55 protein-coding genes (1 of these 55 running past the window's edge) are annotated in these 57,671 nt (G+C 60.7%); 24 read left to right on the plus strand and 31 right to left on the minus strand.

What is annotated here, in order from left to right; translation table 11 throughout:
* Positions 1-288 precede the first annotated feature (288 nt).
* Positions 289-600, plus strand: a complete 312-nt coding sequence (locus tag F0184_RS15705; protein ID WP_150497160.1) for a helix-turn-helix domain-containing protein — start codon at positions 289-291, stop codon at positions 598-600.
* 407 nt (positions 601-1,007) lie between these two features.
* On the opposite strand, the gene F0184_RS15710 is transcribed toward F0184_RS15705, so the two are convergent.
* On the minus strand, positions 1,008-1,385 hold the full coding sequence (locus F0184_RS15710; RefSeq protein ID WP_150497161.1) for a hypothetical protein: 378 nt from the start codon (positions 1,383-1,385) through the stop codon (positions 1,008-1,010).
* A 424-nt stretch (positions 1,386-1,809) separates the two neighbouring features.
* Entirely contained in the window at positions 1,810-2,013 is a 204-nt protein-coding gene (locus F0184_RS15715) for a hypothetical protein (RefSeq protein WP_150497162.1), read from the minus strand.
* A gap of 247 nt (positions 2,014-2,260) precedes the next feature.
* On the opposite strand from F0184_RS15715, the gene F0184_RS15720 reads away from it, so the two are divergent.
* Both F0184_RS15720 and F0184_RS15725 read left to right on the plus strand, forming a co-directional pair.
* Positions 2,261-3,499, plus strand: a complete 1,239-nt coding sequence (locus tag F0184_RS15720) for a cytochrome P450 (protein ID WP_150497163.1) — start codon at positions 2,261-2,263, stop codon at positions 3,497-3,499.
* Positions 3,500-3,567: 68 nt separating this feature from the next.
* The gene (locus F0184_RS15725) at positions 3,568-4,800 is read left to right on the plus strand and encodes a glycerophosphodiester phosphodiesterase family protein (RefSeq protein ID WP_244299240.1); all 1,233 of its coding nucleotides are present in this window, start codon (positions 3,568-3,570) and stop codon (positions 4,798-4,800) included.
* Positions 4,801-4,967: 167 nt separating this feature from the next.
* On the opposite strand, the gene F0184_RS15730 is transcribed toward F0184_RS15725, so the two are convergent.
* The 6 genes from F0184_RS15730 to F0184_RS15755 form a co-directional block, all read right to left on the minus strand.
* Positions 4,968-5,549, minus strand: coding sequence for a MerR family transcriptional regulator (locus tag F0184_RS15730; protein WP_150497164.1), 582 nt, complete (start codon positions 5,547-5,549; stop codon positions 4,968-4,970).
* 26 nt (positions 5,550-5,575) lie between these two features.
* On the minus strand, positions 5,576-5,890 hold the full coding sequence (locus F0184_RS15735) for an integration host factor subunit alpha (RefSeq protein WP_150497165.1): 315 nt from the start codon (positions 5,888-5,890) through the stop codon (positions 5,576-5,578).
* Between the two features lie 144 nt (positions 5,891-6,034).
* Positions 6,035-7,012, minus strand: a complete 978-nt coding sequence (locus F0184_RS15740; RefSeq protein ID WP_150497166.1) for a beta-ketoacyl-ACP synthase III — start codon at positions 7,010-7,012, stop codon at positions 6,035-6,037.
* Complete coding sequence (gene plsX / locus F0184_RS15745) at positions 7,009-8,073, minus strand: phosphate acyltransferase PlsX (RefSeq protein ID WP_150497167.1); 1,065 nt, start codon at positions 8,071-8,073, stop codon at positions 7,009-7,011. Before plsX ends, F0184_RS15740 begins: the two co-directional genes overlap by 4 nt.
* 175 nt (positions 8,074-8,248) lie before the next feature.
* Positions 8,249-8,833 carry a YceD family protein gene (locus F0184_RS15750; RefSeq protein WP_150497168.1) on the minus strand — a complete coding sequence of 195 codons (585 nt, stop codon included), beginning with the start codon at positions 8,831-8,833 and terminating at the stop codon, positions 8,249-8,251.
* A 16-nt stretch (positions 8,834-8,849) separates the two neighbouring features.
* Positions 8,850-9,392, minus strand: a complete 543-nt coding sequence (locus F0184_RS15755; protein ID WP_150497169.1) for a ubiquinol-cytochrome C chaperone family protein — start codon at positions 9,390-9,392, stop codon at positions 8,850-8,852.
* A gap of 115 nt (positions 9,393-9,507) precedes the next feature.
* Between F0184_RS15755 and F0184_RS15760 the strand changes: the two genes are divergently transcribed.
* Complete coding sequence (locus F0184_RS15760; RefSeq protein ID WP_150497170.1) at positions 9,508-9,945, plus strand: outer membrane protein assembly factor BamE; 438 nt, start codon at positions 9,508-9,510, stop codon at positions 9,943-9,945.
* A 90-nt stretch (positions 9,946-10,035) separates the two neighbouring features.
* Here F0184_RS15760 and F0184_RS15765 read toward each other — a convergent pair whose 3' ends face one another.
* The 16 genes from F0184_RS15765 to F0184_RS15840 all read right to left on the minus strand — a co-directional run bounded on the left by F0184_RS15765 (position 10,036) and on the right by F0184_RS15840 (position 26,013).
* Entirely contained in the window at positions 10,036-12,171 is a 2,136-nt protein-coding gene (locus F0184_RS15765) for a sodium-translocating pyrophosphatase (RefSeq protein ID WP_150497171.1), read from the minus strand.
* A 220-nt stretch (positions 12,172-12,391) separates the two neighbouring features.
* The gene (locus F0184_RS15770; protein ID WP_150497172.1) at positions 12,392-13,612 is read right to left on the minus strand and encodes an MFS transporter; all 1,221 of its coding nucleotides are present in this window, start codon (positions 13,610-13,612) and stop codon (positions 12,392-12,394) included.
* Between the two features lie 140 nt (positions 13,613-13,752).
* Positions 13,753-14,775, minus strand: coding sequence for a thiamine-phosphate kinase (gene thiL, locus F0184_RS15775; RefSeq protein WP_244299241.1), 1,023 nt, complete (start codon positions 14,773-14,775; stop codon positions 13,753-13,755).
* 4 nt (positions 14,776-14,779) lie between these two features.
* Positions 14,780-15,301, minus strand: a complete 522-nt coding sequence (gene nusB / locus F0184_RS15780; RefSeq protein WP_150497174.1) for a transcription antitermination factor NusB — start codon at positions 15,299-15,301, stop codon at positions 14,780-14,782.
* 6 nt (positions 15,302-15,307) lie between these two features.
* A complete protein-coding gene (gene ribH / locus F0184_RS15785; protein WP_150497175.1) occupies positions 15,308-15,757 on the minus strand; it encodes a 6,7-dimethyl-8-ribityllumazine synthase in 450 nt (149 codons plus the stop codon).
* Positions 15,758-15,925: 168 nt separating this feature from the next.
* Positions 15,926-16,552: a riboflavin synthase gene (locus F0184_RS15790; protein ID WP_150497176.1), complete on the minus strand. Its 627-nt coding sequence runs from the start codon at positions 16,550-16,552 to the stop codon at positions 15,926-15,928.
* Between the two features lies 1 nt (position 16,553).
* Entirely contained in the window at positions 16,554-17,681 is a 1,128-nt protein-coding gene (gene ribD / locus F0184_RS15795; protein WP_150497177.1) for a bifunctional diaminohydroxyphosphoribosylaminopyrimidine deaminase/5-amino-6-(5-phosphoribosylamino)uracil reductase RibD, read from the minus strand.
* A gap of 40 nt (positions 17,682-17,721) precedes the next feature.
* Positions 17,722-18,198 (minus strand): transcriptional regulator NrdR, encoded by a 477-nt coding sequence (nrdR, locus tag F0184_RS15800; RefSeq protein ID WP_150497178.1) that lies wholly within the window; start codon positions 18,196-18,198, stop codon positions 17,722-17,724.
* A gap of 35 nt (positions 18,199-18,233) precedes the next feature.
* Positions 18,234-19,541, minus strand: coding sequence for a serine hydroxymethyltransferase (gene glyA / locus F0184_RS15805; RefSeq protein ID WP_150497179.1), 1,308 nt, complete (start codon positions 19,539-19,541; stop codon positions 18,234-18,236).
* Between the two features lie 241 nt (positions 19,542-19,782).
* The gene (locus F0184_RS15810) at positions 19,783-20,031 is read right to left on the minus strand and encodes a DUF6898 family protein (protein WP_150497180.1); all 249 of its coding nucleotides are present in this window, start codon (positions 20,029-20,031) and stop codon (positions 19,783-19,785) included.
* A gap of 115 nt (positions 20,032-20,146) precedes the next feature.
* Positions 20,147-21,451, minus strand: coding sequence for a L,D-transpeptidase family protein (locus F0184_RS15815; protein ID WP_244299243.1), 1,305 nt, complete (start codon positions 21,449-21,451; stop codon positions 20,147-20,149).
* A gap of 273 nt (positions 21,452-21,724) precedes the next feature.
* Positions 21,725-22,237 carry a transcriptional regulator LdtR gene (gene ldtR / locus F0184_RS15820; protein WP_150497181.1) on the minus strand — a complete coding sequence of 171 codons (513 nt, stop codon included), beginning with the start codon at positions 22,235-22,237 and terminating at the stop codon, positions 21,725-21,727.
* A gap of 153 nt (positions 22,238-22,390) precedes the next feature.
* Complete coding sequence (gene mmsB, locus F0184_RS15825; RefSeq protein WP_150497182.1) at positions 22,391-23,284, minus strand: 3-hydroxyisobutyrate dehydrogenase; 894 nt, start codon at positions 23,282-23,284, stop codon at positions 22,391-22,393.
* A gap of 66 nt (positions 23,285-23,350) precedes the next feature.
* Positions 23,351-23,767 (minus strand): DUF6163 family protein, encoded by a 417-nt coding sequence (locus tag F0184_RS15830; protein ID WP_150497183.1) that lies wholly within the window; start codon positions 23,765-23,767, stop codon positions 23,351-23,353.
* A 28-nt stretch (positions 23,768-23,795) separates the two neighbouring features.
* Complete coding sequence (locus F0184_RS15835) at positions 23,796-24,830, minus strand: enoyl-CoA hydratase/isomerase family protein (protein ID WP_150497184.1); 1,035 nt, start codon at positions 24,828-24,830, stop codon at positions 23,796-23,798.
* A 43-nt stretch (positions 24,831-24,873) separates the two neighbouring features.
* Entirely contained in the window at positions 24,874-26,013 is a 1,140-nt protein-coding gene (locus F0184_RS15840) for an isobutyryl-CoA dehydrogenase (protein ID WP_150497185.1), read from the minus strand.
* A 277-nt stretch (positions 26,014-26,290) separates the two neighbouring features.
* On the opposite strand from F0184_RS15840, the gene hemB reads away from it, so the two are divergent.
* From hemB to F0184_RS15865, 5 genes are all read left to right on the plus strand, one after another.
* Positions 26,291-27,286, plus strand: coding sequence for a porphobilinogen synthase (hemB, locus tag F0184_RS15845; protein WP_150497292.1), 996 nt, complete (start codon positions 26,291-26,293; stop codon positions 27,284-27,286).
* A complete protein-coding gene (locus tag F0184_RS15850; protein WP_150497186.1) occupies positions 27,283-28,545 on the plus strand; it encodes a threonine ammonia-lyase in 1,263 nt (420 codons plus the stop codon). The genes hemB and F0184_RS15850 overlap by 4 nt, the downstream gene beginning before the upstream one ends.
* A gap of 69 nt (positions 28,546-28,614) precedes the next feature.
* Complete coding sequence (locus tag F0184_RS15855) at positions 28,615-29,103, plus strand: RDD family protein (RefSeq protein ID WP_150497187.1); 489 nt, start codon at positions 28,615-28,617, stop codon at positions 29,101-29,103.
* A gap of 226 nt (positions 29,104-29,329) precedes the next feature.
* The gene (locus tag F0184_RS15860; protein WP_150497188.1) at positions 29,330-31,162 is read left to right on the plus strand and encodes an SLC13 family permease; all 1,833 of its coding nucleotides are present in this window, start codon (positions 29,330-29,332) and stop codon (positions 31,160-31,162) included.
* 40 nt (positions 31,163-31,202) lie between these two features.
* Complete coding sequence (locus F0184_RS15865) at positions 31,203-31,967, plus strand: arginyltransferase (RefSeq protein ID WP_150497189.1); 765 nt, start codon at positions 31,203-31,205, stop codon at positions 31,965-31,967.
* A 46-nt stretch (positions 31,968-32,013) separates the two neighbouring features.
* Here the strand turns inward: F0184_RS15865 and F0184_RS15870 are convergent, their stop codons facing one another.
* Together F0184_RS15870 and F0184_RS15875 are read right to left on the minus strand one after the other, a co-directional pair.
* Entirely contained in the window at positions 32,014-32,697 is a 684-nt protein-coding gene (locus tag F0184_RS15870) for a uracil-DNA glycosylase (RefSeq protein WP_150497190.1), read from the minus strand.
* A 21-nt stretch (positions 32,698-32,718) separates the two neighbouring features.
* A complete protein-coding gene (locus F0184_RS15875) occupies positions 32,719-33,312 on the minus strand; it encodes a LabA-like NYN domain-containing protein (protein WP_150497191.1) in 594 nt (197 codons plus the stop codon).
* 455 nt (positions 33,313-33,767) lie between these two features.
* Here F0184_RS15875 and rpoZ point away from each other — a divergent pair, with 455 nt between their 5' ends.
* The 14 genes from rpoZ (at position 33,768) to F0184_RS15945 (ending at position 48,176) form a co-directional block, all read left to right on the plus strand.
* Complete coding sequence (rpoZ, locus tag F0184_RS15880; protein ID WP_150497192.1) at positions 33,768-34,169, plus strand: DNA-directed RNA polymerase subunit omega; 402 nt, start codon at positions 33,768-33,770, stop codon at positions 34,167-34,169.
* A 104-nt stretch (positions 34,170-34,273) separates the two neighbouring features.
* Entirely contained in the window at positions 34,274-36,517 is a 2,244-nt protein-coding gene (locus F0184_RS15885; protein WP_150497193.1) for a RelA/SpoT family protein, read from the plus strand.
* 93 nt (positions 36,518-36,610) lie between these two features.
* Positions 36,611-37,192, plus strand: a complete 582-nt coding sequence (pyrE, locus tag F0184_RS15890; RefSeq protein WP_150497194.1) for an orotate phosphoribosyltransferase — start codon at positions 36,611-36,613, stop codon at positions 37,190-37,192.
* 147 nt (positions 37,193-37,339) lie between these two features.
* Positions 37,340-37,828: a DUF2062 domain-containing protein gene (locus tag F0184_RS15895; protein ID WP_371871143.1), complete on the plus strand. Its 489-nt coding sequence runs from the start codon at positions 37,340-37,342 to the stop codon at positions 37,826-37,828.
* Positions 37,829-37,934: 106 nt separating this feature from the next.
* Complete coding sequence (gene acpS / locus F0184_RS15900) at positions 37,935-38,402, plus strand: holo-ACP synthase (RefSeq protein ID WP_150497196.1); 468 nt, start codon at positions 37,935-37,937, stop codon at positions 38,400-38,402.
* A gap of 263 nt (positions 38,403-38,665) precedes the next feature.
* Positions 38,666-39,457, plus strand: a complete 792-nt coding sequence (lepB, locus tag F0184_RS15905; protein ID WP_150497197.1) for a signal peptidase I — start codon at positions 38,666-38,668, stop codon at positions 39,455-39,457.
* Between the two features lie 51 nt (positions 39,458-39,508).
* Positions 39,509-40,210 carry a ribonuclease III gene (gene rnc / locus F0184_RS15910; RefSeq protein ID WP_150497198.1) on the plus strand — a complete coding sequence of 234 codons (702 nt, stop codon included), beginning with the start codon at positions 39,509-39,511 and terminating at the stop codon, positions 40,208-40,210.
* A gap of 10 nt (positions 40,211-40,220) precedes the next feature.
* The gene (gene era, locus F0184_RS15915) at positions 40,221-41,189 is read left to right on the plus strand and encodes a GTPase Era (RefSeq protein WP_150497199.1); all 969 of its coding nucleotides are present in this window, start codon (positions 40,221-40,223) and stop codon (positions 41,187-41,189) included.
* A 40-nt stretch (positions 41,190-41,229) separates the two neighbouring features.
* On the plus strand, positions 41,230-42,000 hold the full coding sequence (gene recO, locus F0184_RS15920; RefSeq protein ID WP_150497200.1) for a DNA repair protein RecO: 771 nt from the start codon (positions 41,230-41,232) through the stop codon (positions 41,998-42,000).
* Positions 42,001-42,108: 108 nt separating this feature from the next.
* Positions 42,109-44,367 carry a DNA topoisomerase IV subunit A gene (gene parC / locus F0184_RS15925; protein ID WP_150497201.1) on the plus strand — a complete coding sequence of 753 codons (2,259 nt, stop codon included), beginning with the start codon at positions 42,109-42,111 and terminating at the stop codon, positions 44,365-44,367.
* Positions 44,368-44,440: 73 nt separating this feature from the next.
* A complete protein-coding gene (locus F0184_RS15930; RefSeq protein WP_172972132.1) occupies positions 44,441-46,099 on the plus strand; it encodes a patatin-like phospholipase family protein in 1,659 nt (552 codons plus the stop codon).
* 18 nt (positions 46,100-46,117) lie between these two features.
* On the plus strand, positions 46,118-46,363 hold the full coding sequence (locus F0184_RS15935; protein ID WP_150497203.1) for a GPW/gp25 family protein: 246 nt from the start codon (positions 46,118-46,120) through the stop codon (positions 46,361-46,363).
* A 185-nt stretch (positions 46,364-46,548) separates the two neighbouring features.
* Positions 46,549-47,712, plus strand: a complete 1,164-nt coding sequence (locus F0184_RS15940; protein ID WP_150497204.1) for an iron-containing alcohol dehydrogenase — start codon at positions 46,549-46,551, stop codon at positions 47,710-47,712.
* Positions 47,712-48,176, plus strand: coding sequence for an acyl-CoA thioesterase (locus F0184_RS15945; protein ID WP_150497205.1), 465 nt, complete (start codon positions 47,712-47,714; stop codon positions 48,174-48,176). Before F0184_RS15940 ends, F0184_RS15945 begins: the two co-directional genes overlap by 1 nt.
* A gap of 123 nt (positions 48,177-48,299) precedes the next feature.
* Here F0184_RS15945 and smpB read toward each other — a convergent pair whose 3' ends face one another.
* On the minus strand, positions 48,300-48,785 hold the full coding sequence (smpB, locus tag F0184_RS15950) for an SsrA-binding protein SmpB (RefSeq protein ID WP_150497206.1): 486 nt from the start codon (positions 48,783-48,785) through the stop codon (positions 48,300-48,302).
* Positions 48,786-48,828: 43 nt separating this feature from the next.
* Positions 48,829-49,707 carry a 4-hydroxy-tetrahydrodipicolinate synthase gene (gene dapA / locus F0184_RS15955; protein ID WP_150497207.1) on the minus strand — a complete coding sequence of 293 codons (879 nt, stop codon included), beginning with the start codon at positions 49,705-49,707 and terminating at the stop codon, positions 48,829-48,831.
* 235 nt (positions 49,708-49,942) lie between these two features.
* Here dapA and F0184_RS15960 point away from each other — a divergent pair, with 235 nt between their 5' ends.
* Complete coding sequence (locus F0184_RS15960; protein WP_150497208.1) at positions 49,943-50,860, plus strand: alpha/beta fold hydrolase; 918 nt, start codon at positions 49,943-49,945, stop codon at positions 50,858-50,860.
* 421 nt (positions 50,861-51,281) lie between these two features.
* Here F0184_RS15960 and F0184_RS15965 read toward each other — a convergent pair whose 3' ends face one another.
* From F0184_RS15965 to F0184_RS15975, 3 genes are all read right to left on the minus strand, one after another.
* Positions 51,282-52,508, minus strand: a complete 1,227-nt coding sequence (locus F0184_RS15965) for a porin (protein ID WP_150497209.1) — start codon at positions 52,506-52,508, stop codon at positions 51,282-51,284.
* A 419-nt stretch (positions 52,509-52,927) separates the two neighbouring features.
* Complete coding sequence (pbpC, locus tag F0184_RS15970; RefSeq protein ID WP_244299245.1) at positions 52,928-55,072, minus strand: penicillin-binding protein 1C; 2,145 nt, start codon at positions 55,070-55,072, stop codon at positions 52,928-52,930.
* Positions 55,056-57,671: the end of an alpha-2-macroglobulin family protein gene (locus tag F0184_RS15975; RefSeq protein WP_150497210.1), read on the minus strand. Its footprint extends 2,907 nt past the window's final position; the window shows 2,616 of its 5,523 coding nt (coding positions 2,908-5,523); the start codon falls outside the window, past its right edge; it ends in the stop codon at positions 55,056-55,058. The genes pbpC and F0184_RS15975 overlap by 17 nt, the downstream gene beginning before the upstream one ends.

Here is a 57,671-nt window from a genome sequence, read left to right on the forward strand (position 1 = left end):
CGCAAATCAGGCCGACAACGAAGGGAGGAAGCCAAAATCTTGACCACGGCGTAACCGCCGTTCCATACACAAAAGGCGGGTCAATTCTCGGTGGAAATACCGGGTCAGTTCTCAGTGAAAATCAACAACCTGCTTGACCTGAGACCCTCAAGCTCCTCCAGATTGTTATAGCGTCTGATATGTTTTGGAGGGCGGACAGTGTCGAGTGTGCCGGGTCAAAGAAAGAACGGATCATCGAAGTATGAGAGGCGCAAGGTGATTAAGTTTGGTTAATCAGCAGGCACAATCATGAACGATTGGCGGGGCAAAGTACGCGCCATTGTCAAGCGGAAGGGGTTTTCTTTGCGTGAAGTCAGCCTGCGCATGGGGCGAAGTGAGGGTTATTTAAAAGTGCTTTTGGCTCGCGAAAATGACCCGGGTGTAGATACCCTCTCCAAGCTTTGTAAGGTTCTGGCCGTTCCAGTTTCTTCAGTCATTGATGACGTGCCCGAGAACCCAGAGGCGCTCGAATTTGCGCGCTGTTTCGAAAAACTTACGGATGATCAGAGGACGGCCATCAAGACAATCATGGAAGCCATGGCGGCGGGCAATCAGACCTAAGCAGAGCACTCATCCTGGGATGTTGGGCTCGGGCCGAAAGCCGCCGATAGACCCGTACCCGGATTCGTATAAATTGGGGTATGGAACACGGTCCCTCGGTTCCCACCACGGAACGGGTGGAACCCCAGCTTCCATTCGGTCTACATTGAAAAGCCGCAAGAAACACGGCCCAGGGAACCGGGGACCAACTCCCCTGCCCTGTTCCCGGCTTTAAGCCGCATAAGGGCTGTCTTGAAAGCGCTTTTTCATCCGGCCAGGCGACAATCAGGCACGCCGTGCCATCCGAACCTGCGCCAGGAGTATTTCAACGGCGCGTTAAACACCCCTCAAATCCGCACAAAACCGCCAAATACCATCCATTCCCGGATAATCCCGCTTAAGCCCTTAAGGCCACTCGTTCCTGCGCGTTACAGAACCATCCTCTCCTCATTCTTCAAAAGCAGCCTTGAGAGTTCGGAACGCATACGCCGCCGCCAGAGGGACCACTCCGTTACCGGCTGCCGTGTATCGCTCCATCCGATCGGCCACCCCATGATCCAGTCCGAAAAGTTCGGGTTGAAGGTCCATTCGCCGGGCGAGAACCGCGTCCCAGGCCGCAAGGTCGCATGGAGCGGGCGCGAACAGGGGTAAACCAGCGTCCCGGCCGGCTTCAGGCCAAACGCCTTCACCAGGCTGAAGAACAGCGTCCAGATCCGTGCGGTCTGACCCAGGGCATGCTGGCTCCCGGTCTGGTCCACTGCTGGCAGGAAAGCGAGCCGGTTGTCCTTCAGGCGGATGGTCGACACCGAAGCCGACCACCAGAATGGCGATGAAGAAACACATGCCAGCCCAATAGACGCGCAACACAAGGCTAGCCGGCGGCACTCGCAGCCTGCTGATCCAGGCCGGCCGGACCGGTGAACCTCCACGGGACGGCCGCTTTCCGGCCAAACCGGATGGCGGCTCCCCCGGCCGGCTATTTTGTTCACGTGTCATCTGAGCGATCCAAACGCAGGCACCGGCCCATCGGCGCATATCCCCCCGGTGTTTTCAACCCGGACAATTTCGGCCCGGGAGGCCGGCAACAGAAAGCGCTCAAAGTCCGGCAAGACACCTGCCCCGCTCGCGATGGATGGACCGGCGAAGGGAGCCTGCGTCTTTTTTCGGCGCCTTTTCGGGCATGGATAGGGTGTCTGCACGCGGACCAGCACCAAGGTGCTGCCGGATCCCTTACCGGCGGGCGGCGGTCCGCGGCCGATCCGCGACCGCCTCGATCCGGCCGAGAAAATCGGACAGCCAGGCGACCTCACGGATGTAGAGCTCAAGGCTGATCGAGGCGAGTTCCATCAACAGCGCCTGCGGGTTGTCGTTGTCGAACCCGGTCCTGTTCAGAAACGCGCGGTATTCAGGCCTCAATGCATGGGGGATGTGCATGCCCGTTCTCCGGTCTCGGTGATCACACTCCTGCGGCGACAAGATACCGGCTGCCAGGGCGTGATCTTGGACCGGCGCGGCGGTTCGACCGACTGTCAGTTCTGACATTTCCGCGTTATCCCCGCAGTTCATCCCAATCCTGCAAAAGCTGATTTCGCGCTTGCATCCGCAGCCCGAAGCCGGAACGGCTGGTCTCGGGCGGGTGTTTGCGCTACAGCGCTGACAATTGCAACAACGGACCTGCGTCATGCCCAAAGCCCAGCGCGACCTCCCATTTGCCCCGTTATCCGAGGCGTTCGCCCAGAACCCCTATCCGTTTTACGCGGCCCTTCGGGACACACCGGGCCTGACCTATTTCGAGGATTTCGATGTCTGGCTCGCGGCCCGGTTCGACGATGTAACGCGGATCGTCACGGACAACCGCATGGTGCGATCGATGGAGCATATCGCGGCTCCGGAGGAGGTGGCGGCCCAGAAGCGGGCCGGCAACTGGCACGATATGCCCCATCACGCGCGCTTCGTACAATTCTCCCTGCTCGACAGCGACGGCGAGGTGCACGACCGGTTGCGGAAACAGGTTTTCAAGCTGTTCACACCGGTCATGGTCGGCCGGTTACGGGACGAGATCCAGGCCTATGTCGACGGGCTGATTGGCGCTTTGTGCGACCGGACCGAGATCGACTTCGTCGAAGATCTGGCGGCCCATGTTCCCGGCCATATCATCGGACGGATCCTGGGTGTGCCCGATGAGGATTGCCCGCGCTTGCGCGTCTGGTCGGAAAACATCGTCCAATATTTCGACATCGACCGGTCCAACGAGCGCAAGGCGCTGGCCGAGCGCAACACGACCGAGTTCTATCTCTACCTGGACGAGCTGAAACGCGAACGGGAGCGGGCCCCCAGGGAAGACCTGTTGTCCCAGATGATCGCATCCCAGCGCGCCGGCCATATGAGTGACGACGAGTTCATCTCGACGGCCATGCTCATCCTCATGGCGGGTCACGGCTCGACCATCGATGTGCTGGGCAGCGGCCTGCACGCCCTTTTGACCTTTCCGGAGGAAATGCGCCGGCTGAGAACCGATGGCGGGTTGATGAAAACCGCGGTCCAGGAGATGTTCCGCTACGAATCCCCGCTGCCCTTCTTTCACCGCTACGCCACGGAAGAGGTGGACATCGCGGGCCAGGTTTTCCCGCGCGGCACGAAATTCGGCGTGCTCTACGGCTCGGCTAACCGGGACCCCGCGCAGTTTCCCGACGCGGACCGGTTCGATGCGGGACGTACGCCGAACTGGCACATTGCGTTCGGGCGCGGCGCCCATTTCTGCCTCGGCAATCATCTGGCCCGGCTCGACATGGACATCATCTTCTCGACGCTTCTCAAACGCTTCAAGACAATCGAGCTCACCGAACCCGAGGTCGTCTACAAGCGGGGACTGTCGGTGCGCGGACCTGAGGCCTTGAAGATCCACTGGCAACCTGCGTAATTGTCAAAATATGCAATTGCCGCAACTGCATGCCGAACGCATCGCAGCTCCCCGAAGGACAAGATGTCATGCCCCGTTTCCCAAAAGCCGTTATGGTGCTTCCTGTTCTGGCACTTCCCGGTCTGCTGATCGGCCTTGCAAACGCCGGGCATGCGGACAGCTTCGAATTGGGTCCGCGCCCGGCATGGCTTGTGAGCCAGATGGACGATAGCCCGTTGAAGGAAAAACTGGCTGCGTGTCTGGGACAGAACGTCAAGCGGACCAGCTTTTCCATCGGGCATCGCGGCGCGCCATTGCAGTTTCCAGAACACACCGAGGAAAGCTACCGCGCGGCAGCCTTGATGGGCGCTGGGATCCTTGAATGCGATGTGACCTTCACAAAGGACAAGGAACTGGTCTGCCGGCACGCCCAGAACGATCTCCACACCACCACCAACATTCTGGCCACCGGCCTTGCCAGCCAATGCACGCGCGGATTCTCACCGGCGATCGGGGACACCAATGCCAGTGCGGAGTGCAGGACCACCGATCTGACCTTGAGCGAATTCCGTACGCTTGACGGGAAAATGGATGCCGCGAACCGGCGTGCCTCAACCGTGGACCAATACATGGACGGCACGGCCGGATGGCGGACCGATCTCTATGCCGGATCGGGAACGTTGATGACCCATGCGGAATCGATCGCCCTGTTCAAGTCGCTTGGCACGAAGTTTACGCCCGAACTCAAATCCCCGGTGGTCGAGATGCCCTTCAATGGGTTTTCACAGCAAGACTACGCGCAAAAGCTGATCGACGAATACAAAGCCGCCGGCATCCCGCCGGAAGATGTCTTTCCGCAATCGTTCAACTTGAACGATGTCCTCTACTGGATCGAAAACGAACCCGAATTCGGCAAGCAGGCGGTTTACCTCGACGGCCGCTTCTCGCGGGACGGATTCGATCCGCAAAACCCGGACACGCTGTCCCCGACCATGCAGGAACTGAAGGCGATGGGCGTCAATTACCTGGCGCCCCCGCTCTGGGTTCTCCTGACGAATGAAGACGGACGGATCGCGCCTTCCAACTATGCCAAGGCGGCAAGGGACGCAGGCTTGACGCTGATCACTTGGACGCTCGAACGGTCCGGCCCGCTGGACAATGGGGGTGGCTGGTTCTTCCAGAGCGTTGCCGACTTGATCGACAGTGACGGAAAAGTGTTTGAGGTGGTCGATGTCCTCGCCCGCGAGGTTGGCGTCACTGGACTGTTTTCGGACTGGCCCGCCACCACGAGCTTCTATGCGTCTTGCATGGGCCTGGACTGACTGGCGAGCGGCGTGCGCCGGTCGCTGACAAGCCCGGCGCACTCCAGCCTACAGGTTGGCAGTGCTATCGGTCAGCGGGCAAAGGCTGGGCCCGGCCCAACCCGGCATCATAATGATTTCAGTCTATTAGAGAATTGCCAAGCTATCTGTCTCGGCACCGTTGCGGATCAACGGACCTGATCGAGAATGCGTTTGCACTCCAGAAGTTCGAACAGCGTCGATTGAAGCCGGCGGACCTCGTCCTTGCTGAGCTTCTGGGGCCCCTTGAAATCGGCTTCGGGCTCCTTTTCACCACGGAGCCGGTCGATGAACCGGAACCCGCTGTATTTTTGCGGAGCGGCGTTGTCCGGTTCCCGGTCCGGCAGGACGCCACGCGGAAGCGGTTCCATGTCGTTTTCCGCGTCGGCAGTTGGGTCTGCGTCGGACACCGGTTCGGCCTCGCGCGCAATCACCGGAACCGGAAGCCCGTCTTCCTTCCAGACCTGCATGACGAACCGGACGCCTTGCTCCTTCAGGATCCGCTGGGCACCCTTGATCGTGTAACCTTCGCCATAGAGCAAGTGACGAATACCGCGCAGCAATTCGACGTCATCGGGGCGGTAGTAACGGCGGCCACCGCCGCGCTTGAGGGGCTTGATTTGGGAAAAGCGGGTTTCCCAGAAACGCAGGACATGTTGGGGAAGATCGAGGTCTTCGGCAACTTCACTGATGGTGCGAAAGGCGTCCGGACTTTTATCCGTCGTCGTCATGGGCCAAGGCCGTTATAAATAAAAAATCAGGAAGAAGGAGTGCCCGCAAGCGCGTCGTTAATGCGCTGTTTCAGGACATTGCTTGGCTTGAATACCATCACACGCCGCGGAGAGATGGGAACCTCTTCTCCAGTTTTGGGGTTACGGCCAATCCGCTCACCTTTCGAGCGCACGACGAAGGAACCGAACGATGACAGCTTCACGGATTCACCGGTGACCAGACAGTCTGAAATCTCCGACAAAACCCGCTCCACTAACTCGGACGACTCGGTTCGTGAAAGGCCGACCTTTTGATATACAGCCTCGCACAAATCCGCGCGAGTGATTGTCCTGCCGCCCATATCCCCTCCTCGGCCAATACGCCTTCGATCTGGCTGATTTTGCTAGAGAACTCCTCGAGAGACCTTACGGTATTGCCTCCCGGCGGACCGGTCAACTCCATCTGAGCGATTCGTGAAAATTGCGCTGAGTTGCGGCAAGCCCGCCTACCAGCGCAGCAGAACCGATCCCCAGGTAAATCCGCCCCCCATGGCCTCCAGCATGACGAGATCACCTGGCTTCACCCGTCCGTCGCGCACCGCAGTATCCACCGCAAGCGGTATTGAGGCCGCCGATGTATTTCCATGCCATTGAACAGTGGTGACCACTTTCGCCGGATCTATCGACAGCTTTTTGGCGCTTGCATCAATAATACGCTTGTTCGCCTGATGAGGGATGAACCAATCGAGATCTTCGGCCGTTGTCCCGGTCGCGGTGAATGCGTCTTCGATCACATCGGTGATCATGCCAACCGCGTGTTTGAATACTTCGCGCCCCTCCATCCGCAAATGGCCGACCGTTTGCGTCGACGAAGGGCCACCATCCACAAAAAGCTTGTCCTTGTGACGCCCGTCGGACCGCAAATGCGTCGTCAATATGCCGGTATCGGCAACCGTTCCTTCACCTTCCCCGGCCTCCAGCACCAGCGCGCCGGCACCATCACCGAACAAAACGCATGTCGTACGGTCATTCCAGTCGAGGATTCGGGAAAAAGTCTCGGCCCCGATGACGAGACACTTCCTGGACAAGCCGGACCTTATATAGGCGTCGGCCGTGGCCATCGCATAAACGAAGCCCGAACAAACGGCATGCACGTCGAAGGCCGCACCGTGATAGATGCCCAACCTGGACTGAACGGTGACCGCGGTCGCGGGAAACGTGTTGTCGGGTGTCGCGGTGGCAAGGATGATCGTGTCGATTTCCTGCGCATCCATTCCCGCGTTGAGAAGTGCAGCTTTCGCCGCTTCCACCGCGAGATCGGAGGTCACCTCCCCATCCGCCGCAATGTGGCGCTGCTTGATGCCCGTCCGCTGGACGATCCATTCATCGGAGGTATCGACCATCGCCGACAACTCCTCGTTGGTCAGACACCTGCCCGGCAAATAACTGCCGCAGCCGCGAACGATCGACCGGATTACCGTCACAAATCACCTTCTAGAACTGGGGCGGCCGCGGCGTAGCGCCCGCGATGATAATGCACGAGATCCTGCGCGATCTTGTGCGTGAGTTCGTTTCGGACCATGTCATAGGCAAGATCGATGGCGGCTGCAAAGCCTTCCGCGTCGGTTCCGCCATGGCTTTTAATGACAATGCCGTTCAGCCCCAGAAAAACACCGCCATTGACCTTTCGCGGATCCATTTTCTCGCGCAAACGATCGAAGGCGCTCTTAGCGAACAGATAACCGATCCTCGACATGAGGGTTCGACTCATCGCCGAGCGCAGGTATCCACCGATTTGCTTGGCGGTCCCCTCGGCGGTCTTCAGGGCGATATTTCCGGCAAACCCTTCCGTAACGACCACATCCACAGTGCCTTTCCCGAGGTCATCGCCTTCGACGAAGCCGGAATAGGACAAGGAGCGAAGCGGCGTTTCACGCAAAAGGCGGCCAGCGGTGCGGACTTCCTCCAGCCCCTTGACCTCCTCCACCCCGATGTTGAGCAGGCCGACGGTGGGTTTTTCGATTCCGAACAGAGCCCGCGCCATTGCGCCGCCCAATATCGCGAAATCTATCAGTTGCTGCGCGTCCGCGCCGATGGTCGCCCCGACATCGAGTACGATGGATTCGCCCCGCGAGGTCGGCCAGATCGCGGCGATCGCCGGCCGCTCGATATTGGCCATGGTGCGCAAACAGAATTTCGACATGGCCATCAAGGCACCGGTGTTGCCCGCCGACACGGCAACAGAAGCCTCGCCGGTCTTCACCGCCTCGATCGACCGCCACATGCTGGACCGCCAGCGTCCCTGCCGCAGGGCCTGACTGGGCTTGGTGTCCATCGCGATGGCGACATCGCAGTGGATCAGGCTGGAGGCTGCCTTCAACCTTGGATAGCGATCCAGAATCGGCCGGACAACCTTTTCATTACCAAAGATCTGAAACCGGATGTCGGGATGCCGCACCAAGGCAATTTCCGCACCGGGGATGACCACTTCCGCACCGTGGTCCCCGCCCATAGCATCGAGGGATATTGGTATGGTTTTCGCCATCAAACAGATCTTTTTGAAATCTCGGCCGGGAGAGGTAACACCGGCTCAGTCGCCCGTACTTCATTCAGGCCAACCGGCACCGACGCGCTGTGAACCGGCGCGAACATACCCTTTTCGCACGCTGAGACAACCGTTTTCCAAAGATGACCGGGATGTTTTCCAGCCTGAGGTGACCTCAATGGGCAGGCCCATCCTTCAACTTGGCGAGAACAGCGAAGGGAGACGGTCGGCCCTCCCCTCTCCCGTCTACCGTCTCATCGGCTGTTTCATCGGCGGGGAGCGCGGTTTCGAAGGCAACGCCCGGCTTGCGCGGGAAAGGATCGATGTTCAAGGCCAGTTGCTCGCACAACACGGCGCCCAGGTCGATCCGGCCATTCTCGATGACATCGGGAGGATCGATGCTGTCCAGTTGCAACTCTATCTCCCCGTCGTCGTTCAGGTCGCCATCTTTTCGCGGGCGCTTGGGCAGAGGTTCGAACGTGCGGTCGATCCCGTCGGCCAGCTTCTGCTCGAAGGTTTCCAAAGTGACGCCGCACTTTTGAATCAGACGCGCATGCAAGGTGCCCGTGACCCGGATGCCTGCTTTCCGCCAGGGGGTGAGCTTGAGATCGGCATGGATTTCCGGGAGTTCTTCCAGTTCATAGCGGCGCGCGATCAAGGTCCGCGCCTCAGCGGAAGGCTCAACCCGCACATGACCGGTCGTGCTGGCAACGCGCTCGGCTTCGACGCAATAGGAATAGGGAAATAGGCTGTCGCTCATCGTGGCGCTTTCGTTCTCAACCGGTTGCGAAGGCCTTGGCATCCGGCCAGGTCATTTTGGCTGCCATCAGGTCTCCGGCCGGCACTTCCGAGAGCATCCGGCCTGCTTCAATCATATAATCAGCCAGCTGGTCCTGTGCCACCGGGTTCGGCGTTTCGGGAAAGACATTGCGCCCGATCGCCTCGGCCAAGCTCGTGCGGTCCTGGTCGTCCAATGCCGTGCTGTAGGCTTCCGCACGACCATAAAACGCCTCTCCCATGGCACGGACCTTCTTCGGCACCCGGGTGTCGCTGATGCCCATCTCCCGCAAAGACCCCTCCATGTCGGCGACAAAATAGTCGAACACCTCCTGGGAGAATTTGGCAACCTCCTTGCCCTCCCCCCGCAAGCGACGGAAAAATAGGACCGAATGGATCAGGAGAATGTCGAAACGTCCGTCAATCGTATCGGGGACACCGAGATCGGCATAAAAGGCCGGTTGCCGCGCTTGAGCCACGATTTCATTGTAAGCGCTCACCGCAGCCTTGCCGGGAGGGCGTTTAAACAAGCCGAAGAGCATCCTCGTCTCCTTGAATACTGTGTTGCCATGGCCCCTATCCCACGCTAGGGACTTTGCCAAGACAGGATGAATCGACTGCCACCGGCGACAGGCATCGGCACCAAGGAAGACACGCATGAAATTCAAAGCCCACGCCATCATCCTCCCACTGGTTCTCGCGCTGCCCCTGGGCGGCTGTTTCACCACGACCTACACCCGGGGCCATGTGATCACCGAGAGCATGCTGTCTCAGGTTCAGGTTGGCTCCAGCAAGGAACAGGTGCAACTTGTTCTAGGGTCGCCGTCCACCGTCTCCAGTCTGGATGGCGAGGCGTATTATTATATCTCACAAAAAACATCCACGACCGCGTTTTTCGAGCCGGATGTGGTCGATCAACGCGTCGTCGCCGTTTACTTCGACGAGGATGGCTATGTGCGCGACCTTGCGAATTACGGTCTTGAAGACGGTCAGGTGGTTGACTTCCTGAACCGCGAGACCCGGACCGGCGGGCGCGACTACGGCTTCTTGACCCAGATCATGCGCGGCGTTCAGAACCCGAGCCTGGGTCTTTGATGACGGTAGAGCGCATCTGAAAGAGAGTGCGTCTGAAAGTCAAAACCCGGAGACCTGCTCCGGGTTTTGTGTTTTTCAGGACCCCAGCGGTCAGTGGGCCATCACCGCGAGCAGCAACAGGGCCACGATGTTGGTGATCTTGATCATCGGATTGACGGCGGGACCCGCCGTATCCTTGTAGGGATCGCCAACCGTGTCCCCGGTGACGGAAGCCTTGTGGGCATCCGACCCCTTGTGATGGGTCACACCGTCCTTGTCGATGAATCCGTCCTCGAAGGACTTCTTGGCGTTGTCCCAAGCCCCGCCGCCAGCCGTCATGGAAATCGCGACGAACAGGCCCGTGACGATGACACCGAGCAGCATGGCCCCGAGCGCGGCGAAGGCATCGGACGGTGTCGCCACCAGCCAGACCACCCCAAAGACCACGATCGGCGACAGCACCGGCAAGAGGGACGGCACAATCATTTCCCGGATCGCCGCTTTGGTCAGCATGTCCACGGCCCGGCCGTAATCCGGCCGTTCAGTGCCCGCCATGATGCCAGGCTTCTCCTTGAACTGACGTCGGACCTCCTCGACAACGGCTCCGGCCGCACGGCCGACCGCGGTCATCGAGATGCCGCCGAACAGATACGGCAACAGCCCTCCGAACAGCAGCCCCGACACCACATAGGGATTGGAGAGTGTGAAGAGCGTGTCGACATCGATGCCCTTGAAAATCGATCCCTCCGCCGCATTTAAACTGAAGTAGCGAAGGTCCTCCATATAGGCGGCGAACAGAACCAGCGCGCCCAGTCCTGCAGAGCCGATGGCATAGCCCTTTGTCACCGCTTTGGTGGTGTTGCCGACCGCATCCAGCGCATCGGTTGTCGAGCGGACCTCCTCCGGCAGGTTGGCCATTTCGGCAATTCCGCCCGCGTTGTCCGTCACCGGCCCAAAGGCGTCCAGCGCGACGACCATGCCCGCCAAAGCCAGCATCGTGGTGACCGCAATGGCGATGCCGAACAGGCCAGCCAGGGCATGTGTCACGAGGATGCCCGCGATGATGATCAAGGCGGGCAGTGCGGTTGCCTCCAGCGATACGGCCAGACCCTGGATCACATTCGTGCCGTGACCGGTCACCGAGGCCTGTGCGATGGAACGCACCGGCCGGAAACTGGTTCCCGTATAGTATTCGGTTACCCAGATGATCAGCCCGGTCACGATGAGACCAACCAGGCCGCAATAGAACAGATGGCGGGCGGTAAACGTTGTTCCATCGGTTGTGGTGTACGTGCTGTCAAATCCCAGCCAGAAGAACGCGATGAGAAACAGCGCCACGGCCGAAAGGAGCGCCGTTGCGACAAACCCGCGATAAAGCGCACCCATGATGGAATTGTTCGTTCCCAGCTTGACGAAGAAGGTTCCAATGATCGAGGTGACGACACAAGCCGCCCCGATCACCATCGGCAGCAGCATGAGTTCGATCGCTACCTCGCCTGTGAAAAAGATCGAGGCAAGGACCATGGTGGCCACGACCGTGACCGCGTAGGTCTCGAACAAATCGGCCGCCATCCCCGCACAGTCGCCGACATTGTCGCCGACATTGTCGGCAATCGTGGCCGGATTGCGGGGATCGTCTTCGGGAATACCTGCTTCGACCTTGCCGACCAGATCGCCGCCGACATCGGCCCCCTTGGTGAAAATGCCCCCACCCAAACGGGCGAAGATGGAGATCAGGGAAGCGCCGAACCCGAGGGCCACCAGCGAATCGATGACCACGCGATCGCTGGGCGCGTGCCCCAGTCCGCTGGTCAGGATCGTGTAGTAGACCGCAACGCCCAGAAGCGCCAACCCCGCCACAAGCATTCCGGTGACAGCCCCGGAGCGGAAAGCAATCTCGAGGCCCGCCGCAAGGCTCTGACTGGCCGCTTGGGCGGTGCGTACATTGGCTCTCACCGACACCATCATGCCGATATAGCCGGCCGCTCCCGACAAGACGGCGCCGATGAGAAACCCGAAAGCGGCCGGCCCAGACAACAAGACCCAGGCCAGAACGAAAACCGCCGCCCCAACGGCGGCGATTGTGGTGTATTGACGGTTGAGATAGGCCCGGGCGCCTTCCTGGATCGCCCCGGCGATTTCCTGCATCCGGGCATTTCCAGCGTCGGCCGCCATGACGCTCTGGATGGCCCAGGCCCCGTAGGCAATCGACAAGAGCCCGCAGATGATGATCACAAGTTCGGTCATGCTTCCTCCCAAACAGCGGGGAGATCGGTCTTATGATGTTTTCGATCACCCCGATTGCGCCGCCCGGCCCTGAAGGCCTGCGACACTAAATCGCACGATAGCAGCAAAGGTGAGACAGGCGTCAAGGGATCTTGACACATGGACAGGAACTTGCCGTTACGGAATACCGGACCGGACGACCCGGCAAGGCGATGCCACCGCTTTGTTCAAAGCTCCCGGCTCAGACCACGGCCGGCTTTCTCTCGATCATCCAGAGCCAGCCGAGAAGGGCGAAACACAACACAACAAATGGGAAAACCAGCATGTTGATCGTTTCCCACCCGAAAAAGCTCAGCAGCGCGCCGGAGGAGAAGGACGCGGCCGCGACAAATCCGAAGACCAGAAAATCGTTGGTGGCCTGCACCATGTTGCGCTCTTCCGGGCGGTAGGTATCCGTCAACATCGCGGTTGCGCCGATAAAGCCGAAATTCCAGCCGAGCCCCAGCAGAACAAGCGCCGTCCAGAAATGCGCCAGTTCGATCCCCATCAATGCGACGGCCGAACACCCGGCCAGCAGCAGGAGGCCGACCGAAACAATCGTTTCCTTTCCGAACCGGGCAATCAGGTTTCCGGTGAAAAAGCTCGGACCGAACATGGCGATGACGTGCCACTGGATGCCGAGCGCAGCCTGGTTTTCACTAAACCCGCAACCGATCATGGCCAAAGGCGTGGCCGTCATCACCAGGCTCATCAAGGCGTAAGAGCATATGCCGCATGCCACGGCCACGAGGAAGCGCGGTTGCTTCATGATCTCGCCCATGGGCCGGCCGCCGGACTTGGCCGTTTGTTTGGGCGGTCTTGGGATTCGCAGAAAAGACACCACGAAAAAGGCCAGCAGTGAAAGACCGGCTTGGGCAAGATAGGTCCCGGCGAACATGATTGGATCAAACAGATCCTTCGTGAAAATCACGGTTTGCGGACCGACGACCCCAGCCAGCACACCACCTGCCAGGACCCAGGAGATCGCCTTGGGCTTGAAGGCATCGGTGGCCGTATCGGCCGCCGCGAAGCGGTACTGCTGGACGAAGGCCCCGGCAAAACCACCTGCCCAGCAAGCCAGAACGAACAGCACAAAGGAATCCTGGAAGACAGCAAAGGAGGCGACGAGACCGGAGACCGCCGAAAGCAGCGAAGCCCCCATGAAGCCTGCTCTCCGGCCGAAACGGCGCATGATCATGCCGGCCGGCAGGGTGCCAAAAGCAGTCCCTAGAACCATTGCGGAGACCGGCAGGGTGGCAAGGCTCTTGTCCTGTGACAGCATCATGTAACCCACAAGCGGCCCTGTCGCGATCACGATGGACGCAAGCGCACCGCCCATCGCCTGGGCAAATGCCAGCAACAGTGCGTTGCGTTTGGCCAGGCTGTCGTTGAGCGGGAAGTCGGTGTCGGTGCGAACAGTCATGGCTCTGGGCTCTGTGGTCCGGGTTCTTTTCAGGCGCAGATTGGTCCACGCAACGGTTGCGGGCAAGGCTAGTATGAGCCGGGTCAAGCGCGGCCCCGCGATCTGCCGTCTGTTCGGCTGTGTCCGGCTACAGCCAGGTGTCAGAAATGCCGGAAGCCGGGACCCTGCAGATGGCCCGACAATTCATCCGCGTTCTCAAAGCGCACGGCTCCACTCCCCTGTTCAGCCCGTCCGATGGGTGTCACCGGACAGCCGGCCCGTGCGGCTTCCGCAACAAATCCGTCGGCCTGATCTGCCGGCACAAACGACAGGATCTCATAATCGTCTCCACCGTTCAGGCAGGCCGCAAATGCCTTCGGGCTGTTCGCGCGAAGCTGGCGAAGGGCGGGCGAAACGGGAACGCGGGCAAGATCGATGACAAGGTCGACGCCAGAGGCGACCGCCATATGTCCGGCATCCGCGATCAGTCCGTCCGACACATCGAGGGCAGCGGTGGCGCGGGCGCGCAAGGCGCCCGTCAGCGCCATGCGCGGGCGTGGTAGCAAGTACCTGTCGATAACATGCCGCTCATCGTGTAGCGACAGCCCGGATTCTGCCGAAAACGATTTATCCAGCAGGACTTTAAGACCGGCAGCCGCATCGCCGACCGTGCCTGTTATAAACAGGATATCCCCAGGTTTTGCACCGCTTCTGCGGACAGCTTTGCCATTGGGCACTTCACCAATCGCGGTGATCGAAATCTGCAACCCATCGCCGGAACAGATAGTGTCGCCACCCAGAAGCGTGATGTCATAGGCAGCCTGATCCGCCGCGAGACCGCGCGTGAAGCGCACCAGCCAGTCCTCTGTCCAGTCCTGCGGAAGGGCAAGACCGAGAAGGTATCCCCGCGGGCTGGCCCCCTTGGCCGCAAGATCGGACAGGTTGACCCGCAACGCCTTGGCCGCAATGGCTTCCGGAGGATCGTCCGCGAAGAAATGCCGGTCCGCAGCCAGGACATCCTTGGTCAAAACGAGATCGCTGCCGGGCACAGGGGTCAGCACGGCGGCATCGTCGGTGAGTCCCAAACTGCCCGGGTCGCCCGCCAGCGGTGCGAAGTAGGTCTTGATAAGATCGAATTCGCCCGGCCGGCCGCCATTCCCGTCCCGTGCGGGGTCCTCGGACACGGGGTCAATCCTCGTCGCTTGCGGTTTTCTGATCGAATTCCGGGTCGCGAAGGTCATGCGCGAGCCGGTCCAGAACACCGTTCACCAATCCGGGCTCATCGTCCTGGAAAAAAGCCTTGGCGACGTCGATATACTCGGAAATGATCACCTTGGCCGGCACATCCTTGCGGCGAAGCAATTCATAAGCGCCGGAGCGCAGGATGGCGCGCAGCAGACTGTCGATCCGCTTCAGGGGCCAGTCTTGGACAAGCGCCTTGTGAATGAACGGATCGATCAGCTTCTGGTCTTCGAAAACCCCCTGAAGGATCGACTTGAACCACTGCTCGTCCGCCTCACGGTACTGAGCACCATCGATTTCCTTGCCAAGACGGAAGGCTGTGAATTCGCTGATGACGCTGGACAAGGGTGCCTCGCCAATGTCCATTTGATAAAGGGCCTGCACGGCGGCAAGCCGCGCGACGCCCCGCTTGTTGGCTTGGCGGACGGGTTTTCCGTCAGCCTCTATATGCTCGACCTTTCCGGTCATTGTTCTTCAAACTCCAAATCGGTCTCGGAGGCGGATCATGGCGAGCGCGGCTTCAGCTGCAGCACCACCCTTGTTCTTTTCGTCGACCTTCGCCCGGGCCCACGCTTGGGCGTCGTTTTCCACGGTCAAAATGCCGTTGCCGACGGCCAGATCCGCATCGATGATCAGATCCATGATCGCCCGGTTCGATTCATTGGCGACGATATCGTAGTGGGTTGTCTCACCCCGGATCACACATCCAAGCAGGACGAAGCCGTCATACATCGCGCCGCCATCATCCATTGCCGTCAAGGCCATGGAGAGCGCGGCCGGGATCTCAAGAACGCCTGGAACGGCAACGCGTTCGTACTGACCGCCAGCCGCCTCGATCGCCTGGACAGCGCCCTCGGCCAAGGCATCGGCGAGGTCTTCATAGAACCGGGCTTCAATGATCAACAGTCTGGGTGCGGTGCTCATGGCGTCCATCTATTCCTTTTCGAGGTCGCGACAGGAACCATGCCTGACGCCGTTTGTCCACCCTCTGCAGCATCTTCGCACGGGCGGTCGGCCAACGACATGTGTTTCTGGTAAAAAGGACGAAACCAAACCGCCCGGGCCGGCCTTGGGCGGTTCGTCACACCCGCTTCAGTGCCCTCCGGCCGAGGCCGGGCCAGAGAACTCCGCCAGTCGGGCCGCGTAGCGGGCCATCATGTCAACTTCAAGGTTGACAGGATCCCCCACCTGGCGATCGGACCATGTCGTGACACCGAGGGTATGCGGGATGAGAAACACGGAGAACAGATCTCCCTCGGCCTCATTGACGGTGAGCGACGTGCCATCCAGCGCGACCGAGCCCTTCTTGGCGATGAAACGGGCGAGGTCCGCTGGCGCCTGGAACTGAAAGTACACCGATCCCGGGTGGTCTTCCCGCTTTGTGATCACGGCCAGACCGTCAACATGCCCGAGAACCAGGTGGCCGCCAAGTTCCGCGCCCATGGTCAGCGACCGTTCCAGATTGAGCTTCATGCCGGGCTTCCAGTCTTTGGCGGTGGTGAGCGCCAATGTTTCCGCAGCCGATTCCACCTCAAACCAGCCAAACGCGCCGGTGTGTCCCTTGGCCGTTACGGTGTGGCACGGCCCGCCACAGGCAATCGAAGCGCCTATATCGATTGTGTCCGGGTCATAGATCGTCCTGATCCGGGTCCGGATTCCCGCCGGAATGCTTTCGACGTACAAGATCTCGCCAAGATCGGTGACAATGCCCGTGAACATGTCAGGCTCCGTTTCGTTTGAGATGAATGAAGCGGTCCGGCCCGATATGGCCGGCGGCAACTCGCTGGAACCTAGGATCTGCGAGCACCGTATCAAGATTGCCGTTCAGGAAGGCTGGAATGCCGCCAGCGCCGACCTCGACCGCGCCGGTAACAATGCAAAAATCGTCCACGAGGCCGCTTCGCAGAAAGGCGTCGGCCAGCCGTGCCCCGCCTTCCACCATCACGCTGGTGATGCCTCGGGCCGCCAGAGCGGTGATCGCCACACCAGGCTCGATCCGGCCGTCGGGCGCCGGCACGCGGATGATCCGGATCCCGGCCTTCGCCAGTTGTTCGACATTGCCCGGATCGGCATCATGGCCACAAATGACCCAGACCGGGACATCCGCCGCCGTGCGAACGAGTTTCGAGGTCAAGGGAAGCCGGGCCCGCGTATCGATGACGACCCGCACAGGCGAGCGTTCGTATAGCCCCGGCAAGCGGCAGGTGAGCTGCGGGTCGTCGGCGACAGCCGTCCCAATTCCAACGAGGATCGCGTCATATGCAGCGCGGTATCCATGGACGTGGCGCATGGCGAGCGGACCGGAAATGGCGATCTGCCCCTCGCCCTCGCGGCCGATAAAACCGTCGCGCGACATGGCCACCTTCAAAAACACCAGCGGGCGATTGCGTGTGATCCGGAGCGAAAAACCCTTGTAAAGCTGCTGACAGGCCGCTTCGTTCACGCCAACCACCACTTCGATCCCCGCCTCGCGCAGCAGACGGACGCCGCGTCCGGCCACACGCGGGTTGGGATCCAGCATGCTGACAACGACCCGGCCCACACCGGCCTCGATCAACGCGCCGGAGCATGGCGGCGTCCGCCCGTAATGGGAACAGGGCTCCAGTGTCACATAGCAGGTCGCGCCTTGCGCCCGCTCGCCCGCCGCCGCGAGCGCATTGACTTCCGCATGCGGGCCGCCGGGGCGCGCGGTCAAGCCCCGGCCAACCAGCAGGGGTGCGCCGTCTGCATCCTGGCGCACGATCAACGCCGCGACTGGCGGGTTGGGCCATACCCGGCCGAGCCCACGGCGCGCAAGCCGCTCAGCGGCCGCCATGAACCGGAGGTCGATATCTTGCAGGGATGTCATGAAAGCGGTCACACAGAGCAAAATGGCGGGATAGGGTGATCTATATCTGCCCGGCGGTCCGGTCATCCGGCCCGTTCAATTCGTCGAGCAGAGCCTCGAAGTCCTTTGCCTCCCGGAAGTTCTTGTAGACAGACGCAAACCGCACATATGCAACATCATCGATGGTCTTCAACCCTTCCATGACGTGGTTGCCGATTGTCTCTGCCGTGATGTCGGTCTCGCCGAAGCTTTCCAGTTGCCGCACGATGCCGCTCACCATGCGCTCAATCCGTTCGGGATCAACCGGGCGCTTGCGGACCGCGATCAACACCGAGCGCATCAGTTTATCGCGATCGAAGGGAACACGGCGGCCGCTGCGTTTGAGAACCATCAGTTCGCGCAGCTGGACCCGTTCGAATGTGGTGAAACGTCCGGCGCAGGTGTTGCAGATCCTGCGCCGGCGGATCGTGGTGTTGTCCTCGCTCGGGCGGGAATCCTTGACCTGGGTTTCCTCACCGCCGCAATAGGGACATCGCATGTCTTGAAGCTCCTGACCGTCGCCCGCTGCCCGGATCAGTAGATCGGGAAGCGCGCCGTCAGTGCTTCTACCTTGTCTTTTACCGCGGCTTCAACTGCAACGTTGCCCTCGCCCCCCCCATTGGACTTCAACCCGTCCAGCACTTCGGTGATGAGCAGGCCGACTTCGCGGAATTCGGCAACACCGAAGCCGCGCGTGGTGGCCGCCGGCGTGCCGAGACGGATGCCCGAGGTGATCATAGGTTTTTGCGGATCGTTCGGAACACCGTTCTTGTTGCAGGTGATGCCTGCCCGGCCGAGCGACTTTTCCGCGTCGCGGCCGGTCAGGTCCTTCGGACGCAGGTCAACAAGCATCAAATGCGTATCGGTGCCCCCCGACACGATGTCCACGCCGCCCGATCTCAAGGTCTCCGCGAGAACCTGAGCGTTGGCGCGCACGCCTTTCATGTAGCTCTTGAAGTCCGGCGTCAGCGCTTCGCCGAAGGCAACCGCCTTGGCTGCGATGACGTGCATGAGTGGTCCACCCTGCAGGCCCGGAAACACAGCCGAATTGATCTTCTTGGCGATCTCTTCGTTGTTGGTCAGCACCATCCCGCCGCGCGGACCGCGCAAAGTCTTGTGGGTTGTCGTTGTGGCCACGTCCGCGTGCGGGAAAGGGCTTGGGTGTTCGCCTGCCGCCACAAGTCCGGAAAAATGGGCCATGTCCACCATGAGATAGGCACCGACTTCGTCGGCGACCGCACGGAATTTGGCAAAGTCGATCTGGCGGGAATAGGCCGAGCCGCCCGCAATGATCAGCTGCGGCTTGTGCTCACGTGCAAGCGCGGCAAGCGCGTCATAGTCGATCAGGCCGGTTTCAAGATCGAGGCCATACTGGATGGGGTTGAACCATTTTCCCGACAGGTTCGGCTTCGCGCCATGGGTCAGGTGCCCGCCCGCATCCAGGCTCATGCCCAGAATGGTGTCACCCGGCTTGATCAGTCCAAGGAACACCGCCTGGTTGGCCTGGCTGCCGGAGTTCGGCTGTACATTGGCGAATTCGCAGCCAAACAGCTTCTTGGCCCGGTCGATCGCCAAGTCCTCGGCGATATCGACGAACTCACAGCCACCATAGTAGCGCTTGCCCGAGTAGCCTTCGGCATACTTGTTCGTCAGGACCGACCCTTGCGCCTCAAGAACGGCGCGGGACACGATGTTTTCGGAGGCGATCAGCTCGATTTCGTGCTGCTGACGGCCCAATTCCTTCTGAATCGCATCGAAAAGAGCCGGGTCGCTGTCTGCGAGCGATCGGGTGAAGAAATCGGTAGTCGCCGTTTCGGTACCGGCCGGTTCTGTCAAAGACATCGCGCCATCCTTGTTCTGCGTGTGAGATCAGCGCGGCATCCGGGTTCGCGTTGACGATCCGGACAGCGGCGCTCGGCTATAATGTGCCTTGACCTAACACACCGACCGAAAGCAACCAAGATCCTTAGCGACGCAGCTCCGGCTCAAAACCGACAAGGGCCAAAGCCGACACAGTTCGTCCGTCGGCCGAAAGACAGGGCTGCCGGGGCGCAAACGCGCTTTGCCGGGATGCGCCGCGGCGCTAGTAGGTCCCAAAGCCGCGCCCATCCCGCTTGCGGAACTCCTCGCCCCGTTCGGGCTCCTCGCGCTCCAGCCGCCGGAGAAGTTTCCGCATGGCCAGGTTTTTCAAATCATGTTGCGGAACGTTGAGGGGCCCAAAGATCACAACCTCAATGCCGGAACCGCCGTCGATGGCCGTCACCCGGATCTGTTGTCCCACTTGCCGAAACTCGAAATAGACCTCGTTTGCGCTCGGTGTATTGTGATTCATGGTCGCGACCTGAATGAAGCGGCACGTTCTTCGCGCCGCAATCATCATAAGACGAAAACAGGCGGAAAACTTGTCCCCGCCTGTGCATAAACATATCGACCCTGGGAGGCGAGACTTAAAGTCTGGCTTGGGTATCGATCGGCGTCGCGCTGTAAAGATCGTCGCGGTTATAGATGTCTTCGCGGAAGTGAATCACGCCATCGGCATTGGCCCATGCGGTGATGTAGGTCATGTACAGCGGAATTTTTGATTTCAGTTGCACATCTTCCCGCGCACCGCTGCGGATCACGGCGTCGACCTGCGCCCGGTCCCAGCCCGGCGTGGTGGACTGCAACAACCAGGTGATCAATTCCCTCACATTCTGCACCCGGACACAACCGGAGGAATGGAACCGGTAGTCGGACCCGAACAGCGTCTTCGAGGGCGTGTCGTGCAGATAGACCTGATGCTGGTTGTGGAAGTTGATGCGCACGGTACCGAGGGAATTGATTTCTCCCGGTTCCTGACGGAACTTGTATTGGGTCGCCTCGTCCGTATTCCAGTCGATCTGCTGCCAGGACAGCTCGTTGCCGCTCCAATCGAAGATCCGGATCTTGTTCTTCTCGAGGTATTGCGGGTCCTGATTCATCTTCGGAATCAGATCCTTGCGGATGATCGACCTCGGCACGGTCCAGTAGGGATTAAAGTTCAACTCGTAGATCTTGCTGTTCAAAATGGGGGTTTGCCGGTCGATCTTGCCAACCACGGCCGTGTGACGGGACCGAACATGACCGTTCTCGACGGCCTCGATCTCCGCGGCCGGGATGTTCACCATCACATAGCGGTCCCCCAGGAAGCCGGACATGGAACGAAGACGCACCAGGTTCGTTTCAAGCTGGCGAAGGCGCAGATCCGCCGGAACGTTCAACGCGACGATCGTGCTTTCACCAACCACACCATCGGGGATCAGACCATGGCGCATCTGGAAGCGGCGCACTCCGGCATCGACATAGGAATCGAAGGTCGTGGACAGCCCGGCGGTCTGTTCCAGATCGCCTGAGGCGATGAGCCGCTGCCGGAGTTCAACCACACGCGGATCCGTGGCACCGATCCGCAGCGGGCGCCCTTGGCCGGAAATTCGCCCCCAGCCGCCTATCTGGACGATGCGGGAATACCGGTCGATGGCCGCCGCAACGTAGTCCGCCGTCTCCGGCGACAGGGTCGGCGCGCTCGATTCCATCGCGCGCAGCGAGTCCATCGTGTTTTGGAACCGATCCTCCCATTCGACGCGCTGCTGGTATTGCTGCAGGGCCTCCAACGGCGACTGCTGGGCGGCAACAGGCTGCCCGGACCACATCAGCGCGATCATGCTCAACGCCACGACGCCGCTCGAGGCCAATTTCAGACCGCCATACCGGGCCGTGTTACGCGCTGCACCCATGCTCAACCCCATTCATCGTTCCATCGCCAGAGGCTTCTGTTCAACCTCTGTACACGGAACTTAACCATATGACCGGAGTGTTAACAATTTCCGGCCGGATCGGGTGTTCCGCCGACTTCAAGAAATTGTGTATTCGGTCGCCAAGCCCGCACGAAAGCAATCATTTGTGTTCAGAACATGTCCCAGCGGACGCTGTGGTGCGAAAACCCATCCTCAAATGCGAAACGCCGCCCAGAGGGACGGCGTTTCGAGTCATCCGGATCATGTTTCGCCCTAAAGACGATAAAGGATCTGGTCGGTCCAGAACCGCTCGAGCCGCCGCAGTGATTTGTTCAACTGCTGGAAGTCGTCGGGACCGATCTCGCCGACCTGTTCGACCGACAGAATGTGCCGCTCGTAAAGATCATTGATGATCTTCGCCACGTCCTTGCCTTTGTCCGTCAGGCTGACCCGCACGGAACGGCGGTCGACCCGCGAACGCTGGTGATGGATGTAGCCTGTCTCGACCAGCTTCTTCAGATTGTAGGACACGTTGGACCCGAGGTAATAGCCCCGCGTACGCAGCTCGCCCGCCGTCAATTCGGCATCGCCGATATTGAACAACAGCAGAGCCTGTACGCTGTTCACGTCGGATCGGCCCATACGGTCGAATTCATCTTTGATAACGTCAAGAAGTCGTCTGTGAAGCCGCTCAACAAGCGTAAGAGCCTCAAGATAAAGTGGCTTGATTTCCACTTCCTCTTCGCCCTGTACCACAGCGTCAACTGCCCTGGGTGCGGTGATCATGTGTTTGCGCCTCTGTTTACCTGTAAGCAGGTGGATATTTTTCCCACCTTGCTCACGACATTACAGAGGCGCTTCTAAAATCCGCTTAAGAGACACGCTAAATTAGCGGTTAATTTCCACGGCCGCCTTTTCCTGAAACCGAAAATACTTCGTTTACTCTGTTCCGCGCAGGAATTTCACGATGGCGGAAAAGTCCCGCCCCTGTCCGCCACTGTTGCAAAACAGGTTGTAAAGCGCGGCCGCCTCAGCGCCCAGCGGAGTGGAGGCCCCGCTCGAACTTGCCGCCTCCTGCGCAAGTTTCAGATCCTTCAGCATCATCTCCGCGGCAAACCCGGGCTGGTAGTCCCTGTTGGCTGGCGACGTGGGCACAGGCCCCGGAACGGGACAGTAGCTGGTCAGCGACCAGCATTGCCCCGAGGCCGTGGACGAAATGTCGAAAAGCTTCTGGGCATCCAGCCCGAGGCGCTCGGCCAGCACGAATGCTTCCGAAACGCCGATCATGGAAATGCCGAGGATCATGTTGTTGCAGATCTTGGCCGCCTGACCAGTCCCCGATCCGCCGGCATGCACGATGGTCTTGCCCATCACTTCAAGGTACGGACGCGCGCCTTCGAACGCCTGATCGGCTCCGCCCACCATGAAGGTCAGCGTTCCGGCCGCCGCGCCGCCGACGCCGCCGCTCACCGGCGCGTCGACCATCAACAGGCCTTTTTCATTCGCGACCGCCGCCACCACCCGGGCGCTGTCCACGTCGATGGTCGAGGAATCGATCAGGATCGTTCCGGGTTTGGCGTGGTCGAGGATCCCACCGTCCTCGAGGTAGATCTTGCGGACATGGGCGCCGGCCGGCAGCATCGTCACGATCACCTCGGCGGACGCCGCCAGATCGGCCACCGACGCCGCGCGGGTTCCACCGGCTGCTTCCAGGGCGCCGAGCGCTTCTTCCGACAAATCAAAACCGGCCACGGAATGACCCGCCTTCACCAGATTGGCGGCCATCGGACCGCCCATGTTCCCAAGCCCGATAAATCCGATCCGAGCGCTCATGCCAAAAACCTCCCCGGCAATGGTGTTATTTTGAAGTGGACAGCAAGGTCCATGAGTGGAAATTCGTCACCTGATGGCGCGGTTCTCCCGCTCCATCAGGTACAAAAGGAGAAGAAAGATCGCGATGGTGATGAGATAGAATGCGATTTCATAGGGACGCTGGCCAAAGGTTTCCCAAAACAGGGTATGCATCAGGATCTGACTGAAGGCGCGCACCAGCCACATCACAGTGCCCCAGGACACGGTCAGCCAGAGACCAATGGCCGCCACGAGATCCAGCACACCGAAAAACACCGTGGCGGTTTGCCAGGACAAGGGCATGTCCCAGAACCACACGTCCCGCCATGGGACCACGCCGACAATGCGGGCCCAGTGGATGACACCCGCCCCCAGCAACAGCAGCGCCATGAGGCGCAAGTACCAGACCAGCACGGTGCTCCAGGGCGGACGGGCACTGAGAAGATCCTGAAAACTGGTGATCATGTGGACTCCGGTGCCTGTTGAACCTCGTTCACAGGGTCAGATCGCCCCCGTTCGGCATTCCGAAATACGCTTGTAGCGCAAGGCTGTCCACCTGATCCAGATGGTCCGGCCGCCATTTGGGGCTATGATCCTTGTCGATCAGCACGGCACGCACGCCCTCAAAAAAGTCATGCCCTTTCAGGATCTCGCTCACGATCCGGAATTCCAGCCGCATGCAGCCATTGAAATCCAGCGTGCGGCCACGGCGCATCTGCTCAAGGGCGATATGGACGCTCGTTGGTGATTTTCCGCGGATGGTCTTCGCCGTCTCGGCCGCGAAAGCATCGTCTTGCGCGTCGAGCGCCGCCATGATCCCGGAAACCGTTTCCTTGGAAAAGACCCGATCGATCAAATCCGCTTGCGCCATGACCGCTCCGCGTTCCGGCACCATGGACACACTGGCGAGCAATGCATCCACGTCTTCGGCCCGTTCGAGCGAAACCATCAGATCGCCGATACGGTCCCGGGCGGTTGCGTGGGTCAGGATGCCCGCCTCATAGGCATCCGCCTGCCCCATACGGCCGGCGCTCATCGCCAGGTAGGTCCCGACGGCGTTCGGCAACCGCGGCAAAAAGTAGGTTCCCCCCACATCCGGGAAAAAGCCGATGCCCGTCTCGGGCATGGAAAACAGCATGTGTTCGGTGCCTATCCGGTGCGAGCCATGAACGGACACCCCGACGCCGCCGCCCATGACGATGCCGTCGATCACCGCGATATACGGCTTTGGAAAAGCCTTGATCTGGGCGTTCAGCCGGTACTCGTCGCGAAAAAAGTCCGAAAGCCCTTCCGTCTGTCCGGCCCGCCGGGCCTCATAGATGGCCCTGATATCGCCCCCGGCGCAAAACGCCTTTTCTCCAGCCCCGGAAACCACAACATGCCGGATCGAGTCATCTGATGCCCAGAGCGAAAGCTGGGCGGCCATCGCCTTCACCATCCCATGGCTCAACGCGTTCAACGCCTTGGGACGGTTCAGCAAGATGAACCCGGCATGACCGCGCTTTTCGAACAGGATTTCGTCTGTCACTTTCTTCTCCAGCAAACACAGGACGTTAAGGGCGTATCCGGACTCAGTCTTTCAACAGGCTGCGCGCGATGATCAATCGCATGATCTCATTGGTTCCTTCGAGAATCTGGTGCACGCGCACATCGCGCAGAAAACGCTCCACCGGATAATCCCGCAGATAGCCATACCCGCCGTGCAGTTGCAGCGCTTCGTTGACGACCTTGAACCCTGTGTCGGTGGCCAACCGCTTTGCCATCGCCGCAAGTTGTGTCGCCTCATGGGTCTTTGCGTCCACCGCCCCCGCAGCCTTGTGCAGCAACAGCCGCGCGGCCTCCAGCTCTGTCGCCATATCCGCCAACCGGAACTGGAGCGCCTGAAATTCCGCGAGCGCCTTGCCAAACTGCTTGCGTTCCTTGAGATAAACGATTGATCTGTCGAGACAGGTCTGCGCCGCTCCGAGCGAGCAAGCGCCAATATTGAGACGCCCGCCATCAAGCCCGGCCATGGCGATCTTGAAACCGTCCCCCTCCTGTCCGATCAGATTGGACCTCGGCACCCGGCAATCCTCGAAATTCACCTGGGCGGTCGGCTGGCTTTTCCAGCCCAGCTTCTGCTCCTGGGCGCCGAAGCTGAGACCCGGCGTGCCTTTGTCCACAACCATGCAGGAAATCCCGGACGGCCCGTCCCCGCCCGTGCGCACCATCGTCACATAGACATCCGACGTACCGCCGCCCGAAATGAAGGCTTTAGAGCCGTTCAGAACATAATGGTCACCGTCGAGGACGGCTTTTGTCCGCAGACTTGCGGCATCCGATCCCGATCCCGGCTCCGTTAGGCAATAGCTTGCAAACGCGTCCATGCTGCAAAGAGCCGGAAGGTATTTCTGGCGAAGATCGTCGCCCGCGAACGTGTCGATCATCCACGCCGCCATGTTGTGGATGGAGATGTAGGCGGCCGTCGAGGTACAGCCCTTGGACAGTTCCTCGAAGATGATCGCGGCATCGGTGCGGGTCAGGGCCGATCCACCGACGTCGTCGCGCACATAAATTCCGCCGAATCCCAGACCGGCCGCCTTGCGCAGCGTGTCGACCGGAAAAACAGAGTCCTCGTCCCATCCCTTGGCATGGGGTTCCATTTCATCGCGGGCAAAGGCGGCAGCCATGTCCCGAAAAGCGCGCTGATCTTCGTTGAACGCAAAATCCACGGGTCGGACCTCCCAATCGGCCTGCGGCGCAGGCATCCGCCGCTTGTCAGTGTTTTCCTGTTTTGCTTATCTTTTTTTGACGTTTACGTCAATCTATCCCGTTTTATTGAGTAATTTTGGTTACATTGACAAGAGTTGGACGGCTTTTCCTCCCGTGCTAGGTTTGGACAAAAGCGAAGCAAGACAACGCATCAGCCTCGCAAGCCAGGACGAAACACCCGGAAAGACACGCGCCATGACCACCTCCTTTCGCAGCCCCTCCATCACCGGCGACCACATGGACGAGATCCTCGGCGGCCGGCGGCTCAGACGCAACCGGAGAACGGACTGGTCGCGCCGCCTTGTCCGGGAAAACACCCTGACGGTCGACGACCTCATCTGGCCGGTCTTCGTCATGGAAGGCACCAATGTCCGGGAGCCGGTTCCCTCCATGCCCGGTGTCGAACGCCTGTCGGTGGATCTCGTTGTCCGCGAAGCCGAACGCGCCATGCGTTTGGCCATTCCGATGCTTGCCATCTTCCCGAACACCGATCCCGAACTTCGGGATGCCACGGGCACCGAAGCACTCAATGATCAGAACCTTGTGTGCCGGGCCTGCCGGGCGATCCGGGCGGAAGGATTGAACATCGGGCTCATGACGGATGTCGCGCTCGATCCCTATACCAGTCATGGCCATGACGGAATCATGTCCGGCGAAAGCATTTTGAACGACGAAACGGTCGAGCAGTTGTGCCGTCAGGCGCTGATTCAGGCGGGTGCCGGATCCGATGTGATCGGCCCGTCCGACATGATGGATGGCCGCGTCGGTGCGCTGCGCCAAGCGCTCGACCAAAACGGCTTCCGCGACACCCAGATCCTGGCCTATTCCGCCAAATACGCGTCCGGCTTCTACGGGCCGTTCCGAGACGCGGTCGGGACAAACGCGACCTTGATCGGAGACAAGCGGACCTACCAGATGGATCCCGCCAACACGGACGAAGCGATCCGGGAAGCAGAAATGGACATCGCCGAAGGCGCCGACATGATCATGGTCAAGCCGGGCCTGCCCTATCTCGACATCATCCGGCGGCTGAAAGACACGTTCCAGGTGCCCACCTTCGCCTACCAGGTGTCGGGCGAATACGCGATGGTCGAGGCAGCTGCCGCGAATGGCTGGATCGATGGGGAACGGGTGATGATGGAGAGCCTGATGGCCTTCAAGCGGGCCGGCGCCGATGGCATCCTCACCTACTACGCGCCACGCGTTGCCGAAGTGCTGGCGCGCGGCAGATGAGCGATCCCTCCGGACCGGTCGTGACGCTGGCGGATATTCGCGCGGCAGCCGACCTGCTTGAGGGTGCTGTTCTCAAGACCCCATGCCTGGCCGCACCGCGCCTGTCCCGGCTCACCGGAGCTGAAGTCTACGTCAAATACGAGAACATGCAGGTGACCGGCTCGTTCAAGGAACGCGGCGCGCTGGTCAAGCTCTCGAGCCTCACCGAGGCCGAACGCAAGCGCGGCGTGATCGCCATGTCCGCCGGCAACCACGCCCAAGGCGTGGCTTTCCACGCCACACGCCTCGGCATCCCGGCAACCATTGTCATGCCGGAGACGACACCTTTCGTGAAGATTTCCGCGACCCGCGAGTTCGGCGCCACGGTCGTGCTGGCCGGCGATACGGTCGACGCGGCCAAGGCCGAGGCCAGCCGGTTGGCGGAGGAGAAGGATCTGGTGTGGGTTCACCCGTTCGACGATCCGAAGGTGATCGCTGGCCAGGGAACCATCGGGCTGGAGATGTTGGCCGCGGTGCCCGAGCTTGACACCATCATCGTCCCGGTGGGCGGCGGCGGCCTGATTTCCGGGATCGCCACCGCGGCCAAGGCCGTGCGGCCCGAAATCGAAATCATCGGCGTGGAGACCGACCTTTATCCGGCCATGTGGGGCGCTGTGACCGGAAAACCCGTCATATGCGAAGGTCCCACGATCGCCGAGGGCATCGCGGTCAAGGAAGTGGGAACCTTGAACCGGCAGATTGTCAAGGACACGGTGAAACGGATTGTTCTGGCCCGCGAGAGCACGATCGAGCGCGCCATCAACGTCTATCTCACGTTTCAGCACACGATCGCCGAAGGCGCCGGCGCGGCCGGATTGGCCGCGTTGCTCACGGAGCCGGAAGCTTTCCGGGGCCGCAAGGTCGGCCTCGTGCTGTGCGGCGGCAATATCGATCCGCGCCTGATTTCATCGATCGTCGTGCGCGAATTGGCCCGGGACGGACGGTTGGTCTCGATCCGTATCGACACGCCGGACAGACCCGGCGTGCTCGGTGAAATCTCGACGATCATCGGGCGGGCCAAGGGCAACGTGGTCGAGGTCGCCCATCACCGGCTGTTTCTGGATGTGCCCGCGAAGGGCGCCACCCTGGATGTGACCTTCGAGGCCTTCGATGCCGATCACGGACGGGAGATCGTCACCGCTCTGCGCGCCGGAGGCTATACCGTGCGCTACATCGACCGGGCAGAGACAGTCGAAGATCCGCACCGCACCCCAAGATAGATTTGCGCCGACCCGTTTGCGAATCCGCTGCCCGATCCCCACATCAGCCAAACGAAAGGAGATCGCACCATGCCCCTGGATGTCGCAACCACCGAGACACGTCAGGATCAATTCGATCCTCAAACCCGGCCGGAGCTATTTTCCGGCATCCGGTCGCGGAGAGTTTTCGCCTTTTTCATCGACGTCATCGCGATTGCCGTCCTGTTCACTCTAGCCGCGGTTCTGGTGTTCTTTCTTGGGATCTTCACGCTTGGCCTAGCCTGGATGATCTATTTCGTGCTCTGGCAGACGGTCGCACTGGTCTATGTTGCCATCACCCTCGGAGGGTCGAAGGCCGCAACACCCGGCATGGCCGCCATGGGTCTGGAGATGCGGCTCTGGTACGGGGCAAAGCCGTATCCCCTGCTGGCAGCCATGCACGCACTCTTGTTCTGGTTCTCGGTGGCCCTGCTCACCCCGTTCGTGCTGCTGGTGTCGCTGGTTTCGGATCGCAAGCGCCTGCTCCATGACATCGTTCTGGGCACCGTGGTCGTGAATACCGAACCGAACCGGCCTTGATCGGACCAAAGGTCGGGCATTCCATCGGACGGCACCAGCCGGTTAGCCCGCGCCAGACCGGCGTGGCAGCCGGTCGGAGCCGCTTTCGGGGAAGCTGTTTCCAAAGGTCCGAAGCGGATAGGAAGATTCTGCCTTTTTCTTTCCAGCGACGCTGATCTATGGTGCCCGCAGGAGCAGACGAGGCGATTTGGCGGGTGTTCGGCTGCGGAATGCTACGGGCAGGTGCATGACATCCATCGACATAGCCATGGCGCTTACCTTTCTGGTGATCGCGTCAACGGTATTTCTCTACGCCATTGAGAAATTTGAAATCGAGGCCGTCGCGCTCGGGTCGGTCGTCGGCTTGATCCTGGTGTTCAGCGTTTTTCCGGTGCCGGCGGCCGAGGGTTTCGTGACCACGGGCGATTTTCTCGTTGGTTTCGCGAACCCGGCATTGATCACGGTCATCTGCCTTCTGATCATCGGCCAGGGACTTTTCCAAACCGATGCCCTGGAGGCTCCAGCCAAGGCCATCGTGCGCTGGACCCGCGGACGGTCGCACGTGGCCACTGTGCCGATTCTTCTGACCGTGGCTGTGCTCAGTGCCTTTTTGAACAACACCCCGGTCGTTGTCATGTTTCTGCCGATCCTGACCGCGGTTGCCGCGACCTTGGGACGGTCGCCCTCACGGCTTTTGATGCCGCTCTCCTTCATCGCGATCCTGGGCGGCATGACCACCTTGATCGGGTCTTCGACGAACCTGCTGGTGGCCAGCTTCGCCTCCCAGTCCAGCGACCTGAATTTCACGTTTTTCAGCTTCACGCCAATCGGTTTGATCATGGCTTCGGTGGGGAGCCTCTATGTTCTTTTCATCATGCCGCGATTGCTGCAGCCGCGCAAAACGATGGCCGATGAAATCCAAGGCTCCTCAGGAAAACAGTTCATCGCCCAGATCTCGGTCGGCTACGATCATCCCCTGGTTGGAATGGAATCGGTGTCGGGCATGTTTCCGGCGCTCAAGGACATGACGGTGCGCCTGGTCCAGCGGGGCGAAAAACCGCTCCTGCCCCCCTTCGAAAATGTGGTGCTCCAGCCCGGCGACACGATCATTGTCGCCGCGACGCGGACAGCGCTGGCCAATGCGCTGAGCCGCAGGCAGCCCCTTCTGGAAGCCGATGCGGCCGGCGAAACTTCGCCGAACGACACCACCGTTCCAACGCCCGGTTCAATGACCCTGTCGGAGGTCGTGGTCGCGCCCGCCTCCCGCCTGTTGGGACGCACGTTGCCGCAATCGGGATTTTATGCCGAGACCGGCTGTGTGGTGATGGGCATCCAGCGCCGAAGCCGCATGCCGCGCATGGCGATGAACGACATCAGGCTTGAAGCGGGCGACGTTCTTCTGGTGGCCGGCTCCGAAGAAACGATTTCCCGGCTGCGCGGCAGCCGGGATGTTCTGCTTCTGGACTGGTCGACCGCCGAGGTGCCCCGCCGCCGGTACGCGCCGCGGGCCTTGACCATTTTCGGCGCGGTCGTTGCGGTTTCCGCCACCGGAATGGTGCCGATCGTCACCGCGGCCATCGCCGGAACATTCGCCATGATCCTGTTCGGATGCTTGAATGTCCGCCAGGCCATGCGGGCGATTGACAGCCGGATCTTCATGCTTGTGGGCGCGTCTCTGGCGGGGGCCGTGGCCCTCGAAGCGACCGGCGGGGCATCCGCCGTCGCATCCGCGCTTGCCTCCGCGCTTCAGGGTCAGCCGCCTGTCGTGATCCTGTCCGCCCTTTACTTCGTCGTCATGGTGTTGACGAATGTGCTGTCCAACAATGCGGCGGCCGTGTTGTTCACCCCGGTCGCCCTCAATCTGGCTGCCCAGGTCGGCCAGCCACCGGAGGCGTTCATCGTCTGTTTGATCTTCGCGGCGAACAGTTCCTTCGCGACCCCCATCGGCTATCAGACAAACCTCATCGTCATGGGTCCGGGTCACTACAGGTTCGGCGATTTCGTGAAAGCTGGTGTCCCACTTGCGCTGATTTTGTGGTTGACGTTCACCCTTGTCGCGCCATGGTATTATGGCTTGTAAGACAGTCGCTTTCGAACGATGAGGAAAACGGGACCCGGCATTGACGCGCCATCCGACTGATCATCCGCAGTTTTATCTGACGGCCCCCGCACCCTGCCCCTATCTGGACGGCCGGCAGGAACGCAAAGTGTTCACCCACTTGATCGGGCATCATGCGCCGGCGCTCAATGATGTTCTGACCCAGGGGGGCTTCCGCCGCAGCCAGAACATCGCCTACCGGCCCGCCTGCGAAAACTGCCGGGCCTGCGTTTCGGTCCGGGTCCGCGTTGCCGATTTCGAATGGACCAAGTCGTTCAAGAGGCAATGGAAGCGGTGCGAAGACATTGTCGGTGCACGCCTGCCGCCAAGCCCTTCCGCAGAGCAATACGACCTGTTCAAGGACTATCTCTATTCGCGCCACGAAAATGGCGGCATGACGGAGATGAGTATCCTGGACTATGCGATGATGGTGGAGGACACCCACGTCGAAACAATGGTCATCGAATACCGCCGCCGCGGACCGGATACGTTTTTGACCGGCGCGGGAGAAGGTCCCCTGTTGGGTGTCGCCCTGACCGACCAGCTGGCGGACGGTCTGTCCATGGTCTACTCCTACTACACGCCGGACAGCGCGGGAGCGGGTTTGGGCACCTACATGATTCTCGACCACATCGAGCGGGCACGGCGCATGAACCTGCCCTATGTCTACCTCGGGTATTGGGTCGATGGGTCTCCCAAGATGGCCTACAAGGCCCGCTTCCGTCCGCAGGAGCATCTGGGTCCGGATGGATGGTCCGAGATCGATGCCCGGACCAGCGCAATGTAGCCGCGCGCCTGTCCTCAAAACCGGGCAGTCAGCGGTCTGCTGGCCGTCAGTTCACGGTTGAAAGATAGTCTCGGATATCGGCAAAAACCGCTTTGAACATCCGCGGGGTCAATCGTCCGGTGTTCGTGTTGTAGCGCGAGCAATGGTAGCTATCGAACAGGACTAGCCCAGTGCCCGGGATCTCGTGGCGGGCGCCGTGCGAGAACGGATGAGCCGCGCGGCGTTCACCGATCGCGCTCAAAAAGGTTTCATGGGCGATCCGGCCGAGCAGCAGAACCGCCCGCAGCGTGGGATGGGCATCGAGTGTTGCAAGAAGAAACGGCCGGCACGCCTTGATCTCGGAGCCGATTGGTTTGTTTTCCGGCGGCAGGCAGCGCACGGCATTTGTGATGAGCGCGGCCGAGAGCACAAGGCCGTCATCAGGACGCGCCAGATAGCGCCCCGTTGCGAAGCCGTACTCGATCATGGTTTCGAACAGAAGATCGCCGGCATAGTCGCCGGTGAACGGGCGGCCCGTCCGGTTTGCCCCCTTCATGCCCGGCGCCAGGCCGACCACAAGAAGCTTCGGCGCCGGGTCTCCGAATGAGGCGACCGGCGCGTTGTGCCAATCGGGATGCGCCGTGCTCAGTGTGCGGCGAAGATCGACCAGTCGCGGACAAAGCGGACAGTCCAAAGGAGGATCGGCCGGACCCTGTGGGGCGGCGTCATTCGTCCTCGCGATCGGGCTCATGGCTCAAAAAACATCACGAAATCAGTAATCGTCGTCTTCATCATCATAGTCGTCGTCCTGCACAGGCGCGGGACGAGCGGGACGTTCGGCCGGATCACGGCCGATCTTCGACGCCAGGGTGGCCAGATCGATGAAATGATCGGCTTGACGGCGCAGGTCGTCGGCAATCATCGGAGGCTGGGTCTTCAGCGTCGACACCACGCTGACCTTTCTCCCCCTGCGTTGCAACGCCTCGACCAGCACGCGGAAGTCTCCATCACCGGAGAACAAAACGACGTGATCGACATGCTCGACGATTTGCATGGCATCGACGGCAAGTTCGATGTCCATGTTGCCTTTGACTTTTCTGCGCCCGGTGCTGTCGACGAATTCCTTAACCGGCTTTGTGATGACCTTGTAACCGTTATAGTCCAGCCAGTCGATCAAGGGCCTTATGGATGAGTATTCCTGGTCCTCGATCAGAGCCGTGTAATAATAGGCCCTGAGCAGATAAGCCTTGCCCTGAAACTCCCGAAGAAGCCTCTTGTAGTCGATATCGAAACCGATGGCTTTTGCCGTGGAATAAAGGTTTGCCCCATCAATGAACAAAGCAACCTTTTCGCGTGCATCAAACATTCCTAGTGAGACCTTTCCAGTCCTACACAAACTCTCCTTTTGATACGTCGGATGAATTTCCAGTTTTGCGTCATCAAACGACGTAGGAAGAGATATAGAACACGAATCGACAAAAACGACCTTTGATTCAACGGTGCAAAACGGAAATAGTAAACCAAGGTCGACAATGTATCTTGTGATCCGCTACACCATTGACAAGGGTATTCGCAATGCAAAAACCCATCATGAGTGGGGGATCTACCGTTTTATTCAGTGATTAGCGCTTTGTTCCAGGATAATCCGGTGTTCGAGGGTAATCCGCTGTTCCAGGATAACCCGGTTCCTCAACGGACTGCTGTGACGCGTTCCATCGCGCCGCGGCCCGGTCGGGTGGACAAGGGGTTGCGCAACCAGCCGCACGGCAGTATACCCTGAAATTTCGGAATCCCCACTTCAAATATACATGGAGACGTCGAATGGCGCGCGTGACCGTCGAGGATTGCATCGACAAGGTCGAAAACCGGTTCGAACTGGTATTGTTGGCCGCACATCGCGCTCGCATGATCTCGAGCGGATCGCCGCTGACGATTGACCGCGACAATGACAAGAACCCGGTTGTCGCGCTTCGAGAAATTGCCGAGCAAACCGTTAGCCCGGAAGATATGAAAGAAGATCTGATCCACTCCTTGCAAAAATATGTGGAGGTGGATGAGCCGGAGAGCGAAGCCGTGCCCCTCGTGCCGGTCGGCGCACAACAGCAGGCCACACAGGTCAATGCCGTGGACGACGGCGCGGTCGAGTTCGACCGCATGTCCGAGGAAGATCTGCTTCGCGGACTGGAGGGTTTGGTCCCGCCGGAGCGCAGCGACGATTACTGACAGCCAGCGTTGGTTTTGGCTCGGCCCGGCGTTCGCGAGCGCCGGGCTTCTTGTTCGTCCTTGGGACATGAGTGAAACCGCCTCCGCGGTTGGTGGTACCGGCCATGATGCGCCAATACGAACTCGTTGAACGGGTCACCCGATACAATCCGGACGCCGACGAGCCCCTGCTCAACAAGGCCTATGTCTACGCCATGCAAAAACATGGGACACAGACTCGGGCCTCGGGCGATCCGTACTTCTCCCACCCGCTCGAAGTCGCCGCGATCCTGACGAATTTGCGGCTTGATGACGCCACCATCGCTGTCGCCCTGCTTCACGACACCATCGAGGACACCGATGCGACCCGGTCCGAGATCGATGACTTGTTCGGCCCCGAAATCGGCAAGCTCGTCGAAGGTCTGACCAAGATCAAGCGCCTGGACCTGGCCTCCCGGCGGGCCAAGCAGGCCGAAAACTTCCGCAAGCTGCTGCTCGCCATCGCCGACGACGTGCGGGTTCTCCTTGTGAAGCTGGCAGACCGTCTGCACAACATGCGCACACTCCATCATGTGCCGGAACACAAGCGCGGGCGCATTGCCGAAGAAACGATGGAGATCTATGCGCCGCTGGCAGGCCGGATGGGCATGCAGGATATGCGTGAGGAACTGGAAGACCTGGCATTCCGCACGCTGAATCCCGAGGCCTATGATACCATTTTCGAGCGGCTGAACGGCCTGCACGAGAAGAACGCGGATCTGACGCGGGATATCGAGAAAACGCTGACCGAACGGCTGGCCGAACGCGGAATGGCGGCGGAAGTCCGCGGACGGCAGAAGCGGCCCTATTCGATCTTCCGCAAGATGCAGCAAAAGTCGCTCGGCTTCGAGCAACTGTCCGACATCTACGGTTTCCGCGTCATCGTCGGCACCGTCGAAGCCTGTTACCGGGTCCTGGGCGTGATCCACACCACCTGGCCGACGGTTCCCGGTCGCTTCAAGGACTACATTTCGACACCCAAGCAGAACGACTACCGCTCGATCCACACCACCATTGTCGGCCCTTCCCGCCAGCGGGTCGAATTGCAGATCCGCACCACCACCATGGACCGCGTGGCCGAATTCGGCATCGCCGCGCATGCGCTCTACAAGGACGGCCAGTTCGGCGGCCGCAACATCGCCGGTCTGACGGAGGAAAGCCGCGCCTATGAGTGGCTGCGCCGTACCATCGATCTGTTGTCCGAGGGAGACACGCCGGAAGAATTCCTCGAAAACACCAAACTCGAGCTGTTTCACGATCAGGTGTTCTGTTTCACGCCTAAAGGCCGGCTGATCGCCCTCCCGCGCGGCGCAACGCCCATCGATTTCGCCTACGCGGTTCACACCGGCATCGGCAACACTTGTGTGGGCTGCAAGATCAACGGCCAGATCATGCCCCTTGTGACGGAACTCCGGAATGGGGACGAGGTCGAGATCATCAGATCGGCCGCGCAGACGCCGCCTCCCGCCTGGGAGACGATCGCAATCACCGGCAAGGCGCGCGCGGCCATCCGGCGCGCGACACGGGATTCGATCCGCAAGCAGTACGGCGCCCTTGGCGAGCACATCCTCAAGCGCACATTTGAACGCGCGTCGAAACCGTTCTCGGAAGGCTTGCTGGAGGCCGCACTCAACGACCACAATCAGCCCAACGTCGCCGAACTCATGGCCGCGGTCGGTCGCGGAGATATCAGTGCCCAGGCGGTCTTGAAGTCATCCCATCCCGACTACAAGGACGATCGGGTCGTGCATTCCACACCGGTGACGGAAGAAGGCTGGTTCGAGCTGAAAAAGGGCATCGGCCTCAAGTTCCGGATCCCTGCCCTAGACATTCAAAATGCCGCTTTCGAGGCAGATCCCGGGGATGCGCGACAGGGTCCGTCCCTCCCCATCCGCGGATTGTCCGGCGATATCGTTGTCCGATTCGCACCCGAGGGCGGCGCAGTGCCCGGCGACCGCATCGTGGGCATTCTGGCGCCCGACGGCGGGTTGACGATCTACCCGATACAATCACCCGCCCTCAAGGAATTCGACGAGCAGACCGAACGTTGGATCGATGTCCGCTGGGACATCGACATTGACAATCCGGAGCGCTTTCCCGCGCGGATCTCGGTCACCGCCGCCAACGAACCCGGATCACTGGCCATCATCGCCCAGGTCATCGGCGAAAACGGCGGCAATATCGATAACGTAAAAATGCTGAGAAAAGCGATCGACTTCCATGAGATGGTCATCGATCTTGAGGTATGGGATCTGAAACATCTCAACCGGATCATAAACCTTTTGCGCTCAAAACCGAACGTATCGACCGTGACCCGCGTCAATGGCTGAGGCATCGAACAATGGATCAGTTGCCAGGCAAGCGCCGGCTCCCGCCTACCGGCGGCTGATCCAACCACAAGAAGTAGGACAGGAAGCGATCCAATGACCCGCGACGAAGTGCTTCAGGAGTTTAGGGATGCCGGCGCTATTCTCGAAGGCCACTTTATCCTGACCTCGGGTTTGCGCAGCTCCGTGTTTCTGCAGAAAGCTCGGGTGTTCATGTATCCGGACAAGACCGAGCGCCTGTGCAAGGCATTGGCGGCCAAGATCGAAGCCTCGGGCCTTGGCCCGTTCGACTTCATCGTTTCGCCCGCGCTCGGCGGTCTCATCCCCGGATACGAAACGGCCCGCCATCTGGGAATTCCGGCCATGTGGGTCGAGCGCGAGAATGCCGAATTCCGGCTTCGGCGCTTCGAATTGCCGGCGGGCTCCCGGGTCCTCGTGGTCGAGGATATCGTGACAACCGGCCTTTCCGGCCGCGAGACGGTCACCGCCCTGCAGAGCCTTGGAGCCGACGTCCGGGCGCTGGCTTGCCTGATCGACAGATCAGGCGGGACGGCTGATGCCGGGGTTCCCATGATTGCCTTGGCCGAGTACAAGGTGCCAACTTACGATCCGAACGACCTTCCACCCGAACTGGCCGGCTTGCCGGCGGTAAAGCCAGGCAGTCGCGGATTGTCCTGACAAACATGGACAAGGTCCCGCCAGAAGGGCGATAGCACGATGCTTTTCCGCCGCAGAAAACGTCCCAATCGCATTGAACGGCTGCGCGTTGCCGTTTGGCCGCGCCATAGCTGGTCCAGGTCGACGCGCTATTACGGAAAACGGGTGATGCGGTTGACCGCTACTCCCCATGCCATTGCGATCGGCTTTGCCGCTGGCGCCTTTGCAAGCTTCACGCCCCTGATCGGATTTCATTTTTTGCTGTCCTTTTCGCTGGCATGGGTCCTGCGCGGAAACCTGATCGCGGCCGCCTTCGGCACAGCGGTCGGCAATCCGCTGACTTTTCCGCTGATCTGGGCATCCACCTACCAGCTGGGGCACATGATCCTCAATCTGGATGCCGATGTGCCCGGCGCCGCACATGCGGAGCTTCATTCGGGACTATTTTCCCGCTCCTTCGATAGCATTTGGCCGGTTCTGAAGCCGATGTTCATAGGAGCGATTCCAATGGGGACAGTCACCGGTATCGTTTGCTACTATCTCGTTTACAAAAGCGTTGAAGTCTATCAGCGTCGTCGCCAGCTCAAGCTCGACCAGCGCCGGGCGCAGAATTTGACAGATGTGCAGGATCCCGCACAGAACAGTCCAACCCGCTAAATCCTATGGCAGACTTGGAAGCGCCATCAAAAACGCTGGTCCAGGCCGAATGGCACTGGTTCAATCCGGAGAATGATGGCCAGGAACGCACGCGGCGGGACCAAACATGATTCTAGGGATTGGGAGTGACCTGATCGATATCCGACGGATCGAGAAGACGCTTGAGCGCTTCGGCGAGCGGTTCACTCACCGTGTATTCACAGAAATCGAGCGGACCAGGTCCGACCGCCGGGCCGAGAGGGCAGCGTCCTATGCAAAACGGTTTGCCGCCAAGGAAGCCTGCTCCAAGGCATTGGGCACCGGCCTTCGCATGGGCATTGCCTGGCGCGAGATGGGTGTAGTTAACCTGAAGAGTGGCCAGCCGACTGTGGCTTTGACCGGCGGCGCCGCCGCACGCCTGCAAAGCATGGTGCCCGGCGGGTTCCGGCCCAGGATCGATTTGACGATTACCGATGACTTTCCGCTCGCCCAAGCCTTTGTGGTGATCTCCGCTTGGCCAGCGGACTGGCCGGAACCGGTCTCGCCCGATGAGAGCGATGAGACAGTGAGCGCGAACTGGACCAGTCCGGAATAGGGTAGAAATCCGCGCTGCCGCGCAGCGCGGCCAGCAAAAACACCCCGGGTCGGGAAAGGCGGCCAGCAACGGTGTTCAAGCGGTTCGGCGTTAACACCGGTAGACAGAAGCCGGTCCGCCGTCAAGCCTCAGTGCCTCGTGCCAAAACGGTGTGGACACACAAAAGTCATCGGGTGCGGCGATCGTTGTCTTGCGACCTGTTCTCCAACGCATTGCCACCCGCAGCCGGAGCGGATAAGAGTTCGCGGGAGCCATGGCACGGAATGCCAACCCATTTTCAAGGCTCTTTTCAGGGAAAGACAAAACGCGTGTCGGATACGAAAAAGGAAAAGGAAGGCGGTCTGTACGAGACCATCAAGGTCATCGTGCAAGCGCTTCTGCTGGCGCTTGTCGTGCGGACGCTGCTGTTCCAGCCATTCAATATCCCGTCCGGGTCCATGAAGGACACCCTGCTGATCGGCGACTACCTTTTCGTCTCGAAATACAGCTACGGCTATTCGCGCTATTCCGCGCCCTTCGGTCTGTTGCCATTCTCTGGGCGCATCTTCTCCAGCGAACCGGAACGCGGCGATGTCGCGGTTTTCAAGCTGCCCAGGGACAATGCCACCGACTACATCAAGCGGGTGATCGGTCTGCCCGGCGACACTATCCAGATGATCGATGGGATCGTTCACATCAACGGCACGCCGGTCAAGCGCGAACGGATCGATGACTATATCGAACAGGGTGCTTTCGGGAATGTGCGCCGCGTGCCGCGTTACCGGGAAACCTTGCCGAACGGCGTGACCTACGACACGCTGGATCTGACCATGAATGGTCAATGGGACAACACCCGGGTCTACGAAGTGCCCGAAGGGCATTACTTCATGTTAGGGGACAATCGCGACAATTCCGTCGACAGCCGCGTATCCTCCGCGGTGGGGCCGGTCCCGCTTGAGAACTTCATCGGCCGTGCGGAAATCCTGTTCTTCTCCATAGAGGACGGCGAACCCGCCTGGCAGATCTGGAAGTGGCCCTGGACTGTCCGGTGGGACCGGATAGGCAAATCCCTGTGATGATTGTAGACTTGCGCATCATTTTGTCTCCCAAATCCGCAGTCCGACCCCATGACGATTGACACACCGGCCTTGAAGGACTTGTGCCTAAACCTTGGGTACACGTTCCAAAACCCCAGTCTTCTGGCACGGGCCCTCACACATGCCAGCGCCCTGGGGCCAGGAGAAGGCGCGGTTAGCAGTTATCAAAGGCTGGAATTTCTCGGCGACCGCGTGCTGGGTCTGTGTGTCGCGACCATGCTGCATCATCGGTTCCCGAATGCCGATGAAGGTGAACTCGCCCGCCGGTTCAATCATATGGTCAAGCGGGAAACATGCGCCGAGATTGCCCAGGAACTCGATATCGGCCGGCACATGCGGATCGGCCAGAGCGAAGCCCAAACCGGCGGCCGGAAAAAGACCGCCCTGCTGGCCGATATCTGCGAAGCGGTGATCGCCGCCATTTATCTCGATGGCGGTTTCCCGGCTGCAGAAGCGTTCGTGCAACGGATCTGGAATGAGCGTATGGTGTCCTGGAGCGGCCCGCTCCGCGACGCGAAAACCACTTTGCAGGAATGGGCCCAATCCAAGGGGCTTCCGACACCCGCCTACGAGGTTCTGTCGCGCCACGGCCCGGACCATGCGCCCAGCTTTCTGGTCGGAGTCCTTGTAAAGGGTCTGGAGCGCGGCGAAGGATCGGGCGGCTCCAAGCGGACCGCCGAACAAAATGCAGCCGAGGCTGTGCTGCGCCGCGAGGGCGTATGGAACGGATAACCGGATTGCGATGAACGAACATGAAGATGACCGCCCGGCAGTCCCGGATCCGGGCGATGAAAGCCCCGCACCGGCCGAAACCGGAGACCCGACCCGCGCTGGCTTCATTGCCCTGATCGGCGCGCCGAACGCGGGCAAGTCCACCCTTTTGAACCAGCTGGTCGGGACGAAAGTGTCAATCGTGACGCATAAGGTCCAGACCACGCGCGCGATTGTCCGCGGCATCGCGATGCATGGTTCGTCCCAGCTGATCTTTGTCGACACGCCCGGCATCTTCAAACCCAAACGGCGTCTGGACCGGGCCATGGTGGACACCGCATGGTCCGGAGCCCGCGACGCGGATCTGACTGCCTTCCTGATCGACGCGCGAAAAGGCATCGATGACGAGGCCGAACGCATCATTGACCGGCTCGCGGATATGCCCGGGCCAAAGACCCTTGTCTTGAACAAGATCGACGTCACAAAGCGCGATGAGCTTCTGGCCTTGGCCCAGGCCGCCAACGACCGGCTGCCCTTTGCAGAAACCTTCATGGTCTCCGCACTGAACGGGGATGGGGTCGCGGCAATTTTGGACCATTTCGCAAAAGCGGTCCCAGAAGGACCTTGGCTGTTTCCGGAAGACCAGCCTTCGGACCTGCCGATGCGCCTTTTGGCTGCCGAGATCACGCGGGAAAAACTGTTTGAGCGTCTCCACCAGGAACTGCCCTATGTCTCGACAGTCGAAACCGAGCAGTGGCAGGACCGGAAAGACGGCGCCGTTCGGATCGAACAGACCATTTATGTCGAGCGGGACAGCCAGAAGAGCATCGTCCTCGGCAAGCAGGGCCGGACCATCAAGGCGATCTCGCAGGCCGCGCGAACCGAAATCGCCGGGATCATTGAAGCGCCCGTCCATTTGTTCCTGTTTGTGAAGGTGCGTGAGAACTGGGCGGACGACCCGGAACGGTATCGGGAGATGGGGCTGGAATTCCCGCGATAACCGCCAGCTCCAACGCACAGCATGAAGGACAACGAACGCCTTGGAATGGACCGGTTCCGGAATTGTCCTCAGCGCCCGCGCTCACGGGGAACGCGACGCGGTTCTTGAGGTTCTGAGCGAAAATCACGGCCGGCACCTGGGTCTCGTGCGCGGCGGCCGCTCCCCACGCAAGCGCGCGGAGCTTCAGCCGGGCAACGAACTGGCCCTGACTTGGCGGGCGCGGCTATCCGGCCATCTGGGGATCTTCACGACGGATGCCATCGCCTTGCGCGCCGGTGATCTCATGTCCTCGGCGCTCGGCCTTCACGGGGTGCAACATCTCGCCGCGCTGATGCGGAAGTTTCCAGAACGCGATCCCCTGCCCGCCCTGTACACCGGACTTGGGATCGTGCTGGATCACCTCACCTGTCCCGAGAACGCAGGCCCCCTGCTCATCCGGTTCGAACTGGAGGTTCTGCGGGAACTCGGGATCGGCCTTGATCTCAGCCGGTGTGCGGCCACCGGCACGATCGATGACCTGGCCTATGTCTCCCCGAAATCGGCCCGCGCAGTCTGCCGCGAGGCCGGGCGTCCCTATCATGATAAGTTGCTTGCCCTGCCCTCCTTCCTCGTCGAAGGCCAGCGCCAGCCGGGAACGGAAATACCGTTTCAAGATCTCGTCGATGGCTTTGCGCTCACCGGCTTCTTCCTGCAGCGCCATATGGATGGGGCGCAGGATCCCCCAGCGGCCCTCGATCTGCGGACTTCCATTCTCGCCAGTCTGGAGAAAGAATACCGCCAGTCCTTTCCCTGGAATTTCCCGCCCGGTTAGAGGCCAGCAGAAAAGCGTCGGGGAAAACCGGTTGAAACCGCATGCGTCTGCGGATTTCGACCCCATTCGTGATTGAGCGGACCGCGGGAACCGGCTACCTGTCACATTATGGGAAACGAGACGAAACCGCCTGCTGGGCCGGACGGCGTGGAAGGGATCGACCTCCGCGAAGCACTTGAAGAACGGTATCTGGCCTACGCGCTCTCCACGATCATGCACCGGGCGCTTCCGGATGTGCGCGACGGCCTGAAGCCCGTGCATCGCCGGCTGCTTTATGCCATGCGGCTGTTGAAACTGGATCCGGGAGCCGGGTTCAAGAAATGCGCCCGTGTGGTTGGCGACGTCATCGGTAAGTACCACCCGCATGGCGACCAGGCGGTCTACGATGCCTTGGTGCGCCTGGCGCAGGATTTCGCGCAGCGCTATCCGCTGGTCGATGGCCAGGGCAATTTCGGCAATGTCGACGGCGACAACGCGGCCGCCATGCGCTACACGGAAGCCCGCCTGACGGACACTGCCAAGCGCCTGCTGGACGGTCTGGACGAAAACGCGGTCGACTTCCGGGAAACCTATGACGGGGAAGACAGCGAGCCGATTGTTCTGCCGGGCGGGTTTCCCAATCTCCTGGCCAACGGGTCTTCCGGCATCGCGGTGGGAATGGCGACCTCGATCCCGCCGCACAACGCGGCCGAGCTGTGCGCCGCCTCTCAACACCTGATCCAGAACCCGGACGCAACCTCCGCAGACCTTCTGGAATACATCCAGGGCCCCGACTTCCCGACAGGAGGGCTGCTGGTATCCGATCAGGCAGCCATCCGCGAGGCCTATGAAACCGGGCGGGGCAGTTTCCGCGTGCGGGCCCGCTGGGAGGTCGAGGACCTGGGGCGCGGCCAGTGGTGTGTCGTTGTGACCGAGATCCCCTATCAGGTCCAAAAGTCCCGCCTGATCGAAAAAATCGCCGAACTCCTGACAGCCCGGAAACTTCCGCTTCTCGACGATATCCGCGATGAATCGGCGGAAGACATCCGCATTGTCCTGGTGCCCCGCTCCCGCAATGTCGATGCCAGCCTGTTGATGGAATCCCTGTTCAAGCTGACCGATCTGGAAAACCGGTTCTCGTTGAACATGAACGTGCTGTCGGGTGGCCGGGTGCCGATGGTGATGGGGCTGAAGCAGGTTCTGCGCGAATGGCTCGACCACCGCAAAGAGGTCCTGATCCGCCGCTCCGAGCACCGTCTCGGCCAGATCAATCACCGGCTCGAGGTTCTGGAAGGCTATCTGGTCGCCTATCTGAATCTCGACGAGGTGATCCGGATCATCCGGGAGGAGGACGATGCCAAGGCGGAATTGATCCGGACCTTCGAGCTGACGGATGTCCAGGCCGAGGCGATCCTCAACATGCGCCTGCGCTCCCTGCGCAAGCTTGAAGAATTGGAGATCCGCAAGGAACACGGCAAACTCACCGCCGAGAAAGACAGCCTGATCCAGCTTCTGGGCTCCGACCAGCGGCAGTGGACGAGGATATCGAAGGAAATCGGCGAAATCGGCAAGGCCTATGGCCCCGAAACGGACCTCGGACGACGCCGCACCGACAAGACCAGCGCGCCCGAGGCCGATATCGTCGATATCCAGCAGGCGATGATCGAAAAGGAGCCGATCACCGTCATCCTGTCCGAGAAGGGCTGGATCCGCGCGCTCAAGGGTCACCAGGCCGAATTGGGCGCTCTATCCTTCAAGCAGGGCGACAACTTGAAGCTCTCCTTCCAGGCCGAGACGACGGACAAGATCCTCCTTCTGACCACGGGCGGAAAAATCTACACCCTCGGCGCCGATAAACTGCCCGGCGGGCGCGGTCACGGCGAACCTGTGCGTCTCATGGTCGAGATGGATGAGGCGCAGGATGTGATTGCCGCCTTTGTCCACAAACCGGGCCGGCTGCTGCTCCTGGCCAGTACGGAAGCGCGCGGGTTCGTGGTCAGTGAGGACGACGTGATCGCCAACACCCGCAAGGGCAAGCAGGTACTCAACCTGACGGCTCCGGCGGAAGCGAAACTATGCGTGCCCGCGAGCGGCGACCATGTCGCCATCATTGGCCAGAACCGCAAGCTGCTTGTTTTCCCGCTGGCCCAGATCCCGCAAATGGGACGCGGGCGCGGCGTGCGGCTGCAACGCTACCGGGATGGCGAAGTTGCGGACATCAAGGTCTTTAGCGGCGCGGACGGGCTGACCTGGGTGGATCCCTCCGGCCGCAGCTTCACCCGTTCCCTCGACGAGTTGGCGGAATGGCGCGGAGAGCGCGGACAGGCAGGACGCCTGCCCCCGGCCGGTTTCCCCCGGTCCAACAGGTTCGGAACGAACAAGCTCTGATAGGTTACACCCGCTGGACATCAACCAAGGAGAGTGCGATGCTTCGCCACTCGCCGGGATGTTTTGCAGGACCATGACCATTCTTGACGCGCGCAGCCAGCACTTCGAACGCGCCTATGTTGCCTTTTCCGGCGGCGGTGCCCGGGGACTCCTTCACTTGGGAGTGCTCGATGTTATTGAACAGCAAAACATCAAAGTCTGCGGTTTCGCTGGAACCTCTGCCGGCTCAATCATCGCCGCTTTGGCTGCCGCCGGTTTTACCCGGAAACGCTTGTTCAACCCGGATCTCAACACGACTATTTTCGACGAACTGAAACAGATTGATCCCAGGATAGACCGCCCCAGCCGAATATTTGGACGGTTCGGCTGGTGGCGCATGTGCCTGATCCGAAGTTTCCCAAGACTGTTCGTTCTCCTGGCAGCAGCATTCGCCGCTGGACCTGTTTTCGGAGCGGGCATGGTCTTTTCTGCCGAAGATATTTCACTTCCGCTCAAATTTCTGATCTGGATCGGCCTGTTCTTGCTTTTAGTTGTTTATGTTTATCTAAGTTTCTTTTTATTGGTTGGAGGAATTGCGCGCCTTGAGCGTTTCAATAGGGCGCTAGGGCTGTTGCTTTCTAAGGAGGTCCACGGAACCACAGATAAGCCGGTAAAGTTTGAGGATTTCGGCAATGGCACAGGTCGTCCAGAACTCAAGATCGTTGCCACCAACCTGACTACCCGGGAGCTCGAACTCTTCAGTCCACAGACGACACCAGATGTTTGCGTAGCGGACGCTGTCTCGGCATCGTGTTGCATCCCCTTTGTTTTCAAGGCGTGGCGGATCAAAAAACGTGGCATGGAGCGGCATGAACTGTATGCCGATGGTGGTCTCGTCTCGAACCTGCCAGCCTGGTGTTTTGATGAGGAACGGCTTCTTGACCCCGATGCACTGACATTCGCGGCGGACATCGGCGACGACCCACACAAACCGATCACATCTCCTCGCCGATTCTTGGTAGCCGTTATCAGATCGGCCATATTCGGTGCGTCCAAATTGAGCACGCGGGCCGCAGACCACTTTCTTCACGTGGTTCATGACCAAGCCACGGAAAACGGCCATACCGTCAAATTGCTCGATTTTGATATTTCCTTCAATACGGCCCGCGAGGCGTTTGAAGACAGCCGTGCCGTGGCGCAAACCCAAATCGTCTCGGATTTCATCGAGCACAGGAATACCTATCGCAAAACCGCCGAAGTGATCGCAGATATTGTTGAAGAGTACCTCGCGATTCTCGAGCTCAACAGGGTTGCGAACGGAAAGGACGAGGGACGTGTCCGGGCAGCCATCGCTCTTCCCGAAAACGGCATGAAAAAGTCTCTGCGGCTTAGGCATGGCCGGAATTATGATGGCATTTCCGACCAGGGTCTGGTTCTACCTATCAACGGTTCGATCACTGGGCGGTGCTGGCGCGAGGGGAAAACGCAGGTTTGCTTCCGTCCATTTGACGGCGTGGACGATTTCCCTGGCGAAGGTCATTACCGTTGGAAATCGCTCGTCTGGCCGGAAATGAGGTGGTTGCTTACCGTCCCAATCTGGACCGCCCAAACACCGCACCGACAAGAGCCAGACTTCATTGTCGTCGTCGATGGCAATACCTACTTCGGGGAAAACAAGGTGCTTGCCGAGGAAATTTTAAAAGAATTGGAAACGGAAATACAAGACACTGTCGCCAGCCTTGTGCAAGGCTGAAAGTCGAGGATACAGACCATGACCAGCAGCAAGATCGACAAAAACAGGATCAAGGCGTTGGCGGAGGCAGGCACCTTGCCCCGGACCGGAGACGACATAGCCGTTGTCAAAGCGCAATTGGCGGCAGCAGTCCGGCAGGCCATCGCCAAACACGAGGACAGGCTCGCCAGCATCCGCCAGGAATTCGAAGCGTCGCGGGACAACCGGGCCAAGCAAGTCGCCTCGATCAAGGACGCCTATTTGAAACAAAGCGTCGAGCACTAGGGCAGCGCCGGTCGACACAGACCGGAGTGGACACCCGCGAGACCACCCTTATTAAGGGTCTTGGCTTTAGGGCTCCTTGTCTTCGCAACTCACTCGCAGTCCGGACGATTTGACGGCGAGCCGACCTCGACGCGCGGAAAAACACCCTTCATTGTGATCCTGGAATTGACCGCACGGGGAGACCAATGATCGGGGCATTTACCTTTAACACGAGCGGACGGATCGTTTTCGAACCGGGCGCGGCAGGCGAATTGTCCCGCCATGCGGCGCCCTTCCTGGGCGCGCGGGTTCTGATCGTCACCGATCCGGGCATTGTAAAGGCGGGGCTTCTGGAAGCCCCGATGACAAGTCTCACGGACGCCCGGCACGCGGTCGCCGTCTTTGACGGGGTCACGGCGGATCCTTTGCGCAGCGTCCTGACAGCCGCCGTCGATCAGGGCCGTGCGTTCCAGCCCACATCCGTAGTCGGCTTGGGCGGCGGATCGTCGCTGGACGTCGCCAAGCTGGTCGCCCTGCTCCTAGGCAGCGGCGAGGACCTTGACGAAGCCTGGGGCGTGGGGAATGCAAAAGGCCCGCGCCTTCCCCTCGTCCTGGTCCCCACGACCGCCGGCACCGGGTCCGAGGTCACCCCGATCTCCATCATCACCGTGGAGGACGACGAGAAGCGCGGCGTCGTCTCCCCGGTCATTCTGCCGGACCTTGCGGTGCTGGACGCGGATCTCACGCTCGGATTGCCTGCCCATGTCACAGCGGCGACCGGCATCGACGCGATGGTTCACGCGATCGAAGGCTATGCCTCGAAATCGGCGAACAACAATCCTGTGTCCCGGACCCTTGCGGTGGAAGCGCTCAAGCTGCTGGGCGCCAACATCCGCACGGCCGTTGACGAGCCGGGAAACCGGGATGCGCGCGGCGCGATGCTGTTGGGCTCGATGCTGGCCGGCATGGCCTTCGCCAATTCGCCCGTGGCCGCGGTCCACGCCCTCGCCTATCCGATCGGCGGCACGTTCCATGTCCCCCATGGCCTGTCGAACGCACTGGTTCTGCCTCATGTCTTGAAATTCAATGCTGCCGTAGCGGCCGGGCCCTACAGCAGCCTGGCCCCCCAAGTGTTTCCGGCCTTGGCCGAGATTGAAGATCCGATTGAGCGCACTGAAGCCTTTGCCCGGCAACTCCAGGGTCTTGCGGCGGATCTCGGTCTGGAAACAAGGCTGCGGGAGGTGGGAATCGCGGCTGGAGACATTCCGCAAATGGCAAAGGACGCCATGAAACAGACACGGCTTTTGATCAACAATCCCAGGGATGTGACCGAGGCCGACGCCCGCATGATCTATGAGGCCGCCCTTTGATGACCAGGTCCGCCATGACACCCGAACGGCTCCGGCCCGTGCCCCGCTCCGACTTTCCCACTTACCGCACCATCCCGACCAGATGGATGGATGTGGATATCTATGGCCATGTGAACAATGTCGAATACTTGAGCTACTTCGACACGGCGGTGAACGGGTGGTATGGCGAGCAGGGACTTCTCGATCCCCGCACATCGCCGACCGTGTTTCTGGTTGTCGAGACAGGCTGCCATTATTTCAGCGAGCTTGTTTTCCCCTCAACGGTTCATGCGGGCATTCGTGTCGACAAACTGGGCACAAGTTCAGTGACTTATGGCATCGGCCTTTTTGCCGGCGAGGCGCCGGACTGCGCAGCAATGGGCAAGTTCGTTCATGTTCACGTGGACCGGCGGACGCGCCGACCCACACCCATCCCCGACAACGTGCGGGTCCGGTTGGCCGACCTGAAGGCGCACGATACCTAACGGCCGCGCAAACCGTTATCCACACAGGATGAACAGGCAATCCACAGCCGCTTCACAAGCTGTTCACAGGTGGTAGGGCCGCTTGGGAGCGCGGTGCCTGCGGATTGATACGCGCGCCCGGCATCAGCCGAACGTCTTCATCACCCGCGCCTTTTCGCGCTGCCAGTCGCGCTTCTTTTCCGTCTCGCGCTTGTCGTGCAACTTCTTGCCGCGCGCCAGCGCGAGTTCCAGCTTTGCCCTGCCCTTCTCGTTGAAATAGAGCTTGAGCGGGACAATGGTCTTGCCCTCTTTTTGCACGGCGCCGGCCAGTTTGCCGATCTCGCGCTTGTGCAACAGCAGTTTGCGTGGCCGGCGCGGCTCGTGGTTGAAGCGGTTCGCCTGGAGGTACTCGGGAATATAGACGTTGTAGATCCAGATCTCGCCATTGTACTCGGCGGCGTAAGACTCGCCGATATTCGCCTTTCCGGTCCGGAGCGATTTGACCTCCGTGCCCTTCAGCTCGATACCGGCCTCCAGAGTGTCCTCAATCTCGTAGTTGAACCGGGCTTTCCTGTTGTCGGAAACGATGGTCCGGCCAGGCGGCCCGCCTGTCTTGTTCTTCTGGGCCATGGGATATCCTCGGAGCCGCGCGTGAACGGCCCTCCTGAAGGGTTTAGTTGATCAACCCGGCATGGGTCATCGCCTCGCGCAACTCTATTTGTGTCGCGTCCGAAACCGGCACAAGAGGCAGGCGCAGCTCTTCTTCGATCTTGCCCAGCAACGACAGCGCGTATTTTGCGCCAGTCGGGCTGGGTTCCAGGAAAAGAGCCCGGTGCAGCGGGGCAAGCTTGTCCTGATAGTCCAACGCGGTCTTGAAATCGCCCGCCAAGGTGGCTGCCTGAAACGCTGCGCACATGCGCGGCGCGACATTGGCCGTAACGGAGATGCAACCGACACCGCCATGCGCGTTGAAAGCCAGCGCGGAAATGTCTTCACCGGACAACTGAATAAAGTCCGGACCACACAAATGCCGCTGGCGAGATACCTTGGCCATATCCGCCGTCGCATCCTTGACGCCGGCGATGTTCGCGCAGCTTTCGTAGAGCTCGGCCATGGTCTCCGGTGTCATGTCGATGACCGAACGGCCGGGAATATTGTAAATGATGATCGGGATTCCCACCGCACCGTCGATCGCCTTGTAGTGCGCCTTGAGCCCGGCCTGATTCGGCTTGTTGTAATAGGGCGTGACAACCAGCAGCGCATCCGCGCCGGCTTTTTCCGCGTGTCTTGCAAAGTCGATGGCTTCCACCGTGTTGTTGGAGCCCGCACCCGCGATGACCGGAACCCGGCCCGCCGCCGCTTCGATGCACAACTCGATGACACGCTTGTGTTCATCATGGCTCAAGGTCGGGCTTTCGCCCGTTGTGCCCACCGGAACGAGACCCGCGGACCCCTCTGCGATCTGCCACTCGACGAAATCCTGAAACCGTTTTTCGTCCACCGCGCCATCCTTGAAGGGTGTGATCAGCGCTGGAATTGATCCCTTGAACATCTGCCGGTTTCCTTAACGAGTTTCTTTGTGACCTTGGCTCAAAGAGCAGGCGGCACCATAATTGGACGGCTGCGGCAGAGCAATGCCCGACACCGCCAAAGCCCGGAAAACCCGGAGAATTCTGAGGCTTTAAATCGTAAAAATCGATCTAAGCAGAGCTACCACTGGCGGCCTTCTTCATTCGCCCTTAACTTTCAGGTCAACAAAATAAAAACGGTGTCGAGGAGGACGACCCATGACGACGGCTCCAGCCATCCCGGCGGACCTGGTCCGCGATGAGACCGCGCATCAGTCGAAACAGTTCCGCTGGATCAGCCGCGACGGCTTGCGGCTGTCAGGCGAGATCTGGACCCCGCGAACGCCTTCAAAACCACTACCGGTTCTCTGCCTTCCGGGCCTGTCCCGAAATACGAAAGACTTTCACGCGATCGCAGGTATCTTGCAGGACAGGGGCTACCGCGTCATGGCCCTTGATTACCGCGGCCGGGGAAAAAGCGATTGGGATCCCAACTGGCAGAATTACACGATGCCCATCGAATCTCAGGACATCGACGACGCCATTGCTCACCTCAACCTCGACCGGTTTGCCGTGCTCGGCACATCCCGCGGCGGTCTGCATGCCATGGCCATGGGACAAAGATACGACAAACGGCGTCTGGCAGGCGTCATTCTCAACGATGTCGGACCGCGGATCGAGATGCGGGCCATTCGCCGATTGGCGGCCAACATTGGCCGGAACATGACCCATGCCAGCTTTGACGCTCTTGCCAAGCATCTGGAACATGGGATGGGGCCGCAGTTTCCGACCTTCACCGGCGCGGATTGGCTGCGATATGCCCATCAACTCGGCTCAAAGCAGCATGACGAAGTCGTGCTCGACTACGACGCCGCATTGGCCCATCAACTCGCCAGTCTCGACGAGGGAGCCCCTTGGCCCGATCTCTGGCCGCTCTTCGACTCGCTCGAAGGTGTTCCGTTGCAGGTGATTCACGGCGAAACCTCGGATCTCCTGAGCCGTGAAACGTGCCAGGCCATGCAGGCCCGGCATCAGGGCATGGAATTGATCACCGTGAAAGATCAAGGCCATACGCCGATGCTCTGGGACGAAGAGACCCAGCTGAAGATCGCAGGTTTTCTCGATCGGCTATCCTGACGGCCCCGGCGGTCCGGATCGGAACCCGCCGCTCCTGCCCTGCATCTCCCCGCTCCGCCGCCGCCAATGACATCAGATCACAGCTGTGCGGGTGGTGAGCGGACAGGATGATGGCCGTCGCCGCGCAAAGGGATGGCCATCGCGTTGGGCGTTCTGTCAGTACCGTTCAAAGATGCCCGGCAAAGCAAGAAGCGATCGGCTTTGGCTGGTCGATCGATTCCGGTTTAACGCCAAAACTAATCTGGACAGCCCCCTGAAAGCGTCGAAGATCCCCGGCCATTCGGCAATCCGGAATTTGGGCAAAACCCGCCGCCCGATCGGCGGAGTGCAAAGATTTTGAAATTGGGGAATTGAACCGGCGCACAAACAAAAAGAACCCGGCGTTGCCGCCGGGTTCCCGTAAATTTCTCAGGTGAGAAACTTAGAACGTGCGCTGGATCCGGAACACGCCGACGAGCTGACCATCGTCACGGAACGTGGTGCCACCAGCAACCGGGTTGTTCCAGTCGACAGTGCTGTACTCAAGCTCAGCACCGATGTCGAGACCGCGAACCGGCGACCAGACAACGTTACCCTGAACGTTCCACTCTGTAGAATCCTGGACGGTGAAACCGTGATCCCGATCAATGTAGCTGGCGGTCAAGCCAGACTTCACGGTTGAGGTCCATGCGTGGCTGATGCCACCACCGATTGCCCAAGATTTTGTTGTCGCAATGCTTGTACCAGCAGCATTCACAACTGCGTCTGCAGTTCTGGCGTTGGATGCAGCGGCATAGTTCGCAGCACCATCAGAGTACGAAGCCTGGAACCCAAGCGACGTGCCGGAGGAGATCATCGGCAGCTTGAACTGCACGCCACCGCCGATGGCCCAGCCAAGTTCACTGTCAGCCGTCAAAGCGCTGCCGGCAGCGGAGTTCACGTAGACGTGGTGCAGAGCACCCATGATCTGAGCAGAACCCCAGCCCTGATCAACGCGCAGGTTTGCGACGAGATCCGGATACTTGTGGCCACCATCAAGGTCAGTTACGCCGAAGCCCCCTTGAGCACCAGCCGAAGTCAGGATCCCTGCGCGGCGGTTAAGGCCGTCTTCCAAAGACACGGTTGCGGAGAAGCCGTTACCGAAGGCAGCGGTGTAGGAGAACTGGTTCGTGGTGCCGTCATCGGCAAAGCCCATGTTCAGGACCGAACCCCAGTTCATGCCAGTGAAGAAGTCATAGCGCGAACCGGCGCGACCAGCGGTCAGACCGCCCCACTGGATGAATGCCTTGTCCAGGGAGAACGCATCGCCACGGCCGGAATCAGCGGTTGCGAAGATGTCGACATACGTGCGCAGCAGGCCGAATTCGGTCTGGGTGCGGCTGTCGAAATTGAAGTAACCACGTGCGCGGAAGCCAGTGGAGACGTCTGCGTCAGCGTCCCAAGCAGAACCGCCTTCGTTGTCAAAATCGAAGAAACGCAGTTCGGTACGAACACGGCCACCAATCTTGAGGCAGGTTTCGGTGCCCGGCAGATAGAAGAAGCCAGTGCCGTAAACGTCACAGACGCGAACGTAGTCAACCGGCTCCGGAGCAACCGGAAGATCGGCAGCAGATGCGCCGGTTGCTGCGGTGGCAGCTGCGGCAGCGAGCATCAAGCCCTTGAATTTCATAGTGACCTCCAATCAGTCAATTCAGTTATGATTTTCATTTGGCAGCGCCGTTGTGAAAACCATGTCCCCGCGAAAATCTCTGTCTTTGATCCCGACCGGAGGCTAACTGTCCGAGGCGGGCAAAGCAGTGCGGCCCGAAAGCCGCTCGCAGGAGTGACCATACGCATCCCGATCTCTCGTTCAACACGGAAGTGCAGCCAAGCCCGCTTCAGGGGCAGCTTTGAAATACGGTGTGGTAGGAATGTCACAAAAACACAGCCGGAATTCAGGATTGGGTAAGGATTCGCCCAAATTTACCCGTCATTTCAGCGGGCTTTCCCGCCATGCTGGAGCCCGGCTTGCAGCCAGGCGGGGCTGAATCGGATCAGAAAACGCGATCAAACAACCCTGCCGAGTCGGACCGGCCCGCCCCGACCAACCTATTTCGCGAACAGTTGAACGCTTGCCGAATCGCCACGGGAATCGATCACGGTGACTTCCACGAAGCCGCCAGCCGGCAGTGGGCGGGACAGGGTTCTCGAGTAGAGGCCACCGCCCTGCGGCACAGGACGGCCGTCGAACAGAACGAAAAACGGTAACCGCCCACCCGTCATCTTGATCACCAGATCGCTTTTCGAACCGCTCGAAAGACCAAGGTCAACCACAGCGCCATCCGGGGGATAGGTGATTCCCAGGACGTTTCCGGTCTTGCTCTCCAAACCGATACGCGCCTCACGCAAGGCCTCCGGCGGGGTCGAACGGGCCTCGGCGGTCAAGGTGGCGGGCGGCGGCGCAAGCGGAACCCGCTCGGCTCCAAGGTTCTGAAAGACTTCGAACAGGATCGGAGCCGCCGCATCGGCGCCCGTCTGCCTGGGCACGGGCGTCCCGTCCGCCCGTCCAAGCCACACGCCAGCCACATGGCGGCCGTCGTAGCCAACCGCCCATGCGTCCCGATAGCCATAGCTGGTCCCTGTCTTGTAGGCGACCGCCGATGTGTCCGCCGCCTGCGGCTGCGGCAGGCCGCTCAGGATATCGCCCACAAACCAGGCCGCTTCCGCACTCAGGACAGGCCGCCCGCGCGAACCGGTGACTGCAAGGGCGGTGCTTTGCTCGGCATCGATCGACAGAAAAAGGGGCCGGCCCAGGCGCGCCAACGCTCCAAAGGCCGCGACAAGATCCTGCAAGCTCACGCCCACACCGCCCAGCGCGACGGCAAGTCCCGGCGTCTTGCCCTCCGGCAGCCGCGGCCGGAGCCCAGCCCGTTTCAACCGCGCGAACAGCTTGGACGGACCGATGGCCTCAAGCATCCGAACCGACGGGGTGTTCAGGGACAGTTGCAGCGCTTCACGGATGGTGACGGTGCCCTGATAGGACAGGTCGAAGTTTGTCGGCTTGTATCCGGACACATCAACCGGACGGTCGGAGACCAGACTGTTCGGATGCGCGATCCGGTCCTCGAAGGCCAGACCGTAGATGAAGGGTTTCAGGGTCGAGCCGGGCGAACGGGTCGCGAGCGTCATGTCAACGTGGCCGTCCCGGGCCTCGTTCAGAAGGTCCGGCGACCCAAGTGCCGCGCGCACCTCCCCGGTTTGATGATCGGCAACCAGAATCGCCGCCGACACATGAGGGGCGAAGGCCGCTGCCCGCCGGGCCAGCATGCTCTCCAGCCGGCTCTGGAGAGCCTTGTCGATCGTGAGCCGGTGCACAGCTTTCTGCGGCGCCGCCAGGATCGCGGCCTGTGCCCGGTGCGGAGCCAGCCGGGGCATGGCACGCCAGCGCTTGGGCATCCGCTCCGACTTTGCGGCTATGGCATCGGCCGCCGAAAGGACGCCGGCCCCGACCGCCCGGTCCAGAATCCTGTTGCGGGCAAGGCGCGCCGCGTCGCCGAACCGGTCCGGCCGCCGTCCCTCCGGCGATTGGGGCAAGGCTACGAGCAAGGCGGCCTGGGCGGGCGTAAGGCGGTCCGGTTCCTTGCCGAACCATGTCAGGCTGGCCGCACGCACGCCTTCCAGATTGCCGCCAAACGGCGCGCGCAGGGCATAAAGCGCCAGGATTTCTTCCTTGGTATAAAGCCGCTCCAGCGCCAGCGCCGAGACGATCTGGTCATACTTGGCGGTGAGCGAACGCGTCCCGCTCTCGTCCAGAAGACGCGCAACCTGCATGGTCAGGGTCGATCCGCCAGACACGATCCGGCCGTTGAGGGCAGCCTGCACGGCGGCGCGAACGAAGGCTCTGGGATCGACCCCGCTGTGGGAATAAAAACGCCGGTCCTCGAATGCGATCAGCATCCGCCAGTAGAGCGGATCCACATCGGCGGGACCAACCGGAAGCCGCCATTTGTCATCGGGGCTCAGGAACGCCCTCAAAAGCAGATCGTTCCGGTCGAGAACGACGGGAGAGACCTGCACTTGCAGACCGGCCAGATGCCGCTCGGCGGTTCGCACGTCCGAGCGGATCTTCAGTCCGGCCCCCGCGCCCGCCACCGCGCACAGAAGAAGCGCCCCGATGGCAAGGCGCTGCCTGAGGCGCCATCGAGACGTTGAAGAGGTCCCGCGCGCGCCCATGAGCCTATTGCGCGCCGCCATCGATGATCGTCATGCGCCCGCCCGCCGTTACGGCGCGTCGGTCGGGATGGTACATGTCTTCAACGCTGGCCGGGGGATGCGCATAATCGCCAGGAATGACGGCCCGGGCGAGATAGGCGAAGGTCATTTCGTCACCGCCTTGCCGGGTCTGATCCACGGCCACCTCGAACCGGTCCGCATGGAAGGCGACCGTTTCCGCCTGATCGATCACCTGCAGGAAATCGAGCGCCGCCAGATCGCCGGAGCGCACGAGCCGGGGGTTGTCGATTGCCAGGCCGGCAGGAATCCGGTCGACCACCATCAATCGGCCTGGCATGTCACTGAGCGCCCGCACGCTCACCACCACCGCGAGCCGGGTGTTCACCGGAATGGCGCCTGGATCCAGCGGGTTGCCATCGAGATCGTAAAACGACCGTTCGATCTGGTAGTCCCGGCCCGAGGCGGGTTCGGTCTGCTCTGGCTGCCCCGTGACCGAAACCAGAAGGTCTACGGCTTCCGCGCCCTCGTTCACAAACCTGGCCGGAGCCGTGGTCAGATCCTCGCCGTCGAACGACCAGGCGATCCGGCCGGTGTCGGCGTCACCCTCCAGCCGAAGCTGAACCGAGGATGTGTCGTTCAAAAGCTCCCGGGCCGCCAGCAGCATCCAAGCCATATCCTGTGTGGAATAGCTTTGCCTTTGGGCCTGCGCATCCGCGAACTCGGCCAAGGCCCGGTTGCGAAGCGGCCGGTCCATTCCCGAGGCGGCCGCATAGGTCACCACGCCCGCGCCATCGCGCAGGCGGCTGCCGTAATCGGCCCGGTACCAGGGGGTCTGCGGCATGGAAAGAGCGGCCACCGCCGCATCGAATCCGGTCGTAGCGCGCTCCGTTTCACCGTAAAGCGACAAGGCCGCGGCCAATTGGGCTTTGGCCATGGGCGTTGCAAAGGCATTCAGCTTGGCATCGAGATAATACCGCAGATCGCCGATCGAGGCCCGGCCATTGCGCGCCAGAACATAAAGCGCATAGGCAATGTCCTCGCCACCCCGCTCGAAGTCCTGAACATAGGCCAGCCTGTTTTCGAGATTGTCGAGCGCGGAGGTCAAGGCCCGGGCCGGGACCACGAACCCCTGTTCATCTGCGCGGGACAGAAAATCGGTCACATAGGCATCGAGCCAGGTGTCACCCGACCCATAGCTGTTCCACAGACCAAAGGCACCATTGGCCGACTGATTGGCCAAAACGCGGGAAATCCCGGTCTCCACCTTTTGCCGCAGATCGCCGACATCGCCCAAACCGCTGTCTTGGGCAACAGTGCTCAAGTAAAGAAGCGGCATGGACTGGCTGGTGACCTGCTCGGTACAGCCATAGGGATACCGGTCCAAGGCGCCGAGCAAGGACGCCACGTTGATCCGGGCAGCCTGTGCGGAACTGACCTTCACCGACACCGTTCCGGGGCGGAAGTCGCCGATCAAACCCTCATCCAGCACCAGGGCTCCACCGGCGGACACGGCGAAGGAAGACTGGCGCACCGTTTGTGGCCGCGTGTCGCGAATATCGATCGGCACCGTTTTGACGAAGCTCGCGCCATCGGGACCGGTCAAAGCGGCCACGATCGCCGATCTCAGCAGCTCGGCCCCGGCCGTCACCTCCACGGAGACTTGCCTGCGGTCTCCCGCTCCAAGGTCCAGAACGGCAGGAACATCGCCTGTCAGCGCCAGACCCTGTCCCGCAGACAGCGTCAGATCATAAGACCCCGCGCCGCCTTCCACATTATCGATGTCGACCAGAACACGGGTCGTGTCCCCGGGCGCCAGGAACCGCGGAGCGCTGGCGCTGACAACCAACGGCGCCCGCACCTCGATATCCTGCACCCCGTGCCCGACCCCGTCCCGGCTCCAGGCCACGGCCATGATCCGCAAGGTGCCGTTGAAATCCGGCACGTCGAATGTCACGGTGGCCGCGCCATCCGCTCCCACCTTGACACTGCCCGAAAACAGCGCGACGGGCTCTTCATCTGGTGGCGGAGCATCGAGGCGCATGGCTGCCGCATCGCCGCCCGAACGTACCCGCCCGGGAGTGCCGAGCGTCCGGTCGATCAACTGTCCGTACAGATCCCGGATTTCGGCACCGAGGCGATGCTGGCCGAAATACCAAGTTTCGGGCGCGGGCGCCTCGTATCCCGTGAGGTTCAAGATCCCGAGATCGACGGCTGCGACCGTGACATATGCTTCCGTCCCCGCCGCAAGGTTTGCGAGGCGAACCGGAACGTCGAGCCGGGTCCCAGGACGGATTTTGTCCGGCGCCGAAACGGAGACGTCCAGCACGCGATCCTCGGGGTTGACGGACAGCCAGCTCAAGCCGACCGCACGGGATGGCATCCGATTGTCGGCCAGATCCATGGGCCGGTAGAGACTGGCGGTCACATACACACCCGCTCCCCAGTCCTCGCCGACCGGAATGTTCACTTCAACCGGGTCCTGCCCGACCGCGACCGTCTGACTGTGCGCCACGCCGCCCGCAAGCACCTTGATCACAGCTTCACCCGGCATTTGCGGCACTAGGCGCAGGACGGCCGTCTCGCCGGGGCGGTAGGTGTCCCGGTCGAGCGCGACGTCCAG

Origin of the sequence: Roseibium aquae (assembly GCF_008711285.1) — a bacterium.
Lineage (GTDB): Bacteria > Pseudomonadota > Alphaproteobacteria > Rhizobiales > Stappiaceae > Roseibium > Roseibium aquae.

Coding starts and splice junctions, on each gene's coding strand:
- F0184_RS15705 (WP_150497160.1), top strand. CDS start 289: ATGAACGATTGGCGGGGCAAAGTACGCGCCATTGTCAAGCGGAAGGGG.
- F0184_RS15715 (WP_150497162.1), bottom strand. CDS start 2,013: ATGCACATCCCCCATGCATTGAGGCCTGAATACCGCGCGTTTCTGAAC.
- F0184_RS15720 (WP_150497163.1), top strand. CDS start 2,261: ATGCCCAAAGCCCAGCGCGACCTCCCATTTGCCCCGTTATCCGAGGCG.
- F0184_RS15725 (WP_244299240.1), top strand. CDS start 3,568: ATGCCCCGTTTCCCAAAAGCCGTTATGGTGCTTCCTGTTCTGGCACTT.
- F0184_RS15730 (WP_150497164.1), bottom strand. CDS start 5,549: ATGACGACGACGGATAAAAGTCCGGACGCCTTTCGCACCATCAGTGAA.
- F0184_RS15735 (WP_150497165.1), bottom strand. CDS start 5,890: ATGGGCGGCAGGACAATCACTCGCGCGGATTTGTGCGAGGCTGTATAT.
- plsX (WP_150497167.1), bottom strand. CDS start 8,073: ATGGCGAAAACCATACCAATATCCCTCGATGCTATGGGCGGGGACCAC.
- F0184_RS15750 (WP_150497168.1), bottom strand. CDS start 8,833: ATGAGCGACAGCCTATTTCCCTATTCCTATTGCGTCGAAGCCGAGCGC.
- F0184_RS15755 (WP_150497169.1), bottom strand. CDS start 9,392: ATGCTCTTCGGCTTGTTTAAACGCCCTCCCGGCAAGGCTGCGGTGAGC.
- F0184_RS15760 (WP_150497170.1), top strand. CDS start 9,508: ATGAAATTCAAAGCCCACGCCATCATCCTCCCACTGGTTCTCGCGCTG.
- F0184_RS15765 (WP_150497171.1), bottom strand. CDS start 12,171: ATGACCGAACTTGTGATCATCATCTGCGGGCTCTTGTCGATTGCCTAC.
- F0184_RS15770 (WP_150497172.1), bottom strand. CDS start 13,612: ATGACTGTTCGCACCGACACCGACTTCCCGCTCAACGACAGCCTGGCC.
- nusB (WP_150497174.1), bottom strand. CDS start 15,301: ATGACCGGAAAGGTCGAGCATATAGAGGCTGACGGAAAACCCGTCCGC.
- ribH (WP_150497175.1), bottom strand. CDS start 15,757: ATGAGCACCGCACCCAGACTGTTGATCATTGAAGCCCGGTTCTATGAA.
- F0184_RS15790 (WP_150497176.1), bottom strand. CDS start 16,552: ATGTTCACGGGCATTGTCACCGATCTTGGCGAGATCTTGTACGTCGAA.
- ribD (WP_150497177.1), bottom strand. CDS start 17,681: ATGACATCCCTGCAAGATATCGACCTCCGGTTCATGGCGGCCGCTGAG.
- nrdR (WP_150497178.1), bottom strand. CDS start 18,198: ATGCGATGTCCCTATTGCGGCGGTGAGGAAACCCAGGTCAAGGATTCC.
- glyA (WP_150497179.1), bottom strand. CDS start 19,541: ATGTCTTTGACAGAACCGGCCGGTACCGAAACGGCGACTACCGATTTC.
- F0184_RS15810 (WP_150497180.1), bottom strand. CDS start 20,031: ATGAATCACAATACACCGAGCGCAAACGAGGTCTATTTCGAGTTTCGG.
- F0184_RS15815 (WP_244299243.1), bottom strand. CDS start 21,451: ATGGGTGCAGCGCGTAACACGGCCCGGTATGGCGGTCTGAAATTGGCC.
- ldtR (WP_150497181.1), bottom strand. CDS start 22,237: ATGATCACCGCACCCAGGGCAGTTGACGCTGTGGTACAGGGCGAAGAG.
- mmsB (WP_150497182.1), bottom strand. CDS start 23,284: ATGAGCGCTCGGATCGGATTTATCGGGCTTGGGAACATGGGCGGTCCG.
- F0184_RS15830 (WP_150497183.1), bottom strand. CDS start 23,767: ATGATCACCAGTTTTCAGGATCTTCTCAGTGCCCGTCCGCCCTGGAGC.
- hemB (WP_150497292.1), top strand. CDS start 26,291: ATGGACGAGATCCTCGGCGGCCGGCGGCTCAGACGCAACCGGAGAACG.
- F0184_RS15850 (WP_150497186.1), top strand. CDS start 27,283: ATGAGCGATCCCTCCGGACCGGTCGTGACGCTGGCGGATATTCGCGCG.
- F0184_RS15855 (WP_150497187.1), top strand. CDS start 28,615: ATGCCCCTGGATGTCGCAACCACCGAGACACGTCAGGATCAATTCGAT.
- F0184_RS15860 (WP_150497188.1), top strand. CDS start 29,330: ATGACATCCATCGACATAGCCATGGCGCTTACCTTTCTGGTGATCGCG.
- F0184_RS15870 (WP_150497190.1), bottom strand. CDS start 32,697: ATGAGCCCGATCGCGAGGACGAATGACGCCGCCCCACAGGGTCCGGCC.
- F0184_RS15875 (WP_150497191.1), bottom strand. CDS start 33,312: ATGTTTGATGCACGCGAAAAGGTTGCTTTGTTCATTGATGGGGCAAAC.
- rpoZ (WP_150497192.1), top strand. CDS start 33,768: ATGGCGCGCGTGACCGTCGAGGATTGCATCGACAAGGTCGAAAACCGG.
- F0184_RS15885 (WP_150497193.1), top strand. CDS start 34,274: ATGATGCGCCAATACGAACTCGTTGAACGGGTCACCCGATACAATCCG.
- pyrE (WP_150497194.1), top strand. CDS start 36,611: ATGACCCGCGACGAAGTGCTTCAGGAGTTTAGGGATGCCGGCGCTATT.
- F0184_RS15895 (WP_371871143.1), top strand. CDS start 37,340: ATGCGGTTGACCGCTACTCCCCATGCCATTGCGATCGGCTTTGCCGCT.
- acpS (WP_150497196.1), top strand. CDS start 37,935: ATGATTCTAGGGATTGGGAGTGACCTGATCGATATCCGACGGATCGAG.
- lepB (WP_150497197.1), top strand. CDS start 38,666: ATGCCAACCCATTTTCAAGGCTCTTTTCAGGGAAAGACAAAACGCGTG.
- rnc (WP_150497198.1), top strand. CDS start 39,509: ATGACGATTGACACACCGGCCTTGAAGGACTTGTGCCTAAACCTTGGG.
- era (WP_150497199.1), top strand. CDS start 40,221: ATGAACGAACATGAAGATGACCGCCCGGCAGTCCCGGATCCGGGCGAT.
- parC (WP_150497201.1), top strand. CDS start 42,109: ATGGGAAACGAGACGAAACCGCCTGCTGGGCCGGACGGCGTGGAAGGG.
- F0184_RS15930 (WP_172972132.1), top strand. CDS start 44,441: ATGACCATTCTTGACGCGCGCAGCCAGCACTTCGAACGCGCCTATGTT.
- F0184_RS15935 (WP_150497203.1), top strand. CDS start 46,118: ATGACCAGCAGCAAGATCGACAAAAACAGGATCAAGGCGTTGGCGGAG.
- F0184_RS15940 (WP_150497204.1), top strand. CDS start 46,549: ATGATCGGGGCATTTACCTTTAACACGAGCGGACGGATCGTTTTCGAA.
- F0184_RS15945 (WP_150497205.1), top strand. CDS start 47,712: ATGACCAGGTCCGCCATGACACCCGAACGGCTCCGGCCCGTGCCCCGC.
- smpB (WP_150497206.1), bottom strand. CDS start 48,785: ATGGCCCAGAAGAACAAGACAGGCGGGCCGCCTGGCCGGACCATCGTT.
- dapA (WP_150497207.1), bottom strand. CDS start 49,707: ATGTTCAAGGGATCAATTCCAGCGCTGATCACACCCTTCAAGGATGGC.
- F0184_RS15960 (WP_150497208.1), top strand. CDS start 49,943: ATGACGACGGCTCCAGCCATCCCGGCGGACCTGGTCCGCGATGAGACC.
- F0184_RS15965 (WP_150497209.1), bottom strand. CDS start 52,508: ATGAAATTCAAGGGCTTGATGCTCGCTGCCGCAGCTGCCACCGCAGCA.
- pbpC (WP_244299245.1), bottom strand. CDS start 55,072: ATGGCGGCGCGCAATAGGCTCATGGGCGCGCGCGGGACCTCTTCAACG.